Source organism: Pseudomonas sp. 3A(2025) (assembly GCF_054589175.1).
The window spans coordinates 73,287-130,676 of sequence record NZ_BAAILM010000032.1 but is presented as its reverse complement, the minus strand read 5'-3'; the positions used below and the strand labels follow the sequence as shown (position 1 = coordinate 130,676).

51 protein-coding genes (1 of these 51 cut by a window edge) are annotated in these 57,390 nt (G+C 61.0%); 25 read left to right on the top strand and 26 right to left on the bottom strand.

The genetic code is table 11. The annotated features are described in order from the left end of the window. The 4 genes from ACYP2A_RS12830 to poxB all read right to left on the bottom strand — a co-directional run. Positions 1–267, bottom strand: the 5' end (the start) of a protein-coding gene (locus ACYP2A_RS12830) for an amidohydrolase (RefSeq protein ID WP_459745410.1). 1,575 nt of this gene lie to the left of the window's left edge; only the first 267 of its 1,842 coding nucleotides appear in the window; the start codon lies at positions 265–267; its stop codon lies beyond the left edge, outside the window. 137 nt (positions 268–404) lie between these two features. Next, the gene (locus tag ACYP2A_RS12825) at positions 405–995 is read right to left on the bottom strand and encodes an antibiotic biosynthesis monooxygenase (protein ID WP_459745408.1); all 591 of its coding nucleotides are present in this window, start codon (positions 993–995) and stop codon (positions 405–407) included. Between the two features lie 109 nt (positions 996–1,104). Continuing rightward, a complete protein-coding gene (locus ACYP2A_RS12820; protein ID WP_459745406.1) occupies positions 1,105–2,022 on the bottom strand; it encodes a LysR substrate-binding domain-containing protein in 918 nt (305 codons plus the stop codon). Positions 2,023–2,141: 119 nt separating this feature from the next. Then, on the bottom strand, positions 2,142–3,860 hold the full coding sequence (gene poxB, locus ACYP2A_RS12815; protein WP_459745405.1) for a ubiquinone-dependent pyruvate dehydrogenase: 1,719 nt from the start codon (positions 3,858–3,860) through the stop codon (positions 2,142–2,144). 93 nt (positions 3,861–3,953) lie between these two features. On the opposite strand from poxB, the gene ACYP2A_RS12810 reads away from it, so the two are divergent. Then, positions 3,954–4,394, top strand: coding sequence for an RcnB family protein (locus ACYP2A_RS12810; protein WP_459745404.1), 441 nt, complete (start codon positions 3,954–3,956; stop codon positions 4,392–4,394). A gap of 45 nt (positions 4,395–4,439) precedes the next feature. Here ACYP2A_RS12810 and ACYP2A_RS12805 read toward each other — a convergent pair whose 3' ends face one another. From ACYP2A_RS12805 to moaB, 9 genes are all read right to left on the bottom strand, one after another. Then, positions 4,440–5,720: an OprD family porin gene (locus ACYP2A_RS12805; protein WP_459745402.1), complete on the bottom strand. Its 1,281-nt coding sequence runs from the start codon at positions 5,718–5,720 to the stop codon at positions 4,440–4,442. 48 nt (positions 5,721–5,768) lie between these two features. Beyond that, the gene (locus ACYP2A_RS12800; protein WP_459745400.1) at positions 5,769–6,977 is read right to left on the bottom strand and encodes a benzoate/H(+) symporter BenE family transporter; all 1,209 of its coding nucleotides are present in this window, start codon (positions 6,975–6,977) and stop codon (positions 5,769–5,771) included. Between the two features lie 69 nt (positions 6,978–7,046). Then, a complete protein-coding gene (locus ACYP2A_RS12795; RefSeq protein WP_459745399.1) occupies positions 7,047–8,387 on the bottom strand; it encodes an MFS transporter in 1,341 nt (446 codons plus the stop codon). A gap of 164 nt (positions 8,388–8,551) precedes the next feature. Beyond that, positions 8,552–9,577 (bottom strand): benzoate 1,2-dioxygenase electron transfer component BenC, encoded by a 1,026-nt coding sequence (gene benC / locus ACYP2A_RS12790; RefSeq protein WP_459745397.1) that lies wholly within the window; start codon positions 9,575–9,577, stop codon positions 8,552–8,554. Positions 9,578–9,587: 10 nt separating this feature from the next. Beyond that, the gene (benB, locus tag ACYP2A_RS12785; protein WP_459745395.1) at positions 9,588–10,076 is read right to left on the bottom strand and encodes a benzoate 1,2-dioxygenase small subunit; all 489 of its coding nucleotides are present in this window, start codon (positions 10,074–10,076) and stop codon (positions 9,588–9,590) included. Next, the gene (gene benA / locus ACYP2A_RS12780; RefSeq protein WP_459745394.1) at positions 10,073–11,431 is read right to left on the bottom strand and encodes a benzoate 1,2-dioxygenase large subunit; all 1,359 of its coding nucleotides are present in this window, start codon (positions 11,429–11,431) and stop codon (positions 10,073–10,075) included. Before benA ends, benB begins: the two co-directional genes overlap by 4 nt. An 84-nt stretch (positions 11,432–11,515) precedes the next feature. Beyond that, positions 11,516–12,451, bottom strand: a complete 936-nt coding sequence (locus ACYP2A_RS12775; RefSeq protein ID WP_459745392.1) for a glycosyltransferase family 2 protein — start codon at positions 12,449–12,451, stop codon at positions 11,516–11,518. A gap of 74 nt (positions 12,452–12,525) precedes the next feature. Continuing rightward, positions 12,526–13,722 (bottom strand): molybdopterin molybdotransferase MoeA, encoded by a 1,197-nt coding sequence (locus tag ACYP2A_RS12770; RefSeq protein ID WP_459745390.1) that lies wholly within the window; start codon positions 13,720–13,722, stop codon positions 12,526–12,528. Further along, positions 13,722–14,261: a molybdenum cofactor biosynthesis protein B gene (gene moaB, locus ACYP2A_RS12765; protein WP_459745389.1), complete on the bottom strand. Its 540-nt coding sequence runs from the start codon at positions 14,259–14,261 to the stop codon at positions 13,722–13,724. The genes ACYP2A_RS12770 and moaB overlap by 1 nt, the downstream gene beginning before the upstream one ends. Before the next feature lie 78 nt (positions 14,262–14,339). Between moaB and mobA the strand changes: the two genes are divergently transcribed. Together mobA and ACYP2A_RS12755 are read left to right on the top strand one after the other, a co-directional pair. After that, entirely contained in the window at positions 14,340–14,951 is a 612-nt protein-coding gene (gene mobA / locus ACYP2A_RS12760; protein WP_459745387.1) for a molybdenum cofactor guanylyltransferase MobA, read from the top strand. Positions 14,952–15,024: 73 nt separating this feature from the next. Then, the gene (locus tag ACYP2A_RS12755; protein ID WP_459745385.1) at positions 15,025–15,249 is read left to right on the top strand and encodes a YgdI/YgdR family lipoprotein; all 225 of its coding nucleotides are present in this window, start codon (positions 15,025–15,027) and stop codon (positions 15,247–15,249) included. A 51-nt stretch (positions 15,250–15,300) separates the two neighbouring features. Here ACYP2A_RS12755 and ACYP2A_RS12750 read toward each other — a convergent pair whose 3' ends face one another. Next, positions 15,301–16,191: a pseudouridine synthase gene (locus tag ACYP2A_RS12750; protein ID WP_459745383.1), complete on the bottom strand. Its 891-nt coding sequence runs from the start codon at positions 16,189–16,191 to the stop codon at positions 15,301–15,303. A 184-nt stretch (positions 16,192–16,375) separates the two neighbouring features. Between ACYP2A_RS12750 and ACYP2A_RS12745 the strand changes: the two genes are divergently transcribed. Then, positions 16,376–17,230: a shikimate dehydrogenase gene (locus ACYP2A_RS12745; protein WP_459745381.1), complete on the top strand. Its 855-nt coding sequence runs from the start codon at positions 16,376–16,378 to the stop codon at positions 17,228–17,230. Positions 17,231–17,286: 56 nt separating this feature from the next. On the opposite strand, the gene ACYP2A_RS12740 is transcribed toward ACYP2A_RS12745, so the two are convergent. Further along, positions 17,287–18,057: an IclR family transcriptional regulator domain-containing protein gene (locus tag ACYP2A_RS12740; protein WP_459745380.1), complete on the bottom strand. Its 771-nt coding sequence runs from the start codon at positions 18,055–18,057 to the stop codon at positions 17,287–17,289. Between the two features lie 136 nt (positions 18,058–18,193). Here ACYP2A_RS12740 and ACYP2A_RS12735 point away from each other — a divergent pair, with 136 nt between their 5' ends. The 4 genes from ACYP2A_RS12735 to ACYP2A_RS12720 all read left to right on the top strand — a co-directional run bounded on the left by ACYP2A_RS12735 (position 18,194) and on the right by ACYP2A_RS12720 (position 22,813). After that, the gene (locus ACYP2A_RS12735; protein WP_459745378.1) at positions 18,194–19,003 is read left to right on the top strand and encodes a shikimate dehydrogenase family protein; all 810 of its coding nucleotides are present in this window, start codon (positions 18,194–18,196) and stop codon (positions 19,001–19,003) included. 14 nt (positions 19,004–19,017) lie between these two features. Continuing rightward, entirely contained in the window at positions 19,018–20,721 is a 1,704-nt protein-coding gene (locus ACYP2A_RS12730; protein WP_459745376.1) for an FAD-dependent oxidoreductase, read from the top strand. Between the two features lie 6 nt (positions 20,722–20,727). Continuing rightward, positions 20,728–21,048 carry an NIPSNAP family protein gene (locus ACYP2A_RS12725; protein WP_459745375.1) on the top strand — a complete coding sequence of 107 codons (321 nt, stop codon included), beginning with the start codon at positions 20,728–20,730 and terminating at the stop codon, positions 21,046–21,048. Positions 21,049–21,109: 61 nt separating this feature from the next. After that, the gene (locus ACYP2A_RS12720; protein WP_459745373.1) at positions 21,110–22,813 is read left to right on the top strand and encodes an FAD-dependent oxidoreductase; all 1,704 of its coding nucleotides are present in this window, start codon (positions 21,110–21,112) and stop codon (positions 22,811–22,813) included. Between the two features lie 8 nt (positions 22,814–22,821). On the opposite strand, the gene ACYP2A_RS12715 is transcribed toward ACYP2A_RS12720, so the two are convergent. Then, a complete protein-coding gene (locus ACYP2A_RS12715; protein WP_459745372.1) occupies positions 22,822–23,493 on the bottom strand; it encodes a TetR/AcrR family transcriptional regulator in 672 nt (223 codons plus the stop codon). A 176-nt stretch (positions 23,494–23,669) separates the two neighbouring features. After that, a complete protein-coding gene (gene quiC, locus ACYP2A_RS12710) occupies positions 23,670–25,595 on the bottom strand; it encodes a 3-dehydroshikimate dehydratase QuiC (protein WP_459745371.1) in 1,926 nt (641 codons plus the stop codon). Positions 25,596–26,165: 570 nt separating this feature from the next. On the opposite strand from quiC, the gene ACYP2A_RS12705 reads away from it, so the two are divergent. Continuing rightward, positions 26,166–27,494: an MFS transporter gene (locus ACYP2A_RS12705; protein WP_459745369.1), complete on the top strand. Its 1,329-nt coding sequence runs from the start codon at positions 26,166–26,168 to the stop codon at positions 27,492–27,494. A gap of 396 nt (positions 27,495–27,890) precedes the next feature. On the opposite strand, the gene ACYP2A_RS12700 is transcribed toward ACYP2A_RS12705, so the two are convergent. After that, positions 27,891–28,775 carry a DMT family transporter gene (locus ACYP2A_RS12700; protein WP_459745368.1) on the bottom strand — a complete coding sequence of 295 codons (885 nt, stop codon included), beginning with the start codon at positions 28,773–28,775 and terminating at the stop codon, positions 27,891–27,893. A gap of 289 nt (positions 28,776–29,064) precedes the next feature. On the opposite strand from ACYP2A_RS12700, the gene ACYP2A_RS12695 reads away from it, so the two are divergent. Continuing rightward, complete coding sequence (locus ACYP2A_RS12695; RefSeq protein ID WP_459745366.1) at positions 29,065–30,324, top strand: OprD family porin; 1,260 nt, start codon at positions 29,065–29,067, stop codon at positions 30,322–30,324. Between the two features lie 17 nt (positions 30,325–30,341). On the opposite strand, the gene ACYP2A_RS12690 is transcribed toward ACYP2A_RS12695, so the two are convergent. Then, positions 30,342–31,301, bottom strand: coding sequence for an AraC family transcriptional regulator (locus tag ACYP2A_RS12690; RefSeq protein WP_459745364.1), 960 nt, complete (start codon positions 31,299–31,301; stop codon positions 30,342–30,344). A gap of 290 nt (positions 31,302–31,591) precedes the next feature. Between ACYP2A_RS12690 and ACYP2A_RS12685 the strand changes: the two genes are divergently transcribed. After that, complete coding sequence (locus ACYP2A_RS12685) at positions 31,592–31,987, top strand: hypothetical protein (protein WP_459745363.1); 396 nt, start codon at positions 31,592–31,594, stop codon at positions 31,985–31,987. 11 nt (positions 31,988–31,998) lie between these two features. On the opposite strand, the gene ACYP2A_RS12680 is transcribed toward ACYP2A_RS12685, so the two are convergent. Then, complete coding sequence (locus ACYP2A_RS12680; protein ID WP_459745361.1) at positions 31,999–32,322, bottom strand: hypothetical protein; 324 nt, start codon at positions 32,320–32,322, stop codon at positions 31,999–32,001. A gap of 129 nt (positions 32,323–32,451) precedes the next feature. On the opposite strand from ACYP2A_RS12680, the gene ACYP2A_RS12675 reads away from it, so the two are divergent. Further along, the gene (locus ACYP2A_RS12675; protein WP_459745360.1) at positions 32,452–32,757 is read left to right on the top strand and encodes a hypothetical protein; all 306 of its coding nucleotides are present in this window, start codon (positions 32,452–32,454) and stop codon (positions 32,755–32,757) included. Between the two features lie 24 nt (positions 32,758–32,781). Here ACYP2A_RS12675 and ACYP2A_RS12670 read toward each other — a convergent pair whose 3' ends face one another. Both ACYP2A_RS12670 and ACYP2A_RS12665 read right to left on the bottom strand, forming a co-directional pair. After that, a complete protein-coding gene (locus ACYP2A_RS12670) occupies positions 32,782–35,175 on the bottom strand; it encodes a TonB-dependent receptor plug domain-containing protein (protein ID WP_459745358.1) in 2,394 nt (797 codons plus the stop codon). A gap of 193 nt (positions 35,176–35,368) precedes the next feature. Beyond that, entirely contained in the window at positions 35,369–36,577 is a 1,209-nt protein-coding gene (locus tag ACYP2A_RS12665) for an ammonium transporter (RefSeq protein ID WP_459745357.1), read from the bottom strand. Between the two features lie 338 nt (positions 36,578–36,915). Between ACYP2A_RS12665 and ACYP2A_RS12660 the strand changes: the two genes are divergently transcribed. The 10 genes from ACYP2A_RS12660 (at position 36,916) to dacB (ending at position 48,038) form a co-directional block, all read left to right on the top strand. Continuing rightward, complete coding sequence (locus ACYP2A_RS12660) at positions 36,916–37,230, top strand: ElaB/YgaM/YqjD family protein (protein ID WP_459745356.1); 315 nt, start codon at positions 36,916–36,918, stop codon at positions 37,228–37,230. 4 nt (positions 37,231–37,234) lie between these two features. After that, a complete protein-coding gene (locus tag ACYP2A_RS12655; protein ID WP_459745355.1) occupies positions 37,235–37,627 on the top strand; it encodes a phage holin family protein in 393 nt (130 codons plus the stop codon). Next, positions 37,624–37,980 (top strand): hypothetical protein, encoded by a 357-nt coding sequence (locus tag ACYP2A_RS12650; protein ID WP_459745353.1) that lies wholly within the window; start codon positions 37,624–37,626, stop codon positions 37,978–37,980. Before ACYP2A_RS12655 ends, ACYP2A_RS12650 begins: the two co-directional genes overlap by 4 nt. A gap of 122 nt (positions 37,981–38,102) precedes the next feature. Continuing rightward, positions 38,103–39,266 (top strand): EAL domain-containing protein, encoded by a 1,164-nt coding sequence (locus tag ACYP2A_RS12645; protein ID WP_459745352.1) that lies wholly within the window; start codon positions 38,103–38,105, stop codon positions 39,264–39,266. A gap of 66 nt (positions 39,267–39,332) precedes the next feature. Then, positions 39,333–40,664 carry a deoxyguanosinetriphosphate triphosphohydrolase gene (locus tag ACYP2A_RS12640; protein WP_459745350.1) on the top strand — a complete coding sequence of 444 codons (1,332 nt, stop codon included), beginning with the start codon at positions 39,333–39,335 and terminating at the stop codon, positions 40,662–40,664. Between the two features lie 231 nt (positions 40,665–40,895). Then, entirely contained in the window at positions 40,896–41,294 is a 399-nt protein-coding gene (locus ACYP2A_RS12635) for a response regulator (RefSeq protein WP_459745348.1), read from the top strand. Between the two features lie 280 nt (positions 41,295–41,574). After that, positions 41,575–42,201: a response regulator gene (locus ACYP2A_RS12630; RefSeq protein ID WP_459745347.1), complete on the top strand. Its 627-nt coding sequence runs from the start codon at positions 41,575–41,577 to the stop codon at positions 42,199–42,201. A 9-nt stretch (positions 42,202–42,210) separates the two neighbouring features. After that, on the top strand, positions 42,211–45,834 hold the full coding sequence (locus tag ACYP2A_RS12625; RefSeq protein ID WP_459745345.1) for a transporter substrate-binding domain-containing protein: 3,624 nt from the start codon (positions 42,211–42,213) through the stop codon (positions 45,832–45,834). A 59-nt stretch (positions 45,835–45,893) separates the two neighbouring features. After that, positions 45,894–46,238, top strand: a complete 345-nt coding sequence (locus ACYP2A_RS12620; protein WP_459745344.1) for a YggL 50S ribosome-binding family protein — start codon at positions 45,894–45,896, stop codon at positions 46,236–46,238. A 324-nt stretch (positions 46,239–46,562) separates the two neighbouring features. Then, positions 46,563–48,038: a D-alanyl-D-alanine carboxypeptidase/D-alanyl-D-alanine endopeptidase gene (dacB, locus tag ACYP2A_RS12615; protein ID WP_459745342.1), complete on the top strand. Its 1,476-nt coding sequence runs from the start codon at positions 46,563–46,565 to the stop codon at positions 48,036–48,038. Positions 48,039–48,066: 28 nt separating this feature from the next. Here dacB and ACYP2A_RS12610 read toward each other — a convergent pair whose 3' ends face one another. Both ACYP2A_RS12610 and rlmKL read right to left on the bottom strand, forming a co-directional pair. After that, entirely contained in the window at positions 48,067–50,463 is a 2,397-nt protein-coding gene (locus ACYP2A_RS12610; protein WP_459745340.1) for a sensor domain-containing diguanylate cyclase, read from the bottom strand. Between the two features lie 238 nt (positions 50,464–50,701). After that, complete coding sequence (gene rlmKL / locus ACYP2A_RS12605) at positions 50,702–52,921, bottom strand: bifunctional 23S rRNA (guanine(2069)-N(7))-methyltransferase RlmK/23S rRNA (guanine(2445)-N(2))-methyltransferase RlmL (RefSeq protein ID WP_459745339.1); 2,220 nt, start codon at positions 52,919–52,921, stop codon at positions 50,702–50,704. Between the two features lie 557 nt (positions 52,922–53,478). On the opposite strand from rlmKL, the gene rmf reads away from it, so the two are divergent. Further along, on the top strand, positions 53,479–53,694 hold the full coding sequence (rmf, locus tag ACYP2A_RS12600) for a ribosome modulation factor (RefSeq protein ID WP_082481508.1): 216 nt from the start codon (positions 53,479–53,481) through the stop codon (positions 53,692–53,694). 137 nt (positions 53,695–53,831) lie between these two features. On the opposite strand, the gene ACYP2A_RS12595 is transcribed toward rmf, so the two are convergent. Next, a complete protein-coding gene (locus ACYP2A_RS12595; protein ID WP_459745337.1) occupies positions 53,832–54,857 on the bottom strand; it encodes a quinone-dependent dihydroorotate dehydrogenase in 1,026 nt (341 codons plus the stop codon). A gap of 224 nt (positions 54,858–55,081) precedes the next feature. Here ACYP2A_RS12595 and ACYP2A_RS12590 point away from each other — a divergent pair, with 224 nt between their 5' ends. Together ACYP2A_RS12590 and ACYP2A_RS12585 are read left to right on the top strand one after the other, a co-directional pair. Then, positions 55,082–56,293 (top strand): CmpA/NrtA family ABC transporter substrate-binding protein, encoded by a 1,212-nt coding sequence (locus tag ACYP2A_RS12590; RefSeq protein ID WP_459745335.1) that lies wholly within the window; start codon positions 55,082–55,084, stop codon positions 56,291–56,293. Positions 56,294–56,306: 13 nt separating this feature from the next. Then, positions 56,307–56,882, top strand: a complete 576-nt coding sequence (locus tag ACYP2A_RS12585; RefSeq protein ID WP_459745334.1) for an ANTAR domain-containing response regulator — start codon at positions 56,307–56,309, stop codon at positions 56,880–56,882. A 148-nt stretch (positions 56,883–57,030) separates the two neighbouring features. Here ACYP2A_RS12585 and ACYP2A_RS12580 read toward each other — a convergent pair. Continuing rightward, a partial coding sequence (locus ACYP2A_RS12580) for an isochorismatase family protein (protein ID WP_459745332.1) occupies positions 57,031–57,390 on the bottom strand: 360 nt, incomplete at its 5' end.

The following is a 57,390-nucleotide window of genomic DNA, read 5'->3' as shown; positions in this document are numbered from 1 at the left end:
CGACGGCACGCCTTCCCAGCGCAGTTCAAGGTTGTAGTTCAGACCGCCACGAATCAGGTGCAAGTGCGAGTCGTTGAGGCCTGGAATCACCGTGCGGCCTTTCAGGTCGATGACCTGGGTCGCACTGCCGCGCAGGGCCATGACTTCGGCTTCAGTCCCGACGGCGACGAAGCGACCGCCGCTGATGGCCACCGCACTGGCCTTGGGTTTTTCCCGGTCGACGGTGTGGAATTTACCGTTGAACAGAATCAGCTCGACGTTATTCATCGCAGTTCCTTTGTCAGAAGATTGAGCAGCGCCCGCAGAGCTTGCGAACGAAAATGCAGGCAGAAGCGCGGCGGCAGCACTCAACAGAGAGCCGTTGGCGACAAAACGCCGGCGCTGCAGGTCGGTCTTGTCATCACTCATGAATCAGTCCCCCGTTTATCGTTGGCCGGCGCGTTCAGCCAGCCCGCAAACAGCCGCGTGGCGGCAGGCATCATCAGGTACACCACCAACAGGACGATGGTCAGGGTGATCAGCACGTTGCTCACCACATAACCCGACAACCAGGGGTTCAGGTGCAGCAGCGGCCCCCACAACAACGGCACCAGCAGGCTCAGCGGCAGGATCACCAGGTACGACACCACAGCCTGTTTCCAGCGCGGTGGCTGGCGAGCTTCGTCCATTTCCGGGCTGAACCAGAACTCGTTCTGGCTGGCCACCTGCGTCTGGTCACCATCGGCCAGCATAGGCGCGGCCTCGCGCAGCAGTTCGCGCCGTTGATCGGAGTCCAGCCACTGCTGCATGGCTTCGGTGGAAGAAAAACGCAGCACCGAGGTGAAGGCATGCAAGCCGTCGGTGCGGCCGCGCATCACATCGACGCCCAGATGCCCCGGTGCCTGGGCGGCAATCGCCACCACGCGGCGCAACCATTGTTCGTATTGCACTTCAAGACCCGCCTTGGCCCGGTGGCGGATCACCAGGGTGACGACTTCGTGAGAAGGTTCAGACATGACCAGCAGCTCCGTGGCACCAGAAAGGGGTGCATTCAAATCTGGACTGATGGTGCCGCTGATTGCCGTTGGAGAATTGGATGCATGTGCTGTGTTGGGAAAACACCCATTACGGGATGGGCAAAGGCGCCGACATGTATTCGTGAATCATGCCGCGCAGCCAGCGCTCGGCCGGGTCGTTGTCGTGCACGCCGCTCCAGACCATCGACAGTTCGGCCGGCACGATCGGAAAGGGCGGGTCTTCGGCGCGCAGCCGGCTGCCGTCCACCAGCGCACAGGCGGCGTAATCGGGCACGGTGGCGATCATTTCGCTGCCGGCCAGCAGGGCGCGCAGGCCATTGAATTGCGGCACCGCCAGCACTACTTTGCGGGTGCGCCCGACGCGGGCGAGATCCAGATCGATATTGCCCGACAGGTCGCCGGAGAACGACACCATGGCATGCGGGCGGGCACAATATTCATCAAGGCTCAAAGGGCCGGGCCGCTCATCGCCGCGAATGACCTTGCACGGAATGTCGCGCAGCTTCTTGCGCTTGGCATTGGCCGGCAGTTCGACCGTCCAGCTGACCCCCACCGAGATTTCGCCAGACGCCAACAAGGCAGGCAGCAGCAGGTAATTGGCGCGGCGAATCACAATGATGATGCCTGGCGCTTCGGCTTGCAGACGCGCCATCAACGGCGGCAGCAAACCAAACTCGGCATCGTCCGACAAGCCGATGCGAAACACGTCGGTACTGCACGCCGGATCGAAATCCTTGGCCCGGCTCACCGCCCCGGAAATGGTGTCCAGTGCCGGGCGAATCTCTTTGAGAATATCCAGCGCCCGCGCCGTGGGCTCCATGACCCGGCCATTGCGCAGCAGCAATTGATCGTCGAACAGATCGCGCAAACGTCCAAGTGCCGCACTGACGGCGGGCTGGCCGATAAACAGCTTCTCGGCCACCCGGGTCAGATTGCGCTCGAACATCAGCGCTTCGAAAATCACCAACAGATTGAGGTCGACACGGCGCAGATCGTTACGGTTCATGGTCAGGGACTCTAGGGTTCGGGGCTCTGAAGGTCAAAGGCAGGACTTTGCCAGCAGTAGGCACGAAACCCGCAAGCAGCGCTTGTACCGATGTGCGCTGCCTCCCCAACCACACGCCATCAACGCAAATTGGTCTTCGCCAGTTCCAGCACCTCACTGCCGCGTCCGCTCATCACCGCCTTGAGCATGTACAGGCTGAAGCCTTTGGCCTGGGCCAGCTTGATCTTCGGCGGCATGGCCAGTTCCTGCTTGGCGACCACAACATCGAGCAGCACCGGCCCGGGATGATCGAACGCCTTGCGCAAGGCGCCCGGCAGGTCCTGGGCGTTTTCGACACGAATTCCCAGAATCCCCGCGCCCAGCGCCACACCGGCATAGTGCGTGGGGTTGAGGTCGGTACCGAACGGCACATACCCGCCCGCCTTCATTTCCATGTCGACAAAGCCTAGCGAGCTGTTGTTGAACACGATCATCTTGATCGGCATGTTCAACTGACGCACGGTCAGCAAGTCACCCAACAGCATCGACAAACCGCCATCGCCGCATAGTGCCACCACCTGGCGATCCGGGTGTTCGGCCTGAGCGCCCAGCGACTGCGGCATCGCATTGGCCATCGAGCCATGGTTGAACGAGCCCAGCAGGCTGCGCTTGCCGTTCATGCTCAGATAGCGCGCCGCCCACAGGGTTGGCGTACCGACGTCCACGGTAAACAGCGCATCGTCATCGGCCAGTTGATCGACCATGCGCGTGAGGTACTGCGGATGAATCGGCTCGCCGGCCGGGGTCGGCGTCGCCAGCTCATCCAGCTCGGCACGCGACTTGGCGTAGTGCTTGAGTGCCTTGTCGAGAAAGCGCCGGTCGTTGTGCGGCTTGAGCCTTGGCAGCAAGGCATCGAGGGTTTCGCCAACGCCGCCGACCAGGCCCAGTTGCACCGGCACCCGACGGCCGATCTGGGTCGGGTCGAGGTCGATCTGCACGATGCGCGCCTTGTCCGGGTAAAAATTGCGGTACGGGAAACTGCTGCCAAGGATCACCAGCGTGTCGCAGGCCATCATCGCGTGGTAGCCGGAGCTGAACCCGATCAGCCCGGTCATGCCGACATCGAACGGATTGTCGTACTCGATGTGCTGCTTGCCGCGCAACGCGTGCACTATCGGCGCCTTGAGCCGTTCGGCCAGGGCCACCACCTGTTCATGCGCACCGGCGCAACCGGCACCGCACAGCAAAGTCACCGCCTTGCTGGAGTCGAGCAGTTCGCTCAGGGCCTGCAGGTCGGATTCGACCGGCAGCACCGTCGACTGCGACGGTTCGACCTTGCTCAACGGCGCATCTGGCGCCGGCTGCAACGCCACATCGCCGGGTATCACAATGACGGCCACGCCCTTCTGGTTGATGGCCGCGCGCATCGCTCGCTCCAGCACCCGCGGGAACTGATCGGGATGGCTGACCAGTTCGACGAAATGACTGCACTCCTTGAACAACTCTTGCGGGTGGGTTTCCTGAAAGTAATCCAGGCCAATCTCGGTCGACGGGATATGCGCGGCGATTGCCAGCACCGGCACGCGGCTGCGATGGCAATCGTACAGGCCATTGATCAAGTGCAGGTTGCCCGGCCCACAACTGCCGGCGCACACCGCCAGCTTGCCGCTGGAGGCTGCCTGGGCACCGGCGGCAAAGGCGGCGACTTCTTCATGGCGGGTGTGCATCCAGCGAATCTTGCCCATGCGTTGCAGGCTGTCGCTCAGGCCGTTGAGGCTGTCACCGGACACCCCCCAGATGTGGGAAACACCAGACGCTGCGAGGCTTTGCGCGAGATGGTCGGCAATGGTCTTGGACATGCGGGTTCCTTCGAAGCTGTGAAATTCAGGGTCTACAGGCTATGCCTGTTGTGGTCGACCCCTGAACGCTGCGATCGGTTCAGAAAAGCTGTCTTGCGCCGTGCAGTGGACGCCGACAGCGTCTGTTTGAAGGCTCGGGTGAAGATCGGTGGAATGATTTGCGCCCGCGCCGGTCCGAATAATCAGGCATGGCAGACAACCGCCATCTTGCAGACTGACAGGGAATCAATCATGAAAAAGACATCGATGTTCGCCGCCCTCCTCCTGGCCACCAGCCTGTGTGGCGCGACCTTGAGCGTGCAGGCACAACAGACCGAAGCCGAACCCAAAGGTGGCTCGCTGCATCCGTCGGAAATCAAGGTAGGCGAAAAGGCCCCGGACCAGTCCGACCGTAAAAGCGAAGCCATCGACTGGAAAAAGGCTGGCCTGCATGAGCCTGAAAAGGAAAGCCAGTGGGTGAAACATGAGAATCAGTATCTGCGCGTGCAGATCACCAATGGCCGGATCATGGAAATCGTGCCGGTCAAACGCTAAGGCTTTATGGGTAGAAGGCATCGCTGCCTTCTACCCTGCACAGACTTACAACAACTTCCACGTATAGCTGAAAATCAGACGGTTCTCGTCAATATCGCTACGGTAATTCGAGCGTGCTGCCACGTTACGAATTCGTACGCCCAGCCCTTGCAGCGTGCCGCTCTGCACCACATAGCCAATGTCCAGATCACGCTCGCGGTCCTTGCCTTCGTAGCCGGCGCCGGTGGTGACGTTGTCGCCAGTGATGTAGCGCACGGTGGTCGTCAGGCCTGGAACGCCCAATGCAGTGAAGTCGTAGTCGTAGCGCGCCTGCCAGGAGCGTTCGTCGGTGTAGGCGAACTCGTAGGTCGGTACTTCGTTGCCCAGCGGGGTGACATTGGCAAAGACCCGTGGGAACGGGCTGTCGCCATACATGGCCTGGTAGCCAACGTAAAACGTGTGCCCGCCGTGCCTGGCCGACAGCAGCGAGAAGAATGCCTGGTTGTCGATCTTGCCCAGCAAGCGGTCGCCGTCTTCTTGCGCGTTGTAGTAACCCAGGTTGGCGCCCAGCACCCAGGTGCCGACCGGCTGGCTGTGTTTCAAGCCGATAAAGCCCTGCTCGTAAATGTCTTCAAGCTGGCCGTAGAACACGCTGACCGAGGTGCGCTTGTCGTTGAAGCTGTAATCGCCGCCCGCGTAGTTGAACCCGTCGCTAACCGCCTGGCGCTGCGGCACATGGCCGAGCATGGCGAGCATCTTGTCATCGCCGGCTTCGTTGCGCAGGTGAGTGCTGTTCAGGTGCCCGGCTTGCAGGGTCAGCCCGGTTATTTCGCTGGAGCTGATGCCCACGCCCTGATAGCTGGGCGGCAGCAGGCGAATATCGCTGAAGCTCAGCACCGGCAGGTTGGGTTGCAGTTCGCCGACTTTCACTTCGGTTTTGGAAAAGCGTGCCTTGAAGGTGCCGGCCAGGCGGCTGTACTCATCGGCGGCGCGGCCATCGCTATGGGTCGGCAACAAGCCACTGTTGACCCGGTCCGGGCTGCTGTCGAGCTTGATGCCAAGCACACCGCTGACGTCGAGGCCAAAGCCGACCACGCCCTGGGTGTAGCCGGATTTGACGTTGAGAATGAAGCCCTGCGCCCACTCTTCCTGTTTCGATTGGCGGTTGGCGCCGACGATGTCAGAGAAGTCGCGGCTGAAGTAATAGTTACGCGCTTGCAACGTGGCGCTGGCGCCCTCGATAAAGCCTTCCTTGGGCGGCTCCCCGGCGGCCAGGGCGGTCAACGGCAGGCTGAGGCCCACTGCACTGATGAACGAGTGACGTTTGGCGATCTGATGCTGGCTCATGGTTGTTCTCTTGTTGTTATGTATTTTTATGGATGATGCTGAATCGGTTTAACGCGAAGCCTTTTCTCCTATGGCCGATGCTGATTGCGGCGCACGCCGGGCCTTCATGGCGGCATGCACGATCAGCCCCGACAACAATCCCCAGAAGGCTGCCGACAGGCCGAGAAACGACACCCCCGAAGCCGTCACCAGAAAGGTGAACAGCCCTGCATCACGCTCCTCGATGTGCAACGTGCTGCGGCTTAACGCTTCGCTGATCGCGCCGAACAGCGCCAGGCCCGCCAGCGCTGCAATCAGTTCTTTAGGGAAGGCGGCGAACAGCGACACCAGGGTCGCGCCGGCAATGCCAAAAATCAGGTACAGCAGGCTGCCCGACAACGCCGCGATATAGCGCCGCTTAGGGTTTTCATGCGCTTCACGGCCGGTGCACAGGCTGGCAGTGACCGCCGCCAGGTTCAGGCCATGGCAACCGAACGGCGCCAGCAACGCGCCGCCCAGCGCACTGGCGCTGATCAGCGGGCTGGCCGGGGTCTGGTAGCCCGCCCCGCGCAACACCGCCATGCCCGGCATGAACTGCCCGGTCAGGGCCACCAGCACCAGCGGCAAGGCCAGGTTCAAGGTGGCTTCCAGGCTGAACTGCGGCGCGATCAGCGTTGGCGTGGCGAAACCGAACACCACCGCACTGGCATTGAAATCGCCGCCCAGCACCGTGATCACGGTGCCGACGATCAGCACCGCCATCACCGCATAGCGCGGCAACAGGCGACGCATCGACACATAGGTGGCAAACATAGCGAGCACCAGCAACGGCCGCGCTGGCAGCGACTCAAACAACGCCACGCCAAAACTGAACAGGATGCCCGCCTGCATGCCGGCCGCAATCGAGCCGGGCAAGCGCGCGATAATGCGATCGAACGCACCGCTGACACCGATCAGCAACAGGATCAGGCTGGCCACCAGATAGGCGCCCACCGCCTGATTGAGGCCGATCTGCGGCAGTTGCGACACCAGCAGCGCAGAGCCCGGAATCGACCAGGCGATCACCACCGGCACCTTGTAACGCAGGCTCAGCAACGCGCCCAACAGCGCGCTGCCGATGGAGATGGCCCAGATCCAGGACGACAGCTGCTCATGCGACAAGTGAGCGGCATCGGCGGCCTGGAAGATGATCACCAGCGGGCCGGCGTAAGAAATCACGGTAGCGATGCACCCGGCCACCACGGCGGACAGAGAGACATCCTTGAACAGGTCTTTCATGGGACCTCGCACGCTGCAACGGCGTCGTAGGAGTGGTCGGGCGGCGTTCCGCTTTAACCGCGAATGGCATCACGCAATTTTGTGCTGCCCGCCTTCCCGGCTAAAGCCGGTCCCACGGGCGCTGATTGCAAACACGGTCATGGCCACTGCGGCAATCGCGCCGGGGATGGCAAACGCCATGAAGTTCAGTTGCAGCGGCAGGTTGATGCCCATCAGCGCACCGCCCAGCAGCGGGCCGACGATGGCGCCGTTGCGACCGATACCCGACGCCCAGCCGAGCCCGGTGGAACGCATCGACAGGCCATACAGCTGCGCGGCACCGGCGTACAGCAGGATCTGCGTACCGATGGTGGTGGCGCCGGCCAGGAAAATCAGCAGGTACAGCACCGGCATCGGGCTCTTGAAGCCCAACAGGCTGATCGACACGGCACCGACGATGAAGAACACCACCGTGACCTTGGTCAGGTTCATGCGGTCGCCCAGCCAGCCGCCGAAGATCGCCCCGAACATGCCGCCAAAGTTCAACGCCAGCAAAAACGACAGGCTCGACCCCAGGCTGTAGCCGGCGTTAGCCATCAGTTTCGGCAGCCAGGAACTGAGCGCGTACACCATCAGCAGGCAGCAGAAGAACGCCACCCACAGTGCCAGAGTACGTACCAGGCGGCCTTCGCTGAACAGGTCGAGCACCGGCACACCTTTGCCCTTGGCTTCGCCGACGCTGAGCACGTCATCGGCGGTCAGGTTCTGCGTGGTGTCCATCTGGTTAAGCAGCTTGCGAGCCTCTTCGGAGCGTCCCTGGCGTACCAGAAAACCGATGGACTCGGGCAGGTAGTACAGAATCGCCGGCAGCAGCAACAAAGGAATGGCAGCGGCAAAGAACATCGATTCCCAGCCAAAGCGCGGCAGCATGAAGATACCGACGCCGGCCGAGAGCATGCCGCCCAGCGAGTAACCGCTGAACATCACCGCCACCAACGTGCTGCGCATGCGCTTGGGCGCATATTCGTTCATCAAGGCCACGGCATTGGGCATCAACCCGCCGCAGCCTAACCCTGCGATAAAGCGGCAGATGCCGAACTCGGTGGGGCTGGAGGCAAAGCCGTTGATGATGGTCGCGCCGCTGAACAGCGCAAAGCAGATGGCGATGCCTTTCTTGCGCCCGATGCGGTCGGCCAGGCTGCCGAATACCAGCGCACCGAACATCATGCCAAACAACGCATAACTGCCCAGGGCCCCGGCCTGCAGCGGTGTCAGCCCCCACTCTTTCATGATCACCGGCAAGACCACGCCGTAGATGAACAGGTCATAACCGTCGAAGATCAATAGCAGCGCACACCAGCTCATCACCATCCAGTGAAAACGGCCGAAGCGCGCATTATCGATAATTGCGTGTACGTCTATGTTTCGCATGGCATCAATCTCTTGTTTTTGTTGTAGGTGAAACTGCCGAATTGGTGTTTCCCCGATACCGCGTACGCAAGCTACCCCGCGTCGTAGGAGCTGCTTTAGCAGCGAAGGCATCGCTACAAATACAGGGCGCATCGTTCCCGGCTAAAGCCGGTCCTACGGGTGTCCTACGCCGCGCTGGCGGCGAATTTCTCGAAGTAGAAGTTGGCCGGTGTGATGCCCTGCTCACGGATGAACTGGCTGACCGCCTCGACCATCGGCGGCGGGCCGCACAGGTACACGTCGACATCACCGTCATTGAGGTGTCTGGGCTCGATGTGGTGGGTGACGAAACCTTTTTGCGGGTAGCGGCTGTCGGGGCTCGACACGCAGGCGCTGTAGGTGAAGCCGGGAATGCGTGCGGCAAAATCGGCCAGGGCATCCATCTCGACCAGGTCGAAATCGTGGGTCACGCCGTAGATCAGGTGCACCGGGTGCGCACTGCCCTGCCCCTGCTCAATAAAGACGGCCATTTTCTCCAGCATCGCCGTAAATGGCGCGAGCCCCGTGCCGCCGGCCAGCAGCAACAGCGGCCGCTTGATGTCGCGCAGATAAAAACTGCCCAAGGGACCGGCCAGGGTCATGCTGTCGCCGGCCTTGGCCATGCCGATCAGAAAGCTGCTCATCAGCCCACCCGGCACGTTGCGAATCAGAAAACTGACCTCGCCGTTCTTCTGCAACGAGCTGAACGAATAGGCGCGGGTCTGCTCGCTGCCCGGCACGTGCAGATTGACGTACTGGCCGGGTAAAAATGCCAGCTGGCTCAGCGACTCGCCCTTGATTTTCAGGGCGATGGTGCTGTCCGACAATTGTTCGACCGCGCTGATCGCCGCCTGGTAAGTGGCCTGGCGGGTCTTGCACACATCGGACGAGGCTGGCACCCGCACCACGCAATCGCTGGCCGCACGCATCTGGCAGGTCAGCACATAGCCTTGCCCGGCCTCTTCCTCGGTGAGGGCGTCTTCGATGTATTCATCGCCAAGATCGTACTGGCCGGCCTCGGCGAAACATTTGCAGGTGCCGCAGGCGCCGTCGCGGCAGTCGAGCGGAATGTTGATGCCCTGGCGGTAAGCGGCGTCGGCGACGGTTTCGCTGGCAGCGGCATCAATGAAACGGGTGACCCCGTCTTCGAAATTCAAGGCGATCTTGTGCATGGGGACACCTTCAGATGTGATAAACGTCGATGACCTGACGCACGTAATCGTTTTTCAGCACGACTTTCTTGGCCTTGATCAGCGGCTGCTCACCGCGAATATCGAGGGTGTAGAAGCTGGTGCCGAAGTAGCTGTCGACGGTCTTGTAGCGAAAGCTCAGGGTGTGCCAGTTGAAACGCACCTGGGCCAGGCCATCGCCCTGCTCGACGATCTCGATATTGCTGAGGTTGTGCGAGGTGCGGGTGTCGGGAATCGTCGCGCTGGAGCGCTCGGTCTTGATGCGGAACACGCGGTCTTCCAGGCCGCCACGGTTGCCGTACCAGATCAGCGAGATTTCGGTCTGCGGGTCTTCGGTCAGGGTGTCGTTATCGTCCCAGGCCGGCATCCAGAACGTGGCGTCGCTGGCGTACAGCTCCAGCCAGTTGTCCCAGTCGGCGTCATCCAGATAGCGCGCTTCGCGGTAGAGAAAGTCGCGCACGGTTTCATAGGCAATGGTCATTGCACAGCCTCCACCGGAATCAACTGTTGCTCGGCGGCAGCGGCCTTGAGCATGGTTTCCTGCCAATACTTGTGTTGCAGCACGAACAGGCCTTCGTCTTCTGTGCGCACACCGGACAGCAGCGGCTTGAGTTCGATTTCCTGCGCTGCGGCATCGGCGCCTTCGATCCAGTGCGCCGCGCCACGCGACATGTCGTTCCAGCCGGTGCCGCCGCCGTAGCCGGTCTGGCACGAGCGGAACTCTTCCAGGTCGTCCGGGGTGGCCATGCCGCTGACGTTGAAGAAGTCCTCGTACTGACGAATACGCTTGGCCCGCGCATCGGCACTTTCGCCTTTGGGCGCGATGCAGTAGATGGTGATTTCGGTCTTGTTCACCGAGATCGGCCGCGCAATGCGAATCTGCGAGCTGAACTGGTCCATCAGATACACGTTGGGGTACAGGCACAGGTTGCGCGAGTTCTGGATCATCCAGTCGGCACGCGCCTGGCCAAAGTCGCGGGCCAGTTCGTCACGGCGCTCGTAGGCCGGGCGGTCTTCAGGGTTGGCCCAGCGGGTCCACAGCAGCAGGTGGCCTTTGTCGAAGGAGTAGAAACCGCCGCCGGTCTTGCCCCAGCTGCCGGCGCTCATGGTCTTGATTTCTTCGCCGGCCTCGCGCAGTTTGCGCTGGTTCTGGGTGGCGGCGTAGTTCCAGTGCACAGCGCTGACGTGGTAGCCATCGGCGCCGTTTTCGGCGGTCAGCTTCCAGTTGCCTTCGTAGATGTACGAGCTGGAACCGCGCAGCACTTCAAGGCCTTCGGGCGACTGGTCGACGATCATGTCGATGATTTTCGCCGACTCGCCAAGGTGCTCGACCAGAGGCAAAACGTCAGCGTTCAGGCTGCCGAACAGGAAGCCGCGATAGGACTCGAACCGCGCGACTTTGGTCAGGTCGTGGGAGCCTTCGCAGTTGAAGCTCGACGGATAGCCGGCATCGGTCGGGTCTTTGACCTTGAGCAGCTTGCCGCTGTTGTTGAAGGTCCAGCCATGGAATGGGCAGGTATAGGACGACTTGTTGCCGGTCTTGTGCCGGCACAGCATCGCGCCACGGTGGCTGCAAGCATTGAGGAAAGCGTTGAGCTCGCCGTCTTTATTGCGTGCGATAAAGATCGGCTGACGACCGATTTGCGTGGTCAGAAAGTCGTTCTTGTTGGGGATCTGGCTTTCGTGCGCCAGATAGATCCAGTTGCCTTCGAAGATGTGTTTCATCTCCAGGTCGAACAGGCGCGGATCAGTGAACATCTCCCGCTTGCAGCGGTAGACGCCCTGCTCCTTGTCTTCCTGGAGCAGTGAATGCAGATAATCAGATCCAAGGGACATGACCTGGAGCCTCCATTGTTATTGTTCAGGCCAGGTCAGGTTATGGAGATGTACGGGCAGGCAATATCCGCTTTATGCAGATCGCTATCCGTTTCTTGCAAACGGGCTGTCCCAATAGCGCTTGTGCATCCCCAAGCGTTTTTTCCAGGCAGTGGGCAGGCGTTTTTCGTGGCGACTGAGTTTGTAGGCGGTCAGTTTCAGGCCATTGCGCAGGATCGACATGGGCCACCACCACCAACGCCTGGGTCCGATATAGGCCAGTTCCGATTTGACATAGCGCATGCCCTCCCCGGCGATACCGCCGAAGCTTTGATAAATCCAGCGTTCCCGGTCCTGAAAGACACCGATGTCGAAGTAGCGACGAAACTCTTCGAGCAGGCTGTAGTTATGCGAATGGCGGCACACCGCCGAGCCTTCATAGGCGACCTTCCAGCCATCGAGCAGCATTTTTGCCGCCACGTACATGTCTTCGGACAGAATCACATGGCGCGGAAAACCGCCTACCGCCAGCAGCGCTTCGCGCCGGTAGGCGGCAAAGGAGTTGGACATGAACGGGGTCTTGATTCCCAGCACATCGGCATCGGCCAGGCTTTTGATTTGCGAGGTCGGCGGGTAGTTGAACAACCGCGCATGCTGGGCCAGCAGGTTGGCGTCGCGGTGCGGCAACTGTCGCCCGCACACGGCGCCCACCCTGGGGTCGGCAAACGGCAGGAGGATATTGGCGATGGCGTCACTCTGCTCAAGGCAGGCGTCCTGGGTCATATAGACGTAGACGTCGTAGCCCGGATGGCGCTCGACCATCATTTGCCGGGTGCCACCATGATTGAAATCCTTGCTGTCGATGACCGTCACGTTGGCACAACGCGAACGGGCCAGTTCCAGCGTGCCATCGCTGGAGCTGGAATCGACGATCAAGGTATCGAATGACGCACTCTGCGACCGCAGAGAGTCCAGCAGACGCTCCAGGTCCTTGCGTCCGTTATAGGTCGGGATCACACAGGCCACACTCAAAGACGGCATAACAGTACTCCAGGGCAAACTCCATTGGCCCAACGTGTCAGCGTCTTTGAGGCTAGCTCATGTTTGGCGGTTCCTCAGCCCAGCACTTCGCTCAAGGGAATGAAGGTCACCGCATCGCCTTCGGCCAGTGTCGTGCCTTCGCGTACCTCGATCAGCCCGTCGGCCCAGGCGGCGCTGCGCAGGACACCTGAACTCTGGTTGCGATACGGCAACGCGCGGCCGTTTTCCAGCCGGCCGCGCAGGTATTCGCGACGTGTGCCGGCCTTGTCCCAGGCGAACGCGGCCGGCACCTGGAACTGCAACGGCGTGACCGCTTCGACGCCCTGGCGACGCAGCAGATAAGGCCGGGCCAGCAAGGCAAAAGTCACCAGGGTCGAGGCCGGGTTGCCCGGCAGCCCCAGCACCGGCACGCCACGATAGTGACCGAAGGTCAGCGGCTTGCCGGGCTTGATCGCCAGTTTCCACAGCGCCAGTTCGCCGTCTTCGCGCAGCGCATGACCGAGAAAATCCGCCTCACCCACCGACACGCCGCCGGTGGAGATAATCAGGTCGACATGGCCCAGGCCGGTCAAGGCTGCGCGGGTCTTGTCGAGGTCATCGGCAAGAATGCCGGCGTCGATCACCTCGCACGCCAGACGCTGCAACCAACTACACAGCACCACGCGATTGCTGTTGTAGATTTGTCCGGGCCCCAGCGGCTGGCCGGGTTCGACCAATTCATCGCCGGTCGACAACACTGCCACGCGCGGGCGGCGTATCACTTCAAGTTCAGCCACGCCCAGCGATGCCGCCAGGCCCAGCTCCACCGGACCCAGCCGTGTGCCGGCCGCCAGCACCCGTTCACCGCTACGGGTTTCCTGGCCCTGAGGGCGGATGTTCTGCTCAAGGCTCAGCGCCTGAGTGAAACGCACACGGCCGTCATCCAGCACGTCGGCGTTTTCCTGCATTTCGACGCAGTCGGCACCTTCCGGCACCGGCGCACCGGTGAAGATCCGCGCACAGGTGCCCGGCGTCAGCGGCTCAGGGGCGGTGCCGGCGAGAATCCTTTGAGAAACCGGCAACGGCTCACCGTTCCAGTCCGCCAGGCGCAAGGCATAACCGTCCATGGCGCTGTTGGGCCATGGCGGCAGGTCGAGGGTGGCGACAATGTCCTGCGCCAACACGCGCCCCAACGCCTGGGCCAAAGGCAGCGTTTCGCGTTCGGTAATCGGATGGGCCTCGGCGCTTTCGAGCAACCGGGCCAGGGCCTGTTCGACTGGCATCATCGGCATCAGCCTCGCGTGCCGCAAGGTTCGGCTTTTTTGAGATGGGCAACAAAGTTGCAAGGGCGAAAACGCGAATCGAGTTGCTGGGCCAGAATGCCGTCCCAGCCGGTGCGCACCGCATTGGTCGAACCCGGCAGGCAGCACACCAGCGTGCCGTTGGCTAAACCTGCCAGGGCGCGGGACTGGATGGTCGAGGTGCCGATGTCGGCCACGGAAATCTGCCGGAACAGCTCGCCAAAGCCGTCGACCTGTTTATCCAGCAGACAAGCCACCGCTTCTGGCGTGCTGTCGCGACCGGTAAAGCCGGTGCCGCCGGTGATCAGTACCACCTGCACGTCATCGTCGGCGATCCAGGTCGCTACCTGGGCGCGGATCTTGTACAGGTCGTCCTTGAGCAATACACGCTCGATCAGGCCATGACCGGCTGCGCTCAGGCGGTCGACGAAGGTCTGGCCCGAGGTGTCGGTGTCCAGCGTGCGGGTGTCACTGACCGTCAGCACCGCGATATTGAGGGGGACGAAAGGGGTATCAGCCTTGACGCTCATGGTCTCGATCCGGTTGTAGTGAAAACAGCCCGGTGTTATATCACAGCCCTGCTTTTGACTGCCTGCACGGGACCTGCGATGACTGAAAACACCTTGCCGCCCTGCTCGATCCTGCTACTGGCCGGTGGCCAGGGGCAACGCATGGGCGGACGCGACAAAGGCCTGCTGCACTGGCAGGGCCGGCCCCTGATCGAAACCCTGCAAGCGAAGACAAGACCGTTGACCGACGACCTGATCATTTCCTGCAATCGCAATCAGGAGCTTTACGCGCCCTATGCCGACCGCCTGGTCGAGGACGCCGAAGGCGGCTTTCCAGGCCCGTTGGCCGGCATCCTTGCGGCCCTCGGCGTAGCGCGGCATGACTACTTGCTGGTGTTGCCCTGCGACGCACCGATGATCGACGAAGCCCTGCTGACGGATCTGCGGATCACGGCAGCGCTGCATCCGGGCCGGCCGGTGATGGTCCGTGAAGGCGAGCACTGGCAGCCGTTACTGTGCATCATCCCCACGGCACACGCAGCCTTTGTGCAAGCGGCCTGGCAAGCCGGTGAACGCAGCCCGCGCCGCGCGCTGGCGCCCTTGCACCCGCAAGCGCTGCAATGCCCGGCCGGCGATGCCCGGCTGGCCAACCTCAATACCCCACAGTTGCTGGCGCAGGTCGAGTCTGACGCTATAGCTGATCGCCATTAGCCCTATAGGGAACTTGCGGCTAAGCTGCACGTCATAGTCGGCATCAAATCACCATCCATCCGGAGAAACAGCCATGAACATCAAGACCCTGCCCGCCGCTTTCGTCCTTGCCCTGGGCCTCGCTTCCCTGGCCGGCTGCTCCTCGCCTACCGTGATCACCCTGAACGACGGTCGCGAAATCCAGGCAGTCGACACCCCGGATTACGACAGCACTTCGGGCTTCTACGAATTCGAACAACTGGACGGCAAGAAGACCCGCATCAACAAGGATCAGGTTCGTACCGTCAAAGACCTGTAAGGTCGACGCAGCATGGGTGAATGACCTCACCGGTCATTCACCTGTCAGGTTTCAAAATTCCAGCCGCAAGCGGCTTTCAAACTCGCGCACTTCTCCACTCAGCGGATCAATGAACCGCAAGCCCCGGGCCAGCAGTTTCAGCGGCCGCGGGTAATCATCCTGCGTATCCTTGAGCACCTCGGGGTAAAACGGGTCGTTGCAGATCGGCGCACCGAGGGCATTCATGTGTACGCGCAACTGGTGCTTCTTGCCGGTGACCGGGTACAGCGCATAACGCCATATCGCCTCCTGACGCTCCAGCACCTCGATACGGGTCAAGGTATTGGGCGGCCCCTCGCCTTCCTGCATACGAAAGAACGGTTCGCCATCGACCAGACGGCTGGCGTGCTCGCGCGGAAATTCCAGATGCGGCAGCGCCGGCGCGATGGCCTCGTAATACTTGTCGATCGAACGGGTGCGAAACAACGACTGGTAGGCCGAGCGGCTGGCCGGGTTGGCCGAGAACAGCAGCAAGCCTGCGGTGTGCCGGTCGATACGGTGCAGCGGCACCAGATCGGGATTGCCCAGGCGCTGAATCAACCGCCGCAACAGGGTCTGCTCGACATATTCGCCTGTCGGCGTGACCGGCAAGAAGTGCGGCTTGTCGGCCACCACCAGGTGCTCGTCGACATGCAGCACCGATTCAGTGAATGGAATCGGCGTCTCGTTGGGCACTTCACGAAAGTAATGCACCTTCAGGCCTTCGCGGTAGGCCAGATCGAGCGCAATCGGCTGACCATTGCCATCCAGCACCCGGCCACGGGCAACACGCTCCAGCCACTGGGCACGATCGATGGCCGGAAAGCGGGCGCACAGGCAATCGAGCACCGTGCTCCAGGGGCCGGCTGGCAGATACAGGGTACTGGCCTGGTGCTGGGCAGCGCTGAAAGAAGTTTCGGTCATGCAAAGGCTCGGCGGATCGAAAAGGCCGATTATCCGCCAAGCATCCGGCAGAACCTAGTTCGATCTGTCGTGCGATCACCGAACACAATCCTGAACAGGCTCTGCGACGCTGCATACAGCCTTATTAACCATCTGGTACATTTATTTACAGCGGATTGCGCCACAACAACAAGAGACTGTCCCCATGACCCAGATTCAACACCCTTCCGTGCTCGCCGGCCTCATCGGCTCCGGCATCCAGGCTTCGCGCACCCCAGCATTGCATGAGCACGAAGGCGACGCCCAAGGCCTGCGCTACCTGTATCGGCTGATCGATATCGATGCGCTGGGCCTCGACAGCAGCGCCTTGCCGCGCTTGCTTGAAGGCGCGCAGACCAGCGGTTTCACCGGGCTTAACATTACTTTTCCGTGCAAACAGGCGGTCATCCCGCTGCTCGATGAACTGTCGCCAGAAGCCAAGGGTATCGGCGCGGTCAATACCGTGGTGTTCAAGGACGGCAAGCGCATCGGCCATAACACTGATTGCCTGGGCTTTGCCGAAGGCTTCAAGCGCGGCCTGGAAGGCGTCCCGCGCCGTTACGTGGTGCAAATGGGCGCCGGTGGCGCCGGCGCCGCCGTGGCCCATGCGCTGCTGAGCGCCGGTGTCGAGCAACTGGTGATTTTCGAGGTCGAGCCACAACGCGCCCAGGGTCTGGTCGACAACCTCAATGCGCACTTCGGCGCCGGACGAGCCCTGGTCGGCCTTGACCTGACAAGCTCGGTGGCCGAAGCCGACGGCCTGGTCAACACCACACCGGTGGGCATGGCCAAGCTGCCCGGCATGCCATTGCCCGCCGAGCACCTGCACAGCGGCCTGTGGGTAGCGGACATCATCTACTTTCCGCTGGAAACCGAACTGCTGCGCCAGGCCCGCAGCCTGGGCTGCCGCACACTGGATGGCACGACCATGGCAGTGTTTCAGGCGGTCAAGGCCTTCGAGCTGTTCAGCGGCCAGGCGGCGGATGCCGAGCGGATGATGGCGCACTTTCACAGTCTGTAGGCCTGAGCTTCATACCTGCCTGACGATCCGGCACCTGGCCGGGTCGTCTCCCGCCTTTAATCCAGCGCGGGCTTGAGCAACACTTGCGCCTCAAATAAAGCCCCCAGATACCGCGCCTGCATGTCCGCCACACTGACCCGTGAAATGTGCGTAGTGATCGCCAGTGTCGCTACCAGCCGGCCACTGCGCCCGTGCAGCGGCACAGCGAGTACGCGCATGTTGAGCTCATACTCCTGATCGACCAGGCAAAAGCCCTGACGGGCTGCCATGCGGATTTCTTCGCGCAGCACCTGCAAATCGGTCTTGGTATACGGCGTGAGCGCCTGTGGCGGGTTGCGCGTCCAGTAATCGTCCAGCGCGGCGTCATCGAGCTCTGCCAGCCACAGGCGTCCGGTGGCGGTGCAATACATCGGCGCCCTGGAACCCGGGCGAATCGACATCGAACTGATGTGGCTGTAGCGACTGCGCACCAGATAGATGATTTCGTCGCCATCACGGTGGCCCACGCAAACATGCTCTTGCGTGGTGCGCGACACTTGCTCTACCACCGGTCGCAACATACGCGGCAATTGTGCCGAGTCGGCATAAGCCTGCCCCAGACGCAGCACCTTGGGTTGCAGCCAGTAATCGCGGCCATCGGTGGCCATGTAGCCATCGTGAACCAGGGTAAGGAAGAAACGCCGTACCGAACTGGTGCTCATCTGTGCCCTGCGTGCGGCCTGCGGCACACTCAGGCGCGGTGTCTCACTATTGAACAACTGGATCAGTACCAGCCCTTTCTGAAGTCCGGCGATCAGGTCGCGCGGATGAATATCGGTATCGGTCATGGTCAGATTCTTTGATGAATAACGCGATAATCGCACTAACAGTGCGATATACGGAATAACTACACGATACTCGCATTGCCCGCCCTTGTGCTGCAGCCAACAATAAGCCGCACAAGATCAATGACGGGAGCTGGACATGATTCGTGGCACGACAAAACTGGTAGGCATCCTCGGCTCACCCGTTGCGCAAGTGAAATCCCCGGAGAACTTCAACGACTGGTTTCAGAGCAACACGCTGGATCTGGCCATGCTGGCGATTGATATGCGCGCAAGCGAACTGGCCAGCCTGGCAAGCGCCATGCGGGGCTGGAACAACCTGTGCGGCTGCGTTATCACTGTGCCTTACAAGCTGGCCATGGCCGAACTGGTCGACCATCTGAGCCCGCGCGCCAAAGCCCTGCGTTCAGTCAATGTACTGCGCCGCGAAGCGGATGGTCGCCTGAGCGGCGACAACGTCGATGGCGAGGGCTTTCTCAATGCAGCCACCGCCCACGGTTTTGACCCGCAGGGCAAGCAGGCGCTGGTGATTGGGGCCGGTGGCGTCGGTGCGGCGATTGCCTGGTCACTGTGCGAGGCCGGGGTGTGCAGCCTGGGCATTGCCGACCTGGACGATGCGCGCGTGCAAACCTTGAGCGCGATTTTGCAAAGCAACTTTCCCAAGGTTCGGATTCACAGCGAATACAGCACGCTGGCTGGTTTCGATCTGGTTGCCAACGCGACGCCGGTGGGCATGGGCGGTACTGGCGCCACACCGCTGCCGGCCTGCCTGCTGCACAGCCTTGACGCTCGCACCCTGGTCGCCGATGTGGTGACCAGCCCTGCCATCACGCCCTTTCTGGAACTGGCGCGCAGCCAGGGCTGCCGCATCCAGACCGGTGCGCAGATGGCCCGCGCACAAATGGGCAACCTGGGCGCCTTCATGGGCGTCACGCCGCTGAATATTTGAGAGCGGGGGCCATCATGGACACGATGCAATACGACCTGATCGTACTGGGCAGCGGTGCCGCCGGTTTTGCTGCGGCCACCACCGCGACACTGCGCGGGCTCAAGGTGCTGCTGATTGAAAAAGACTCACGCTTTGGTGGCACCTCGGCAATTTCCGGTGGCGCTATATGGATTTACGGCAGCGATCAGGCCAGGGCCGCCGGTATTGAAGATTCGGCCGAGGCCATGCGCACCTATCTGCGCACAATCATTGGGCCGGACCTGCAGCCGACGCTGGTCGATGCCTATATCGAGCACGGCCACGAGGCCCTGCGCTGGCTCGAAAAACACAGCGAGCTGGCTTACAGCCTGCGGCCTGTTTCACCGGACTATTACCCCGATGCGCCCGGCGCTACCGAAGCCGGCCGGGCGCTGGAAATTGGCGAATATGACGGGCGCCGTCTGGGCGCGCATTTCCGGAACCTGAAGATGCCGCCGCCGGGCATGCTGCTGTTCGGCGGCATGATGGTCAATCGCCTGGATATTCAGCATTTTCTCAGTTTCAAACGCTCGCCCGCCTCGCTCTGGCACTGCCTGAAACTGATGGGCCGCTACGCCGTGGATCGCCTCAAGCACCCGCGTGGCACCCGGCTGACAACCGGCAATGCCTTGATCGCACGGCTGGCCACCAGCGCCTTCGAACATGGCTGCCAGCTATGGCTCGATTGCACCAGTGAGTCATTGATTGTCGAAGACGGTTGCGTGCGCGGCCTGATGGTCAGCCACAAAGGCCAGACCCTGCGCATCCGCTCACGGGCCGGCGTGGTCCTGGCCACCGGTGGCTTTGCGGCAGGTGTTGACGCTGCAAAATACCGCCCGCACGGCGACAGCGAACATTTAAGCATGTCGCCACCTGCCAATAACGGCGACAGCCTGCGCCTGAGCCACGTGCTCGACGCCGCCACCGGAGAGCATCTGGCCGCCAATTTCTTCTGGGCGCCCGTATCCGAGTGCCAGCATGCCGACGGCAGCCGCGAGCGCTTTCCGCACCTGGTCACCGACCGTGCAAAACCCGGCGTGATTGCCGTCAATCGCGCCGGCCAGCGCTTCGTCAACGAATCCAACTCTTATCACCACTTCGTGCAGACCATGTTCGCCACCGGCAACACGCGCTGCTGGCTGATCTGCGATGCCACGGCCATGGGCAAATACGGCATGGGCCTGGCGCGCCCCAGCCCGGTGAACAACAGTCATCTGGTCGAGTGCGGCTACTTGTTCAAGGCCGACAGCGCCGAGCAACTGGCCAGTGCGATCGGCGTCGACCCGCAGGGCCTGAGCCACACGCTGGCGCACTACAACGCCGACGCCCGGCAAGGCCAGGACAGTGCCTTCGGCAAAGGCAGCAATGCCTACAACCGCTATATGGGGGATCCCGGACAGCGCCTTGGTGCGTGCAACGCGCCGTTGCTCAAAGCGCCCTGGTACGCCATCGAGCTGCACACCGGCGACCTTGGCTCGGCCATGGGCCTGGTCACCGACCACCACGCCAACGTTCTGGATCGCAGCGGCGCGCCGATTCCGGGCCTTTATGCGGCAGGCAACGACATGAACTCGGTCATGCGCGGCACCTATCCAGGCCCCGGCATCACCCTCGGCCCCGCCCTGACCTTTGGCTATCTGGCCGCCAGCCACGCGGCGCAAACGCTTGGCACCCCCACACCTGTAACCCTCAAGGAGTAACCGGACATGTTTTATGAACTGCGCACCTACACCCTCAAACCCACCTTGCTTGCCGACTGGCTGGCCCTGTACCAGAGCGACGCGCTGGCCGTGCAGACCGAGCATCTGGGCAACCTGATCGGCTTTTTCACCACCGAGTTCGGCACGGCCAATCAGGTCGTGCATGTATGGGCCTACGACAGCCTCGACGACCGCAGCGCACGCCGCGCACGAATGGCCGCCGACCCGCGCTGGGCGCAATTTGGCCGCAAGAACAAAGAACTGGACGCGATCATCAGCCTGGAATCGCGCCTGATGCGCCCGACCGGTTTCTCGCCGCTGCAATAAACCGCCAATCTACTGCCGCCTGACCCTGGCGGCACACTCGATGACCACCATGGAGTCATTCATGTCTGCCCCTGCCTCTCTGGATTTCGACGTGCTGGTAATCGGCTCCGGCGCTGCGGGCCTTGCCACTGCCGTGACCGCTGCCCACCGGGGTTTGCGGGTGCTGGTGGTGGAAAAATACGCGTTGCTGGGCGGCACCAGTGCCTGGTCGGGTGGCTGGTTATGGGTTCCAGGCAATCCCCTGGCTGTTGCCGAAGGCAATAGCGAAACACCGGGCGCTGCCGAGCTGTACCTGAAACAGCAGTTACAGTGCCAGACACTGGACCGCCGACAGTTGGCCTACCTGCAAGCCGGTCCCGAAATGGTCGATTTTTTTCACACCCACACCGCCGTACAGTTTTATTCCGGCAGCCGCATGCCCGACATGCACGCGGGCCCCGGCTCACGTGATGGCGGGCGTTCGCTGTGCGCACAGCCCTTCGACGGGCGCTTGCTCGGTTCCTGGATCAAGCACCTGCGCACACCACTGGATATCGTCAGCCTGGCCGGCATGGGCATTGCCGGTGGCAGCGACATGACGAATTTTTTCAACGCCAGCCGCTCACCGAAAGCCGCGTTCTACGTCGCGGGCCGGCTGCTGCGCCATGCCCGCGACCTGCTGCGCTATCGACGTGGCATGCATCTGGTCAATGGCAATGCGTTGGTCGCCCGCCTGCTACGCAGCGCCCTGGACCGCCAGGTCGAGTTTCGCGTCAACACGCAGGCACAGGCGTTGTTGCACGATCAGGGCCGCGTCTGCGGTGCGCGCCTGCTGGGTCCGGATGGCATCGTCGAAGTGCGCGCCAGGCGCGGTGTGGTTCTGGCGTGCGGTGGCTTTGCCCATGACACCCAGCGCATTGCCGAACTGATTACCCATGCGCCTGATGGCCGACAGCATTACAGTGCGGCACCGCAACAAAACAGCGGTGATGGGTTGCGCCTTGCCGAAACAGTGGGCGCACAGGTCAGCGACGATATGATCCAGGCCGCCGCCTGGGCTCCGGTATCGCTGGTGCCGCGACGCGATGGCAGCGTCGGGCACTTTCCTCACCTGATCGACCGCGCCAAGCCCGGTTTTATCGCGGTGCGCAGCGACGGCCGACGCTTTACCAACGAGGCCGACTGCTACCACGACTTCATGAACAACCTGTTCGCCAGCACAACACCCGGCGCAGCGCACGAGGCCTGGCTGCTGTGCGACCACCGTGCGCAACGGCGCTACGGCATTGGCTGGGCCAAGCCGTTCCCTTTCACGACGGGTTGGTACGAGCGCCGTGGTTATCTGTTCAAGGGCCGAACCCTCAAGGAACTGGCGGCGCGTTGCGCAATCGACGGCGATCAGTTGCAGGCTACGCTAGAGCGCTTCAATGCGTATGCGGCCAAGGGCGTCGACCCGGATTTCGGGCGGGGCGAGTCGAGCTATAACCGGGCTCAAGGGGACAGTTCGAATATCCCGAACAGCTCGCTGCGCCCTCTGGATCAAGGGCCGTTCTATGCGGTGAAACTGCTGCCCGGCAGCCTTGGCACATTTGCAGGCTTGCGTTGCGACGAGCAGGCCCGGGCGCTGGATACCGCACAGCAACCCATTGACGGCCTGTACGCAGTGGGCAACGACATGGCCAGCATCATGAACGGTCACTACCCGAGCGGCGGCATCACCTTGGGGCCGGGCATGACATTCGGCTATCTGGCCGGCCTGGCCCTGGCCGCGCCGGAGGCTGTTTGACTCGCATGCTAACGCTGCAAATAGCGCAACACCGCGTCGCAGATCATGGTCTTGTGGCGCTGCTTGCGTTGCTCATCGGCCAGATCGATCTTGAAGATCGCGCCCAGCGTGTGCCGGTTCGACACCCGGTGAAAGCAGAACGAGCTCATCAGCATGTGCAGATCGACCGCATCCACGCCCTGGCGAAACACGCCGGCAGCCTCACCGCGACGCAAAATGGCATCCAGCGTCTTGATGGTGTTCTGGCTTTTGGCATGAATGGTTTCGGACTGCTTGACGTTCTCGCCGTACAGCAGGTTTTCGTTGCACACGATGCGCACGAAATCGACATTGCGGTCGTGGTGGTCGAAGGTGAATTCCACCAGCCGCAAGATCGCTGCATGTGGCTCAAGATCGGTCAGCTTCAGCAGGCTTTCGGTGTTGCGGATATCGCCGTAGAGCTTTTCCAGCACATCGACGTACAACTGCTCCTTGCTGCCGAAGTAGTAATAGATCATGCGCTTGGAGGTTTGGGTACGTTCGGCAATCGCGTCGACCCGCGCACCGGACAACCCCCTGTCGACAAATTCGGTGACCGCTGCCTGAAGAATGTCTTCACGGGTCTTTTCAGGGTTGTTCTTGCGGCTCTTGCGCGCAGCCTCCAGAGGCAGGGGCGCAGTGGAGTCGGTAATTGTATTCATTATTGGCTCACGACCACGGTAGAGCGGTCGATTATGAGGCCCAGCCCCTGCACGATGGAAGTCGCAGAGCACACAAGGCCATGAATGGGGCTCATGCCAATGTAAAAAAATGTGGCGATGCAGCTTGCGCCGGCATCGCCACACATTCTCAACGGCACGCGATCAAAGCCCTGCCCTCAGAGGCGCGCGCGCGGCGCCGCGCCACTGCGCGCCTTGGCCATCGCCGCCAGACGCACAGGCACGTTGGCCGCGCCATAACCGGCATAGCCGTTCTTGCGTTGCAGTATCTCGAAGAAGAACCGCCCGTCGAAAGCATCGGTGTAGACGTGAAACAGCTCGCCGCCATTGCTATCACGGTCGTAAAGCACGTTGTAATAGGCCAGTTCGCTAAGAAACTCTTCGTCGAAGTCCAGGCGCGCGGCCAGATCGTCGTAGTAGTTCAGCGGGATTTCCAGCAGCGGCACACCGGCCTCTTTAGCGCGGCGCACTTCAGCGAAGATGTCTTCACAGGCAAAGGCGATGTGATGCACACCCGAGCCCCGATAGGTCGATACCGCGTGAGAGATCGCCGTGTTGCGGTTCTCGGAAATGTTCAGCGGCAGACGCACCGTGCTGCAACGGCTGCGCAAGGCGCGGCTCTTGACCAGCCCGTACGGGTCGGGCAAGACCACCTCGTCATCGGCCTCGAAGTCCAGCAAACCTTTGTAGAACAGCACCCAGCTGTCGAGGCTTTCGGCTGGCAAGGCCATGGCCATGTGGTCGATGCGTTGCAGGCCGCCGGTAGCCGGCGCCTGTGGGTTGACGACAAAATCGCTGTCGTAGATCGACTGGCCAGGTTCTGCGCCTTCGATCAGGTAGATCAGGCTGCCATCTGGAGCACGGACGGCCGGGATTTCCCGCTCGTTCGGGCCGACCAGCCCACGGTACGGCTGCCCCTTGAAGGCCCGCGCACGCTCCAGCGCCTGGGACGCATTGTCGACACGCAGGGCCACGGCGCACAACGACGGGCCATGCACTTCGAAAAAACTGTGAGCGAACGAGTAAGGCTCGGCGTTGAGCACGATGCGGATATCGCCCTGACCGAGCAGGCTGACCGCTTTGGAGCGGTGTGCGCCCAAACGGGCAAAACCCAGACGCTCCAGCCAGCCACCCAGGCGAGCGCTTTGTGCTTCGTCGACGGCAAACTCAAGAAACTCCACGCCATCGAGCTGGCTGGCCGGCGGCGGATTGAACAACAATTCCTCGGCCACAGGTGCCGGGGCTGGTGCAGCAAGCTGTTCGCTGGCCAGCAAGGCGCGGGTTTTCTCCTCCAGATACAGCAACGAACGCAGGCCGTCGGCGGCATTGGCTCGCGTCGGCGCGGCGCGGAAACCATCGTTGAACACTTCCAGCGACAGAGGCCCGGTGTAGCCACTGCGCAGGATCGGCGCCAGAAAGCCCGGCAGGTCGAATTCGCCCTGGCCCGGGAAGCAACGGAAGTGCCGGCTCCACTCCAGCACATCCATGGCCAGAATCGGCGCATCGGCCATCTGTACGAAAAAGATCTTGTCGCCCGGGATTTGCGCGATGGCGCTCGGGTCGCCCTTGAGCGACAGGGTATGAAAGCTGTCGAGCAGCACGCCCAGCGCCGGGTGATCGACCTGACGCACCAGCTCCCAGACCTGTTGCCAGGTATTGACATGACGGCCCCAGGCCAGCGCTTCGTAACCGACGCGCAGTTGCCGCGCCCCGGCGCGCTCGGCCAGCAGACTCAGGTCATCGAGGAGGATATTCTTGTCGCCCACCGAGTCGGCGGCGGCGTTACTGCACACCAGCACCAGGTCGGTGCCCAGCTCTTGCATCAAATCGAATTTGCGCTCGGCGCGATCAAGGTTGCGGGCCAGGCGGTCACGGCGGCAACCTTCAAAATCGCGAAAGGGCTGAAACAGGGTGATGGCGATACCCAGATCGGCGCACATCTGCCGGACGTTGCGCGGGCTGCCGTCGTAATACAAAAGGTCATTTTCGAAAATCTCGACACCGTCAAAACCGGCCGCGGCGATGGCTTCGAGCTTTTCTGGCAAAGTACCGCTCAAGCAAACGGTGGCAATGGAACGCTGCATGTTGTTGGACTCCTGGACGAGCGCGACCCTCTGGGGGCCACCACTGAATTGCACCGCAGGCAAGGCGGTCAATGGCCTTGATTATGGATGCGACGTGAGTATTTCGCTGTCAAAATATACGAGCAACTTAATATGTACGAACTGGTTAGTTTTTCGTTCGATTATCGAACAAAACCGATTTTGCTCGATTGACGATATATTCGCCAACGCCCACCATCTGTTTCGCAGTGCGAAAACGAGCCTGATCCTTTTATCGCCCCTCACTGCCCAGTTTATGCAGCACCGATGAACCTAAATAACAATTTCAAAAACAGGATTACTACTCATGCGCGCCCTTCCCGACTTCTCCGCACACCCGCTCTGCACTACTGAGACTTCGAGTAGACGAACCCGTTCGGCCATTCCGATGACCGTCTCCCGGTTCGCCTGATATCAAATTGCGCGCTCGCGTGTGCCCGATCTGTCAGAATCAGCGATTTTCAGCGCTCTGACGGCTCCCGGCTACTGCGGGTAGTTTCTCAGTCCGGCTAGCGCCCCTGGCGCAGTCCTGGAACGGATGATCGAACCATCATGCTCAACACCCAATCCAATCCCCTGGCCAGCGCCGCGCGCGCCGGTATCGGTGAAAAGGTCCGCGGCGCCCTCGCCGTCGGCAAGACCCGCTGGGGCATGCTCGCCCTGGTGTTCTTCGCCACCACCCTGAACTACATCGACCGCGCCGCCCTCGGCGTCATGCAGCCTATCCTTGCCAAAGAGATGAGCTGGACAACGATGGACTACGCCAACATCAACTTCTGGTTCCAGGTCGGCTACGCCATCGGCTTCCTGCTGCAGGGCCGGTTTATCGACAAAGTCGGTGTCAAGCGCGCCTTCTTCCTTGCCGTACTGCTGTGGAGCCTGGCCACCGGTGCTCACGGCCTGGCCACCTCGGCAGTCGGCTTCATGGTCTGCCGGTTCATTCTCGGCCTGACAGAAGCGGCCAACTACCCGGCCTGCGTAAAAACCACGCGCCTGTGGTTCCCGGCCGGCGAGCGCGCCGTGGCCACCGGTATCTTCAACGCCGGCACCAACGTCGGTGCGATGATCACCCCGGCCCTGCTGCCGATCATCCTCAGTGTCTGGGGCTGGCAGGCTGCGTTCATGGCCATGGGCTTCCTGGGCCTGTTCTGGGTCGTGACCTGGCGCCTGAAGTACTACAACCCAGAGGATCACCCGACCGTCAAAAAATCCGAACTGGACTACATCAACAAGGATGTAGAGCCGGAGCCGGTGAAAGTGCCTTTCTCGCACATTCTGAAAATGCGCGGCACCTGGGCCTTCGCCCTGGCTTACTCGATCACAGCGCCAGTGTTCTGGTTCTACCTGTACTGGCTGCCGCCGTTCCTGAACCAGCAATACAACCTGGGCATCAGCGTCACCCAAATGGGTATCCCGCTGATCCTGATCTGGCTGACCGCCGACTTCGGCAGCATCGGTGGCGGGATCCTGTCGTCCTGGCTGATCGGTCGCGGCGTCAAGGCAACCAAGGCACGCCTGGTGTCGATGCTGATCTTCGCCCTGACCATCTGCAGCGTGGTGTTCGCCGCCAACGCCAGCGGCCTGTGGGTTGCGGTACTGGCCATCTCCGTCGCCGTCGGCGCCCACCAGGCCTGGACTGCCAACATCTGGAGCCTGGTCATGGACTACACACCCAAGCACCTGATGAGCACCGTGTTCGGCTTTGGCGGCATGTGCGCAGCCATCGGCGGGATGTTCATGACCCAGATCGTCGGTGCGGTCCTGACCGCCACCAACAACAACTACAGCATCCTGTTCACTATGATCCCGGCGATGTACTTCATTGCCCTGACCTGGATGTACTTCATGGCCCCGCGCGAAGTGCCGGACATGAATAAGTAAGCGGCAAGCTGTTAGCTGCAAGCGGTAAGCGATATGTGAAAAGGCCTGATGATTCGTATCATCGGGCTTTTTTTTGTGCGGTGTATTTCGGGGGCTGTTGTGATGGGCTTTGAGAGTGGTTCCGACCCTCTTCGGGCCGGGGTCGCCGCTTATGGGCCATCCATGGCCCTTTTCCCCCTACGCAACGCCTCCACTCGGCCTGCACAAGTCGCAATTGGCGTCGTCTGTACTGTCGCGCATGAAAAGCAAAACAAAAGCTTTTGATCTTGATCTTTTATGCAAATGTAAAAGGCGCCGCAGAACGCGACCTGGGCGCAAGGCCGAGTGGAGGTAACCCGGCCCGAAGAGGGCCGGAACCTCTCTAACAGATCACCACAGCAAGCCCATCAACAAACATCACTTCTTCCTGCGCTGCTGCCAGGCCGCCGCCAATCCGCTCAGGCAGATAATCGCAATACCGATCTGCGCATCCAGCGGCGGCATGTGATCGAACACCAGCCAGCCCAACAACCCGGCAAAAACAATCTGGCAATAACTGAACGGCGCCAGCATTGCCGGGGCTGCGTAACGGAACGCCTGGGTCAGCAACAAATGCGCGCCCATGCCGCACGCGCCCAGCGCCAGCAGGAACGGCAAGTGCTTGAACTCCGGGGTCTGCCAGAAGAACGGCACCAGCGCGCTCATCACCAGGGTATTGAACAACCCGGCAAAGAAGTTACTGGTGGTCGGGCTGTCGTACGGGCTCACCAGGCGGGTCAGCAATTGATAGAAGGCAAAGCACAGCGCCGACGTCAGTGGCAGCAGAATCGCCGGGGTGAACAGTTCGCCGCCCGGGTGGATGATCACCATCACCCCGATAAAGCCCACGATCACTGCACACCACTGGCCGCGCGTCACCTGCTCGCGCAACAACGGCACCGACAGCGCCGTGACCAGCAAGGGCGCGAGAAAGTTGACGGCTGTCGCCTCAGCCTGAGGAATGAACAGCAGGCTGCTGGTGAAAAACAGGCTGGTGCCCAGCAAGGCCAACGCGCGCAAGACCTGAAACAAAGGCCGCTTGGTGCGCAATACCCGCAAGCCCGACGACGGCATGAAGATGAACGCCATCAACAGGGTATGCACGACGTAGCGAGCCCAGACCACCAGCATCACCGGGTAAAAGCCCGACAGGTACTTGGACAGGGTGTCGTGACTGGCAAACAGAAAGGTGGCGAACAGAATGAAACTGATCCCTTTGAGGGGATGGTTGACGCCGGACACGGGCGTACTGGTCGTGCTCATTGGGCTTCCTTAGGCTTTATACGTAAAGCAGGCATGAATCGACGGCAGGCAAAGTGATGGGCAGACAAACATTGTTATAGCTGACCACTGGCACGACGCCCTGTTCTGCGAGCGTCTCAGTCAGTCGTTGTTGCGTCTTGTCTATAATGTTCTAACCAGTTAATTAACGTGCGATAATCGCCCTGTAACGTTTCCAAACAATTGCAGGCCACGTTCATGCCCAGCACTATTTCAGGCAGCAACACCGCATTCGTTTCAATCGACCTATAACTACAAAAAAGGCATCGCCATGCGCTTTTCCTCTTCTCGCACTACCAAGGGCAGCTTCTGCGTTCTGTTCACCGCCACCGCACTGATCCCCACGATCAGCAATGCTGCAGGCTTCGTCGATGACGCCAAGGTGAATTTGAACCTACGCAACTTCTTCATCAACCGCAACTTCGTTGACCCGGCCAATGCCCAGAGCGGCGCGCAGGAGTGGACGCAAAACTTTATCCTCGATGCCCGCTCCGGCTTTACCCAGGGCACCGTCGGTTTTGGCGTCGATGCACTGGGCATGTACTCGCTCAAGCTCGATGGCGGCAAGGGTTCGGGCGGTACTCAGTTGTTGCCGATCCACAGTGACGGTCGCCCTGCCGATGACTTCGGACGTCTGGCCGTAGCCGGCAAGGCACGTTTTTCGAAAACCGAACTGAAAGTCGGCGAGTGGATGCCGGTGCTGCCGATCCTGCGCTCCGACGACGGTCGTTCGTTGCCGCAGACCTTCCAGGGTGCGCAGATCACCTCGAAGGAAATCGACGGCGTGACCCTGTACGGCGGCCAGTTCCGCGCCAACAGTCCACGTAACGACGCGAGCATGGAAGACATGTTCATGAACGGCCGGGCCGGTATCACCTCCGACCGCTTCAACTTTGCCGCCGGCGAATACACCTTCAATGAAAAACGCACCACGGTCGGTGCCTGGTACGCACAGCTCGAAGACATCTACCAGCAGCAGTACTACAACCTACAGCACAGCCAGCCGGTAGGCAGTTGGGTGCTGGGCGCGAATCTCGGCTACTTCATCGGCAAGGAAGACGGCCAGGCCCTGGCGGGCGATCTGGACAACAAGACCGCATCGCTCATGCTCTCGGCCCGTTACGGCGGCAGCACGTTCTATGTGGGTCTGCAAAAAGTCAGTGGCGACAACCTGTGGATGCGCGTCAACGGCACCAGCGGCGGCACCCTGGCCAACGACAGCTACAACTCAAGCTTCGATAACGCCAAAGAGCGCTCCTGGCAGCTGCGTCACGACTATGACTTCAGCGCACTGGGCGTACCGGGCCTGACCCTGATGAACCGCTACATCAGCGGCGACAACGTGCACACCGGCGCGATCACCGACGGCGAAGAATGGGCACGTGAATCGGAACTGGCCTATGTATTCCAGCAAGGTGCGTTCAAGAGCCTGAGCATCAAATGGCGCAACTCGACCATGCGCCGCGATTACAGCGTCAACCAGTTCGACGAGAACCGGGTGATCGTGAGCTATCCGATCTCGATCCTGTAAGCGACCGGGCGGCGATTCTATGCGGATCGCCGCTTCAGCGTATCGGAGGGCAACTCGCCAAAGCTGTTGCGATAGCTCTCCGAGAAACGCCCCAGATGCAAAAAGCCATAGTCCATGGCCAGTTCGGTAATGTTGCGCACCCGGCAATCGGGGTCTTTCAGGCAGGCATGGATGCGCTGCAACTTGCGCTGGCGCACATAGAGCTTCGGCGTCACGCCCGCATGCCGCTCGAACAAGCCATACAAACTCCGCAGACTGACACCGGCCTGAGCGGCCAGCGCGTCGATATCGATGTCCTGCTTGAGATTGCGCTCGATGTAATCGCTGATGCGCTCGAACACCGCCGACGAACCCAGCAGGTTTTCACGGCTGACGTTGGTCTTCATCAGGGTCAGCATCTTGCTGGCAACGATTTGCGCGTAATGCTCCTGAACGCGCAACAGCCGCTCTTCCGCCTCGGCTTCCTGGCAGACCATCGCCAGCAAGTTGACGAAGCCGTCCAGACGCCCCAGTTGATAACGATTTTCGGTGAAACGCACGCCATCGCGCGGGTGCTGCCAGCGGTGCTCGTCGCACACCGACTCGATCAGGTTGACGGGCATTTTAAGGATGAATTTTTCGCAGTCGTCCGAATAGGTGAGGTCCACCGGGTCATCGGGGTTGATCAGCAGCAATTCGCCCGGCGCAAAATAATGCTCCTGGCCGTGACCGCGCCACAGGCAATGGCCACGCAGCAGGATCTGCAGGTGGAAGATGGTTTCCAGCGCCGGCGAGGTAACCCGTACACCACCGCCATAGCTGATGCGGCACAAGTCCAGGTTGGCAAACTGGCAATGGTTGAGACTGGCTTCGGGGCGACCAACCGCAGGCATGCGGATATTGTGCGTGCCAACGTGCTGATTGACGTAACTCGACACTGCGTAAGGGTCGGCACGGTCGAACACCCGACTGCGCTCACTGAGCAGGCGACTATCCATAAGGCAAGGCACTCTTGTAATTATTCTTGTGGGGCTGCTCTTGGCATCGGGGCGCTACTGTCGAGGCGCAAGGCAGAGGCTAATCAGGTCGCGGCGCTCTGTCGGGCCGCTGCTAGCGCCAGAGTAAGGGCGTCTGGCAACAAGCGTCAATCGAGCTGCCTTGCTATATGGGCGGTAATCGAACGACATAGTGGCGCGGACCTTGACAGCAGGTGTCTGGCTCGCGCGTTGGCCGCTGTACGGCGCATCATGCTGGTCATATCTGGATACGAATCGCTATGCTTGGACACATGAGCCCGAACCCGATTCGCCACCCCTGCCCGCCCGGCGCCTGCAATTGCGGGCGCGAACGGCTGGATGCAACCGATGCCGATCAGCGCATCCTGCTGCTGACCCGCGAGCAGGAACAAAAGCTGATCGAACGCCTGGAGAACGTCGAAAGCCTCGACCAGTTGCAGCACTTGCAACAGCGGATTTTCGAGCAACTGGGCGTACGGGTGCACATTGCGCCAGGCCTCAACGAGGTTAAGACCATGCGCGGCATCGGCATCCACATGGATGAATTGCCTGGCCTGTGCCGCAAGACCCGCCAGTCGATTCCCGCCGCGATTCGCCGCGGCCTTGAAAAGCGCCCGCACATCGCCTGGGACTTGCTCAATACCTTCGACCTGCTGCGTGACGCCTGACGCCTGACGCCTCAGCGGTTCGACAGCAGACGTTTGATAATCAGACCGACACCCACCGCAATGGCCGCCGATTTGACCGGGTTGGCCTTGATGAACACGGTGGCCTGCTCGACTTTCGAAGGACCGTCCAACGGACGCGGCTGTTTGGGTGAAAGCAGACTTTCGGCACGGTCCAGCAGTTGCCCGAGCAAATGACGCGATTGCGGCCCACGATCGGCCCGAATCGTGCGGCCACGCTTGAGCAGCGCATCGGCCTCATCAAGAAAGGTGCTCAATTCCGAGCGGGTCTTGACCTTGAGGTCGTCGGCCAGTTTGTCAGTGATATCGCGTGCCATGAGCTGTACCTGATGAGTGGAGATACAGCGTTGACTGTGGCTCAGCCAGCTTCGTTCCGTTTATACAGCGCTGGAACTTGCCACCTGAGCGACGTCCAACAGGTTCAACCCCTGCAATAGAGCGTACCGATGCAAAAAAACACTGCCCTTTCTCTGGCCCTGGCCACTGCCCTGCTGGCCGTCTCCACCCTGTCATCTGCTGCCAGCCTGGAGCAGATGCAACAGCAGAGCCAGCAACGCCAGGAACAACAGCAGCGCGAACGCGAGCAGCAGAATGCCGAGCAGCAACGCAAGATGATGGACGACATGAACAAGGCCCAGGAGGAAAACCGCGAACGGATGAAGCGCCTGGAAGACATGAACCGCCGGCAAACCGAAGAGCGCGAGAAATTCTTCCGCGAAACCGAGGAGAAGGCCCGTGAGCAGCAGCGATAGGCGCGCGTTCGCGCGCCCCTCGTCTTACCAGTTGTAGGTCACCTTGCCGTAGTAGTACGCACCGCTATAGCCATAAGGCGAATAGGTGCTGTAGGCCAGGTTGCCGCCGCTGTTGGTGAAGTCGTTCTGTTTTTCCGGGTACTTGTCGGTAACGTTGTCACCACCGACGGTGAAGGTCCAGTTGCGCAGGTTGTAGTCCAGTGCCAGGTCCAGCAACCAGGCAGCCTTGTAGGTCTGGTCGTTGACCGGATCGGCCTGGTAGCTGGTGAACTCGCCGTAGCGCACCAGACTGGAATGCAGCGCCCAGTTGCCAAAGGTGAAGTCGTTGCCCAGGCTCAGCTTGTGCTTGGGCGTGGTATCGCCCAGCAGACCGATGCGTTCGCGACGATCGACACGCAACAGGTTGACGCCCAGTTGATCGAGCACTGCCGGGTTGGCTTTGACGTCGGTGACCTTGGTGTGGCTGTAGTTGTAGCCCAGGGTGCTGTTCCAACGCACGCCGTTGTCGAACTGATAGCGATAGTTGGCCACCAGGTCGACGCCGTCGGTGCTGGTGTCGGTGGCGTTGGTGAAATAGCGCACGGTGGTGTAGTTGATGTCGCCTACACCGTTGGCGCGCAGGTAGTTGGTGGCCGCGTTGTTGAGCACCAGATTGGATGACAGCGAGATCCGGTCGCGGATGTCGATGCGGTAGACATCGGCGGTCACGGTCAGGTTATCCAGCGGCTCAAGCACCAGGCCCAGGCTGTAATTGCGCGACTTTTCCGCTTCCAGGTCTTCGGCGCCGAGCAATTGCGCGACGCGACTGCTGGCCGGGAAAGTGCCCGCTTCCTGAAGGGTGCTGCCGATCAGTTGCGAGGAGGTGAAGGCAAAGTTCTGCTGGGCCAGCGATGGTGCGCGGAAGCCTGTCGAGACACTGCCGCGCAAGGCAACCTGCGGGGTGAAGTCGTAGCGCGCCGAGAGCGAGCCGCTGACGTTGGAGCCAAAGTCGCTGTAGTCCTCGTGACGCACCGCCGCCGAGGCGCTGAGTTTGTCGGTGAAGTTGGTTTCCAGGTCCAGGTACTGGGCGAAGTTATGCCGCGACGAACTGCCGGCATCGGAATCGCGGAAACCCGCCAGCCCCGAGCTACCGCTCTGGAAATACGATTCGGCCTGCCCGGCCTCGATCTGATAACCCTGACGCAGGTATTCGGTACCGAAGGCCACCGACACTGGATTGGGCAGCCAGGCAGCGCTGAACTCACGCGACAGGTCCAGGCTCACCTGCTTCTGATCATTGGTTAGCGTGCCGTTGTAGAACGAGCGTGGCGTGTTCAGGCCCAAGGAGGTGTTGATGGTCTTGGTGCGAATCTCGTAGCTGTTCTTGCCGTAGTTGGCCGACAGGTCGTAGTGCCAGTCGAACGCCAGCTCACCGCGCAGGCCGGCCACCAGGGTGGTGTCTTCCAGGGTGCCGCGAATCAGCGGCAGATAGCCGTTGGGGAAGATTGCCGGGTTGTTGTTCGAGGCATTGCTGGCCCGATAGAACGCTGCCGTCTCGCCACGGCGCTTGCTGTAGCCGCCAAAGGTGTAGAACTCGGCGGCGTCATTGAAGCTGTATTCGCTGTTGAACTGCAGCTTGCCCTCTTCGGTGGCCGGTTCGCCCTGACGAAAGACATGCTGACCGTAGGTGGTCGAACCGATGCTGGCGGCGCGAAAGTCGTTGCCGGCGCGGTCGGTGTAATCGTTGTTGGCCCCCTCGGCAGCCAGGTTGATAAAGCCGTCGCTGCCCAGGGCTATGCCGGTATTGCCCGACACCTTGCGCTGAATGCCATCACCCTTGGTGTACTGGCCAAAACCGGTGGACACCGAGCCGCCATGGTCGGCGCTCTTGAGAATGACGTTGATCACCCCGGCAATCGCATCCGAGCCATAACGCGCCGAGGCACCGTCACGCAGCACTTCGATACGCTCGATGGCCGACAACGGGATAGCGTTCAGGTCCGCCGGTGCCGAGCCGCGCCCCACCGCGCCGCCCAGGTTGACGAACGCCGAGGTGTGCCGGCGCTTGCCGTTGACCAGCACCAGCACCTGGTCGGGCGACAGCCCGCGCAACTGCGCAGGACGCGTCAACTCGGCGCCGTCCACCAGGCTGGGGCGCGGAAAGTTGATCGACGGAATCAGCTTGGCCAACACTGCACCCAGCTCCCCCGAGCCGCTGTTGCGCAAGGTATCGCCGGTGATCACGTCGATGGGTGACAGCGAAGCGCTGGCGGTACGCTCCTGAGTCCGGGTACCGGTAACGATGACCGTACTCAGTGTTGAACTGGATGATGTAGCACCTTGATCGCCCGACTCTTCTGCCCCCGCAGGAGTGCCGAACGCCAACAGGTTGGCCGAAACGATTGCCGTGACCAGCAGGTGTTGTTTAAAGCTCCTCATACCGCTCCCCTTGAATCCCTGTAACCAGGCTTGTGGCCCGGCCTCGACGAGCGATCCGTATGGAGAACGGTGGCGATCATCCAATCATTATTAAGTGAGTAACCCCCGGTAGCCCGATGCTATATATCCTAACTCGAATTAATTTTGGTACTTAAATAACAATATGGAATAAGCGAATACTTATAAGTTTGTATCAGTCCTGACTGACCGCACCAATCTTGTGAATCGACAGGTCGGCGCCGTAATACTCTTGCTCCTGATTCAGGCGCAGCCCAACCACAAGCTTGAGTGCGCCATACACCGCGAAACCGCCAACCAGCGCCACCACGACACCCAGCAGGCTGCCGATCAACTGGCTGATCAGGCTGACGCCACCCAGCCCGCCAAGCCCCTCCTGGCCGAAGATGCCACAGGCGATGCCGCCCCATACGCCGCACAGGCCATGCAACGGCCAGACGCCCAGTACGTCGTCGATCTTCCAGCGCACCTGGGCCGCTGTGAAACTCCAGACGAACAAGCCACCGGCAATCGCGCCAGTGACCAGCGCCCCCACCGGATGCATCAAGTCGGAACCTGCGCAGATTGCCACCAGGCCAGCCAGCGGGCCATTGTGCAAAAAGCCCGGGTCATTGCGACCGACCAACAGCGCGGCAACCGTGCCGCCGACCATCGCCATCAGCGAGTTGACCGCCACCAGACCACTGACGGCCGGCAGGGTCTGGGCGCTCATCACGTTGAAACCGAACCAGCCGACGATCAGGATCCATGACCCCAGCGCCAGAAACGGGATGCTCGACGGTGGATACGCCACCAGACGACCGTCGCGGTAACGACCGTTGCGCGCGCCTAAAAGCAGCACCGCCGCCAGTGCCAGCCAGCCGCCCATGGCATGCACCACCACGGAGCCGGCGAAGTCATGAAAGCTCGCACCAAAGCGTTCCAGCAGCCAGGCTTGCAGGCCGTAGTTGCCGTTCCAGATCATGCCTTCGAACAGCGGATAGACAAACGCCACGATCAACGCTGTGGCGCACAGCTGTGGCACGAAACGCGCACGCTCGGCGATACCACCGGAAATGATCGCCGGGATGGCTGCGGCAAAAGTCAGCAGGAAGAAGAACTTGACCAGGCCATAGCCATGATCGGCATTGAGCACCGCCGCCGGCTGCATGAAGGTCACGCCATAGGAAATCCAGTAGCCGATAAAGAAGTAGGCCAGCGTCGATACCGCGAAATCGCTGAGGATCTTCGACAGGGCATTGACCTGGTTCTTCTGCCGTACCGTACCGACTTCCAGAAACGCGAAGCCGGCATGCATGGCCAGGACCATGACCGCGCCCAGCAGCAGGAACAGGGTGTTGGATCCATGGACCAGGGTGTCCACGGCGCTTTGCAAATTTTCCATCGAAAAGGCAGACCTGCAGGTTCTTGAAAGCACCAAAGCGATACATTCTTCAACCGGCGCGCACCGAACTGGCGCAAGACGCAGGTAACCCGATCCATCGGCAGTGCCCCGAGTGAGGGCATGAAGAGAAAAATGCTTCGGATATTTCTCGGTTTTTAGAGTTTTGGCGTAGGGTATGCGCCCAACGCCGCGCCTGTTTGGCGCAGCTACGCCACGGCACGCACCAAGGCGAAGCAAAAGCTGTACCAGCGCGTTACCGAACGCAGGAAGGCAATCGAAATGAACCTTCCATCAAACGCCCTACTCTCAATCCCTACATGCCATTCACGGAGAACACCATGGCCCGCCGTACTGCTCAAACCGCTCAGGAAATTCTCTTGGCCGACTTCCAGACCCTGGTTGCCGACACTGAAAAGCTGCTGGATCACACCGCCTCCCTTGCCGGCGAACAGGCTGACATTCTGCGCGACCAGATTCAGGACAGCCTGCTGCGCGCTCGCGAAACCCTGAAACAAACCGAAGACTCTCTGCGCCAGCGTGGCGAGGCTGCCGTCATTGCCACTGAAGATTACGTGCAGAACAATCCCTGGCAATCGGTGGGTCTGGCCGCCGGTGCCGGGTTCCTGATCGGCCTGCTGGCTTCCCGGCGTTAAGGCCATGGATCCGCACGCGGAAGCGGCCGCAGCGAAGGCGGCACAGGGTCCCTCACCGCGGCGTCTGGGCGCCGCCTTTCTTGGCCTGATGCACAGCCATATCGAACTGTTCGGCATCGAATTGCAGGAACAGAAGGCGCGCACCTTGCACCTGTTGCTGTTCGCAGGTCTAGCCTTGGTGTTTGCCCTGCTGTTACTGACCGCGTTGTCGGCACTGGTGCTGATTTTACTCTGGGACAACTACCGCCTGATCGGCATCATTGGTTTGTGTGTGTTCTATTTTCTGGCCCTGGTGTTCTTTGCCCTGCGCATGCGGGCGGCGATCTTCGATGAGTCCTCGCCGTTCAGCGCCACGCTGGAAGAACTGGCCAACGACCGGGAGCGTCTACTGCCATGAGTGAACCAAAGTCGCATCAAGGCAACACCCGGCGCGAATTGCGCAAGGCACTGGTTCGCCTGCGCATGGAGATGCACCGCCAGGAAATCCGCCATGAGTCCACGCAACTGATGCAGCCCTTCAAGCGCGTGCGCGGCATGGCGCACGACATTCCGGGCACGCTGGGCATCCGTCACGCGCCGCTCTGGGGTGTAGGTGCGGTGGCGCTGCTGGGTTTTCTCGGTGGCAAGGGCCGTGGCCGCGAGCGCGCAGTGCCGGCACGCGGTGGCGGCCTGGGTCGGCTGATCAAATTGAGCGTCACGCTGATGCCGCTGATCAAGCTGGCCATCCAGAGCCGTATGCGCAAACCGTAAGCGGTGCGCATGCCAAGTGATGGCGCTCTGGCTACAATCTTGCAACACACTTGCTATCTGCGCCCGGGCCACGCCCCGGGCGCAGTTTTGTGTGCACGGGTTAATTGTTCAAGGAGCACCATGTGATCGAGGGGCAACCCATTGCCTGCTTCCAGCCATTTATCGATACCGCCACAGGGCGGATCGCCGGTGTCGAAGCTTTGGGCAGACTGCGCGACGAACAGGGCAACCTGCACTCGGTCGGCCCGCTGTTCAATGATCCGGCCTTGTCGGGCGACACCTTGCGACAACTGGACCGGGTCATTCGCGACAATGCCCTGAGCCGCCTGCATGAAGCGCCGCAAGACTGGTTTCTGAGCCTGAACATGTCGCCACGCTGGATCAGCAGCGTGGCCCCCGGCGAGCCATTGCCCAGCCTGCAACAACTTGAACGGCATGGCGTCGCCCCCCAGCGGGTAGTGTTTGAAATCACCGAACTGGGCGGCGACAGCCAGCGCTTGAACGAGGTGGTCAACCGCTACCGCCAGGCCGGTGCGCGGATTGCCATCGATGACTTCGGTGCCGGCTATTCGCAACTGGACCGGGTGCTGGCCTTGCAGCCGGACATTCTCAAGCTCGACATGCGCCTGTTCCAGGCCGCAGCGCGCGGTGGCCCGAGCAGCGAAGTGGTCCGCGCACTGGCACTGATGGCAGAAAAGACCGGCTGCTGGATCATTGCCGAAGGCGTCGAAACCGAAGCCGAGCTGAATTTTGCCCTCGAGTGCGGCGCGCGTTATGTCCAGGGCTACCTGTTTGCCCGCGCCGAAGAGCACTTCTTTGCTGCCGACACTTTCGTCGAAACCTTTGCCGCCCTGCGTGACCGCTATGTGCTGCACAAGGTGGCCGAGCGCGCCCGGTTGATGACCCGGCGCAAGAAACTGGCGCGCCTGATGGGCCTGCTGCAACGCTGGGCACTGGATGAATTGCCGGTCAGTGAGCTGCCCCATCCGCAGGATTACCCCTGGCTATTGCGCTTTTATCAGTGCGATCGTCACGGCACACAACTGACCCCCAACCTGGAATGGCGCAACGGCGTCTGGCAGGCCGATGCGCGCTACCTGGGGCACAACTGGTCATGGCGGCCGTATTTTTATCACCTGCTGGCCGAGGGCTGGGAAGAGCGGCGCCTGATTTTGTCCAATACCTATCGCGATGCCACCAGCAACCAATACTGCCTGACGGCCGGGCAGTTCTATGCGGGCGGCACCCGCCTGCTATTGATCGACATTGATGCAGCCGGTTTGTGACAGCCCTTGCAGCAACGGTCACGAACCCGGAAGCTAGGCTTTCGATGAACACACGGAGCGCACGCCTTGGATTGGCAAACCCTGCTTAACCGCGAACGACTCGGCAAAACGCTGCAAAGCCCTGAAGAGTTTGGACGCAGTCCGTTTCACAAAGACCATGACCGGGTCATTTTTTCCGGCGCCTTCCGTCGTCTGGGGCGCAAGACCCAGGTGCATCCGATGTCGAGCAACGACCACATCCACACGCGCCTGACCCATTCGCTGGAAGTCAGTTGCGTAGGCCGCTCGCTGGGCATGCAGGTCGGCCAGACCCTGCGCGCGCAACTGCCCGACTGGTGCGACCCAAGCGACCTGGGGATGATCGTGCAATCGGCATGTCTTGCGCATGACATCGGCAACCCGCCGTTCGGCCACTCGGGCGAAGATGCAATCCGCAACTGGTTCAAGCAGGCCGCAGGACGTGGCTGGCTGGATGGCATGAGTGAGGTCGAGCGCAATGACTTCCTCAATTTCGAAGGCAATGCCCAGGGCCTGCGCGTGCTCACCCAGCTGGAGTACCACCAGTTCGATGGCGGCATGCGCCTGACCTACGCAACCCTCGGCACCTACCTCAAATACCCCTGGACGGCGCGACACGCCGATTCGCTGGGCTACAAGAAGCACAAGTTCGGCTGCTACCAGAGCGAGCTGCCGGTGCTGGAGCAGATCGCCCACAAGCTGGGCATTCCACAAGTCGAAGACCAGCGCTGGGCACGGCATCCGCTGGTGTACCTGATGGAGGCTGCCGACGACATCTGCTATGCGCTGATCGACCTGGAAGACGGTCTGGAAATGGACCTGCTGCAGTACGCCGAAGTCGAAGCCCTGCTGCTTGATCTGGTAGGCGACGATCTGCCTGAGACCTACCGCCAGCTCGGTGCCGACGATTCGCGCCGACGCAAGCTGGCGATTCTGCGTGGCAAGGCCATCGAGCACCTGACCAATGCCGCCGCACGCGCCTTCGTCGACCAGCAACAGGCCTTGCTCGATGGCAGCCTGGAAGGCGATCTGGTCGAGCACATGCATGGCCCGGCCAAACGCTGCGTGCTCAGTGCCAAGGACATGGCACGCAAGAAGATCTTTCAGGACAAGCGCAAGACCCTGCACGAAATCGGCGCCTACACCACGCTCGAAGTGCTGCTCAATGCCTTCTGCGGGGCCGCCGTCGAACAGTTCGGTGGGCGTACGCCGTCGTTCAAGCACCGACGCATTCTTGATCTGCTCGGCAGCAGTGCGCCAAAACCCGAGGCCCCGCTGCACAGCGCGTTTTTGCGCATGATCGATTTTATCGCCGGCATGACCGACAGCTACGCCAGCGAAATGGCCCAGGAAATGACCGGCGGCTCGGGCCACCGCTGAACGATACAGGGCACGGTTGCGCAGCAGAACGGCACTTTTTCGGGGCTGCTGCGCATCAGCACGCACGAAAACTTCGGAAACGCCCTACACGCTTGTCAGAAACATCCTATCGCCGCCCGAACAAGCGCTCCTGAATAATCCCCCACTCGATGCCTCGTAATACCTTGCCAAATCAGGGCATCCGCGTCAGCGCCTGCCAGGCGTTCCTCCCGAAACCTGCCGGAAGACCTCATGTTCAAACACAACCTGCGGATCCTGCTGGTGGAAGACCATCCTTTTCAACTGATCGCCACCCAGATCCTGCTCAACAACCAGGGCTATTTTCTGCTGACCCCGGCACTCACCGCCGCCGAGGCCTTCGCCGCGCTCGAACGCAGCCCCGAGCCCTACGACCTGCTGCTGTGTGACCAGTGCCTGCCGGACATTGCCGGCCTGGAAATCATCGACCATGCCTGGCGCAAGGGCCTGGTGCGCAAAGCGATCCTGCTCAGCGGCATGGAGCCCGATCAACTGCACACGCTTGAGCAAACGGCGCTGCAACGTGGACTGCCGCTACTGGGCTGTCTGAACAAGCCACTGCACGGCCCTGACCTGTCGCGCTTGCTGAATATTCTGGACACTGAAAACTGAGTGACATGCCGCCACCCTCAAGATGTAGGGCATAGAGCATCAGGCTGTAGGAACCTTCCCTAAATAAATAAACGGATCCTATATCAATACATCCATTGCATACTGGCCAATCGCACATTTAATTAAACATTGGCAGCTGAACCGGGCACTAACGTACGCCATTACGTTAATTATTGTAGGAACTTTCCTATATGCATCAACCGGCCCTGTTCATTCATGTAACTCGCCGTGTAACTGAGCTAATGTGCGCGCTTTCTTCGCTGTCTGTATGGATTGAATTATGAACTCAGTATTTATCATCGACGACCATCCAGTTATTCGCCTGGCCGTGCGCATGTTGCTAGAAAACGAGAACTACGAGGTGGTCGGTGAAACCGACAATGGTGTGGACGCGATGCAAATGGTTCGCGAGTGCATGCCCGACCTCATCATCCTTGACATCAGCATTCCCAAGCTCGATGGCCTGGAAGTGCTGGCCCGCTTCAACTCCATGGGCCTGCCTTCGAAAATTCTCGTGCTGACCTCGCAGACACCCAGTCTGTTCGCGATCCGCTGCATGCAGTCCGGTGCGTCCGGGTATGTGTGCAAGCAGGAAGACCTCAGCGAACTGCTCAGTTCGGTCAAGGCTGTATTATCCGGCTACAATTACTTTCCCAGCCAGGCACTCAATACACCGCCCGGCCTGAATGGCAAGCCCAGCGAAATCGAACTTTTCAAACTGGTCAATGATCGCGAATTGATGGTACTGCAATTATTCGCGCAGGGACGCTCCAACAAGGAAATTGCCAAGGGCATGTTCCTCAGCAACAAGACCGTCAGCACTTATAAGACCCGGCTCATGCAAAAACTCAGGACCAAGACGCTGGTAGAACTTATCGAGATGGCTAAACGCAATGCACTGGTGTGAGTAAAGTGGATGTCCAGGTGTCTTGAACACAGTTGCAAACTGGCCGCCTGCCTGTTGCTGGCCTTCGGGTTACAGGCCAGCGTCATGGCCGACGCCCCTTACCGCTTGCTGGGTCGTACGACCCCCGCGCACATTGAGGTGAAGCTCGACCGTGCGCAATGGCAATGGGTGCGCGACCAGCGCGTGCTGGTGCTTGGCACCTCGGTCCCGGACTATCCACCCTTCGACATGACGCTGTCGGGCCAGGATTATGAAGGGCTGACTGCCGACTATGCCGGCATCATCGCCCAGGCATTGAACCTGCCCGTCAAGGTCATGCGCTTCGAAAGCCGCAACGCCGCCATCGAGGCCCTCAGGCAAGGCAGGATCGACCTGCTGGGCAGTGCCAACGGCTTTGAGGCGACGCAGCACAATGTCAGCCTTTCCACGCCCTACGCCACCGACCAATCGGTGCTGATGACCCGCAATGGAGAAACCCGGTCGTTGACCGAGGGCCTCAAAGGCATGCGCCTGAGCATGGTCTATCACTATCTGCCCCCGACAGAGGTCCAGGCTCTGTACCCCGGCGCAACCCTGCAGACCCACCCCTCGTTCCAGAGCGCCATCAACGCTGTGGCCTTCGATCAGGCCGATGTGTTTATCGGCGACGCGATCTCTACCCGCTACATCATCCAGAAGGGCTACCTGAGCAATGTACAGGTCGCAAGCTTTGGCAAAACCGAGGCAAACGGCTTCGGTTTTGCCGTACGCGGCGATAACACCTGGCTGCTGGAAATCATCAACCTGACGCTGCAGGCCATTGCACCGGCCGAGCGCCTGGAAATCTCCAGGCGCTGGGGGGCTGACAGCGCGGGGATGCCCGACGGCCAGGCGCTGCAACTCAGCGCAAGCGAACAACGCTGGATGGCAGACCACCCGCAGATACGGGTGGTGGTCAATGAAAACCATGCGCCCCTGACCTTCTTCGATGCCGACGGCCGTTTACGCGGCATCACGGCCGACCTGCTTGAGCTGATCCGCCTGCGCACCGGGCTGCGCTTCGAGGTACGCCGCGCATCGAGCACCCGCGACATGCTGCACCAGATCAACCAGGACGAGGCAGACGTGATTGGCGCGCTGACGGTCAGCGACGAGTACAGTACGAAACTGGGCCTGAGCCGCCCCTGGCTCGACAACACGTTCGTCCTCGTCGCCCGGCGCAACAGCCCCCTTGCGGCCTGGCCACTGCAAATGAACGGCAAGCGCCTGGCCGTAGCCATGGACAGCCCGCTGCTGCCCTGGCTGCGTAGCCAGCACCCGGAAATCGTCACCGTGCCCATCGACAACCCGCTGCAAGCCCTGGAGTTGCTCAACGATGAACGCGTCGATGGCGCGGCCGTCTCGTTGCTCAGTGCCAATTATTTTCTGGCCTCCGGGCGCTTCGCCCAGCACCTGCGCATTACCGCCACGCTGGGTGAACAACCGGCACTGATCGCCATGGCCACCGCCCCCCAGGCTGTCGAACTGCGCTCGATTCTCGACAAGGCCCTGATCGGCATCGCCCCGCAGGACATGATCGCCATCAACGAGCGCTGGCGTACTTACAACCCCAGCGGAGTCGACTGGCACCACTACCAGCGCCTGATCTATCGCAGCCTGACAGGCGCAGGCCTGCTGTTGTTCGGTCTGCTGGCCTGGAATGCCTGGATGCGCCGGCAGATCCGCCAGCGCAAGATGGCCGAACGCGCCCTGAACGATCAATTGCAGTTCATGAACACCCTGCTCGACGGCACCCCGCACCCGATTTATGTCCGTAACCGTGAAGGCTTGTTGCGCCTGTGCAACGACAGCTACCTGCAAACCTTCTCGGCCAGACGTGAAGAGGTCATCGGTCAGTGTGTGACCGATGGTGTCCTGAGCGATCCTGCGCAAGCGGCCGAATATGCGCGTGACTATCAGCAGGTGATGGCCACCGACACAGCGCTGATCCTCGACCGTGCGCTGCACATTGGCGAGCGACGCCTGACCATATACCACTGGATCCTGCCGTTTCGCGATTCGCTGGGCGATGTACAAGGCGTCATCGGCGGCTGGATCGACATCAGCGAGCGCCGGCAACTGATCGATGAACTGCAAGCGGCCAAGGAGCAGGCCGACAATGCCAGCCGGGCCAAAAGCACCTTTCTGGCAACCATGAGCCACGAGATACGCACCCCCATGAACGCGGTAATCGGCATGCTGGAACTGGCCCTGAAACGTGCCGACCAAGGCCATCTGGACCGCACGGCAATCGAGGTCGCGTACAGCTCGGCCAGTGACCTGCTGGAACTGATCGGCGATATTCTCGACATCGCGCGCATCGAGTCCGGCCATCTGGCCCTGACCCCGGAACGCGCCAATCTACGGCAATTGACCGAGTCAGTGGTCAGGGTGTTCGATGGCCTGGCGCGACAGAAAGGCCTCGGCCTTTATTTGTGCATCGACGCGCAACTCGACACCGATGCACTCATTGACCCCCTGCGCTTCAAGCAGGTGATTTCCAACCTGATCAGCAATGCCATCAAGTTCACTGCGCAAGGCGAAGTCCGCGTCACCTTGCAGGCAAGCCCAGGCGCTCACCCCCGGCAATTGCAGCTGGACCTGAGCGTACGCGACACGGGCATCGGCATCGGCGCCGCCGACCTTCAGCGTCTGTTCGAACCCTTCGCCCAGGCCGACAACACCGGGCAGATGGCGCGCAGCGGCGCGGGGCTGGGCCTGGTGATCTGTCGTCACCTGTGCCAGATGATGGGCGGTCGCCTGGACCTGCAAAGCGAAGCAGGCCAAGGTACATGCGCCACACTGCGCATGGACCTGACACTGCTCGATACCGCAGACAACCCGGTGCAAAAAACCGAGACGATTGTGCCCCCCGGCACTGCACTGTACATCCTGGTGGTCGACGATCATCCGGCCAATCGCTTGCTGCTCAGTCAGCAACTGGGTTTTCTCGGCCATCGAAGCGAAGTCGCCGAACAAGGCGAGCAGGGTTTGCAAGCCTGGCTGGCACACGCGTTCGATCTGGTGATGGTCGACTGCAACATGCCGGTGATGAACGGCTACGAGTTGACCCGCGCCATCCGCGAACACGAAGCCCGCGAGCAACGAACGCCTTGCGTCATCTGGGGCTTTACCGCCAATGCCTTGCCCGAGGAAGTACAACGCTGTCGTGATGCCGGTATGGACGATTGCCTGTTCAAGCCCGTTGGGCTGACGGTGCTGGGCAAGCACCTGGCCTCTCTGAAGGCTGCCCTGTCGTGCGACAGCGCCGCCCTGCCGTTCAGCCCCGACAGTATCCGCCAGCTGACCGGTGCCCGCGCCGACCTGACCCATCGACTGCTCACCCAGCTACTGTCCAGCAACCGCCAGGACCGCGAGGCCCTGGCCCAACTGGTACCCGGCAAGGATCATCAGGCCATGATCGAAATGGCCCACCGTATCAAGGGCGCTGCGCGCATCATCAGCGCAACCGAGGCTGTCGAGGCTTGCGAAGCTCTGGAACAGGCATGCCGCACAGAGGCGCAACACCACCTGGTCGCGGCGTGCAAGCAAACGCTGGACAGCGCAATGCAGGCCCTGGACAAGGCTCTGGACGCACACTTGCTTAACCTATAGGGCACGCGCATCACATAACTGATAGACTGCGCGCCGTATTTACCCAAGAGGATTTTTTCATGGCTACTAACCGTTCCCGTCGTCTGCGCAAGAAGCTGTGTGTAGACGAGTTCCAGGAGTTGGGTTTTGAGCTCAATCTGGAATTCAAGGAAGACCTGACCGATGACGACATCGATGCCTTCCTCGACGCGTTCCTCGATGAAGCCATGGATGCCAACGGCCTCGACTACGTCGGCGGCGATGACTACGGCCTGGTTTGCCTGGCAGAGCGTGGTTCGGCTACCGAAGAGCAGCGCGCCATCGTCGAAGCGTGGCTCAAGGCCCGCAGCGAAGTGATCAAGGTTGAAGTCAGCCCGCTGATCGATGCCTGGTACCCGGAAAAGCCGATCAATCCGGCTGTCTGAGACCTGGCATCATTGCCTGTCGGTCTTTGATCTCCAGCGAAAAAGCCATCCCGCAAGGATGGCTTTTTTGTGCCTGTCATTCAGGCCGGCGAAGTATGAAAAAAACCGACTTTACGCAGATCGGTAGAATTGTCCTACATGATTAGTCTGGATAAAAATCCCGCTACAGTGCACTTGCGATGCCGCACTGCCCGTCCGCTTGGGGCATAATGCCGCTCTGTTACGGCGCGTTCAGCTCATTATCTTTGCGCCATCTATCGTTCACCGAGGGAATCCATCTTGCCCTCATCTGGTTTTTCATCTTTGTTGTAAGGTTTTAAATTGATGATCAGACTCTTGCGTCCTCTGTTACTGGCCACTCTGCTCGCACCTGTTACGTTCCAGGCCCAGGCTGCCACGATCAACACCACACTTCCTCCCAAGGTTCAGGCGGCCCTCAAGGCCAGCAAGCTGAACGATGATGCCCTGTCGCTGGTCATGCTGCCGCTCAATGGCCAGGGCACACCTACCGTGTTCAACGCCGATGTGTCGGTCAACCCTGCCTCGACCATGAAACTGGTCACCACGTACGCGGCGCTGGAAATCCTGGGCCCCACCCACCAGTGGAAAACCGAATTCTTCACCGATGGCACCCTGAACAACGGCGTGTTGCGCGGCAACCTTTATCTCAAGGGCGGCGGCGACCCCAAGCTGAACATGGAGAAACTCTGGCTGTTGATGCGCGACCTGCGCGCCAATGGCGTACAACAGGTGACCGGCGATCTGATTCTGGACCGCAGCCACTTCGTGCAACCGGTGCTGCCGGCCTTCAACGACGACGGCAATGATGAAAACAAACCGTTTCTGGTACGCCCCGACTCGCTGCTGGTCAACCTCAAGGCCCTGCGCTTTGTGACCCGCAATGACGAGGGGCGCATCGTCGTGGCGGTCGAGCCGCCCATTGCCACCATCCGTATCGACAATCAGGTCAAGGCCAGCGCTGCCAAGCAGTGCGGCGACGATGTGCGTTATAACCCGGTACCACAAACCGACGGCAGCATGACCGTTGTTGTCAGTGGTCAACTGGCCAAGGGCTGTAATTCGCAAACCTACCTGTCGCTGCTCGATCACCCCGCTTACGCGGCCGGCGCCGTACGCGCCATCTGGCAAGAGCTGGGCGGCAGCATTCAGGGCGGCGACAAGGTCGCCAACGTGCCGGCCGGCGCCAAACTGCTGGCCCGCACGTTTTCACCGGATCTTGTCGAAGTCATCCGCGACATCAACAAATACAGCAACAACACCATGGCCCAGCAACTGTTCCTGAGCCTGGGGCAGGAGTTTCGCACCACAGCCGACGGCGATGACGCCAAGGCAGCGCAGCGGGTCATCCGCCAGTGGCTGGCGAAAAAAGGCATCACCGCGCCACATCTGGTCATGGAAAACGGTTCTGGCCTGTCGCGCGCCGAGCGGGTCAGCGCCCGGGAAATGGCCATCCTGCTGCAAGCAGCCTGGCGCAGCCCGTATTCGGCCGAATTCACCAGTTCCATGCCGCTGGCCGGCATGGACGGCACCATGCGCAAACGCCTGAAACGCACACCACTGCTGGGTGAAGCGCATATCAAGACCGGCACACTGAACACGGTGCGGGCAATTGCCGGCTACAGCCGCGACAGCAACGGCAATACCTGGGCAGTGGTGGCCATCCTCAATGACCCACGTCCGTTCGGCGCCTCATCGGTGCTCGACGAGGTACTGGTCGAGCTGTACCGTCAGCCCAAGCTGAACAACGACGCGCTGTCGATCGCACAACCGGCGCTGTAAACACGTTGAAGGGTCAGGCCTGTCAGGATCAAACCTGCTCCGGCTCGACCCTGTCCCGCCCGGCCTGCTTGGCCGCATAAACGCCCGAGTCGGCCCGCAACAGCAAGGCATCGGCGCCCTCATCGGGGCGCCAGCTGGCAATGCCGAAGCTGGCTGTGACCCGCCCAACCCCTTCGACCGACTGACTGCGCATGATCTGCCACAGGTTGACCGCCAGTTGCCAGGCCTGCTCACCCTGAATGCCAGGGCACAGGATAATGAACTCTTCACCGCCCAGGCGGCAAAACACATCTTCACCACGCAGACGCTGGGCAATCGTGCGCGACACCGCCTGTAACACCGCATCGCCTACCGCATGGCCGTGCTGGTCATTGATGCGCTTGAAATTATCGATGTCGAGCATGATCACCGACAGGCCGCCGCCGTAGCGCTCGATACGCCGGAGTTCGGCCTGCAGGCGCTCCTGAAAATAGCGACGGTTGTAGGCGCCGGTGAGCACATCGGTGACCGACAAGGCCCGCAATTCATCCTCGACACGCTTCATGTCGGTCACATCGCTGAGGAAGCCATGCCAGAGAATGCCGCCATCGGGCAATCGCTCCGGGGTGGCTTCGCCACGCACCCAGCGAATGCCACGCTCGGGAAGCTCGATGCGGTATTCCTCGCGCCACGGCTTGAAGTGTTCACTGCTGTCGCGCATCACCCGCATCACCCGGATGCGGTCCTCGGCGTAGGTGCGATCGAACACCGCATCGGCATTGGCAACGATTTGCTCTTCTGTCAGCTCATACAGCTCGCACATACCGACACTGATGTAATTGAAGCGCGCCTGGCCATCGGCAAGGCGCTGAAACTGGTAGATACCGCCCGGTACCTGGGAGCCAAGCCGCTCCAGCAGGCGGTCGCGCGCCGCCAAAGCCTCATGCACCCGCTTGCGCTCGGTGATGTCGATGCACACCGCCAGATAGCCGATCCATTGATCCTGATCGTCGCGCACGGCGGTCACCAGCATATTGACCGCCAGGGTGCTGCCGTCACGGCGGCGGAACATCCATTCCCGTGCCGGATGGCTGTCCAGTTCGGTAGCCTCGATCAGCATCGCCTGTTCCAGCGGCACAGGCCGCTGGTAGTGCTCGCTCAGTTGCCGGGCATGCGCCTCAAGCTCGACAGGATCGTGCAAATCCTTGAGCACGAACTTGCCCAGCACTTCAGCTTCGGTGTACTCAAGCATCTTGCGGGCGCCGACGTTGAAGGTGCTGATCACCCCGTTCAGGTCGGTGGCAATGATTGCGACTTCGGTGGCAGCATCCAGCACGTTGCGCAGTTGCCCATGGGTAATACGCAGTTGCTGCTCGCGCAGGCGCAACTGGCTGGTACGCTGGTCGACCAACAGCAAGGCACGCTGGCGCTGGCCGATCAGGCTATAGAGCAAGGCGCTGAGCATCAGGCTCAACAGACCACCCAGCACCACCACGCTACCGGCCATGGACTGGTTGCTTTGCAGGAACGATTCGGTGGGGCGTACCTCAAGCAAATAGTCGCGATCGGCCAGGTTCAACAAGGTACTGACCCGCAAGTCACCGGCAGCCGCTTGCACCGTCGACTGGTAAAGCAACTGCGGTTCGGCGGGCGACCCGAGATCGAGCATGGTCACCGCCAGATTGTCCTGGGTCGGCAGCCCTTCGCTCATCAGCTCACCCAGGCTGATCACCGCCATGGCATAGCCGCGCAGTTCCGAGCCGCCATCACCCTCGTTGTTACCGGGACTGAACACCGGGGCCACCAACAGCACCCCGTGGGCGTATTCCTGTTCCAGACCGACCAGTTCAATACGCGGCGTAGCGGCAATCGAACCCAGCATCCGCGCCCGCTCCAGGGTCTGGTGGCGCAGGTGTTCGGAGTTGATGTCAAACCCCAACGGCAACGGCAGGCTGCTCAACGATTGGGTGAACAGCACCGGATAATATTCGTCACGGGGGCTGGCAAGCACCAGTTGCCCACTGGCATCGCGCTCGCGAATGGCGTAATCGGGCAGACCTTCAGCCCGCACAGCCGCCTCAAACGCCGAGCGCTGGGCATCGGTAACCCGCGGGCTCCAGGAATAGGCACGCGTCCCCTCCAGCAATGGCGCAGCAAAGCCGTTGTAGTCGGTTCGGGTGACCTCGTTGGAATACACAAAATAGCGGCGCAGGCTGTCCAGCCGGCTGAGTTGACTGTCAAGGCGTTCCTGAATACGGATAAAGCGCTCGCTGGCCAGCAGATCGAAACGCTGTCGCAACTGGCGCTGGTACAGCTCGTAATAGTTCAGCGCCAGCATGGCTGTCAGCGCCAGCCCCGCCATCAGGGCGAGCAGGGCAACCAGCCACGCAGAGGCTTGCTCGTTGATAAAACCGAGGATCCGGGGTCTGGATTGTTTCGCAGCCATACTCAAAACTCATGACGCCAGCAAGGATTGAGCGTCATGCTGGCCGTGCATCCGTTATAGCTATTTGCCATTAATTTGCCTAGCCCGTGAAAGCCATAACCTGGACAAATCGAGCAATCTCTAATGATTTCACCGAGATAGCCAGAGCATCCTGCTCTTTGTTGCAGCAATATGACGCATTCATCACCCGGTCGCCCCGCCCACGATCAAGCAATCATGAGCGGGTGCCGGCCAGGTATCAGGCCGTACGCACGGTGATTTTCCAGGCGCGGTGAATCCGGTCGTTACGCGAGAAATCCGGGTCCAGGGTCTGGGCGCTGATTTCCTCGACGTTATAGCGCTGGCCCACATGCTCGTCGAGGACGAACTTGCGGAAGTTATTGGAGAAATACAGCACGCCGCCGGGTGCCAGACGCGCCATCGCCAGATCGATCAGCTCGACCTGATCACGCTGCACATCGAACACGCCCTCCATGCGTTTGGAGTTGGAGAAGGTCGGCGGATCGATGAAGATCAGCTCATATTCCTCACGGCACTCGCGCAGCCAGACCATGACATCGCCCTGCTCCAGGCGGTTTTTCTCGGAAAAACCATTCAGCGACAGGTTACGCCGCGCCCAGTCCAGATAAGTACGCGACAAGTCGACGCTGGTGGTACTGCGCGCCCCGCCCTTGGCCGCATGCACGGTGGCTGTTGCGGTGTAGCAGAACAGGTTCAAGAAGCGCTTGGCCGCCGCTTCTTTCTGGATGCGCATGCGCATCGGCCGATGGTCGAGGAACAGACCGGTGTCCAGGTAATCGGTGAGGTTGACCAGCAAACGCACGCCGCCCTCGCTGACTTCCATGAACTGCCCCTGAGCGGCCTGACGCTCGTACTGGCGGGTGCCGCTCTGACGCTCGCGGCGCTTGACCACGACATGGCTCTTGTCGATGCCCAAGGCCTGCGGAATGGCCGCCAGCGCATCGAACAAACGCGCCGAGGCCTTGGCCGGGTCGATCGATTTGGGGGCTGCGTATTCCTGAACATGGACCCAGTCGCCGTACAGATCGACGGCCACCGAATACTCGGGCATGTCGGCGTCGTAGACGCGATAGCACTCGACCCCTTCGCGACGCACCCATTTGCCCAGTTGCTTGAGGTTTTTCTGCAGGCGGTTGGCAAACATCTGCCCGCCTTCGCTCAGGCGCGCCTGTTCGACCGGGGCCGGCTTGCTCTCGTCACGTACGGGCGGCTGCTCTTCAAGCGCCGCCTGGCGCTGCTCGGGCGTACGGCGCTCGCCGGTGACGAATTGATCGGGTTGTACCTTGAGCAACAACAGCTTGCACGGCAAGGCGCCGTTCCAGAACGCATATTGCTTGTGGCTGCGAATGCCCATGCGCTTGCCCAGGTCCGGCGCACCGGTGAATACCGCCGCCTCCCAGCCCAGACAGGCCTGGCGCAGACGCTCGCCAAGGTTCTGATAGAGGTACAACAGGCTGGCCTCGTCGCCCAGACGCTCGCCGTACGGTGGGTTGCAGATCACCAGGCCTTTCTGGTTCTGGTCGGTGCGTGGCTCGAAGGTACCGACTTCGCCCTGGTAGACCTTGATCCAGTCACTCAGGCCTGCACGTTCGATGTTGTTGCGCCCCGGCTGGATCAGCCGGGGGTCGGCTTCGTAGCCGCGAATCCAGGATGGCGTTTTTGCAAGTCCGGCTTCGGCGCGGGCCAGCGCTTCGTCGTGCAGCTTGCGCCACAGCGCTGGCACATGGCCTAGCCAGGCACTGAAGCCCCAGCGTTCACGCTTGAGGTTGGGCGCGATGTCGGCCGCGATCATGCCGGCCTCGACCAGAAAGGTGCCCACACCGCACATCGGGTCGGCCAGCGCGCCGCCCTCGGCGGCAATGCGCGGCCAGCCGGCACGGATCAGAATCGCCGCCGCCAGGTTTTCCTTGAGCGGTGCCGCACCTTGCTGCAAGCGGTAGCCACGCTGGTGCAGGCTGTGCCCGGACAGGTCCAGGGACAGAATCGCCTGGCCACGGTCCAGGCGCAGGTGCACGCGCAGGTCCGGATTGATCTTGTCCACCGAAGGGCGCAGGCCGTCGTTGGTACGCAGTTTGTCGACGATAGCGTCCTTGACCTTCAGGGCACCAAAGTGGGTGTTGTCGATGCCCGAGCCGTGACCGCTGAATTCCACGGCGATGCTGCCATCGGACTCCAGGTGATCGTGCCACTCGACGTCCAGCACACCGTGGTACAGGTCCTCGGCATTGCTCATCGGGAAACGCTTGAGCACCAGCAACACGCGGTTGGCCAGACGCGACCACAGGCACAGCCGGTAGGCAGTCTCCATGTCGGCCAGGCCACGAATGGCGGAGGTGTGTTCCCGGGCCTCTTCAAGGCCCAGCCCGGTGGCTTCCTCGATCAGCAGGCCTTCGAGGCCTTTGGGGCAGGTGAGGTAAAGTTCGTAGCGATCCGACATGTGTATTCCAGGGCCTGAGCCATCAGCGGCGAGCAACGCATTGCCCGACCAGATTCAAGACAGGCGCTTTCTGACAGCGCCTGCGTGGCACGTAATGTGTGCCGGTCCACCGCGGTAACAGGTACATCGCCGCGACAGTGTATTAATTTTTGCACAACAGCGGTTTCAAAATGCTCAGCGAGCGCGAAGTTTCAAGACACATGAAGTCACATCTCGACCCTTCGTCGAATAATAAATAAAAGCATTCAGCCATTATCGATCAAAATAAAAATTGTTCTCGTGTGCTGCAACTCCTTGCAGTGCTTGGATTATTGACTGAATCATCCATGAAACACATTTGCGCTTAGCACTCATCAGACCTAAATGTGACGCCCTTATGACAAAACGATCATTCACAGCGTGTCGTGCATTGGTTAGAAATCGTCTCAGGTCATCACTGCAACGGTGATGGCATCTCGCCTGTGACGCCGGCAGCAGGCAGACATGGCAGAAGATTTCTGTCAGACCTCAACACGAGGTCCATGGACATTACAGTCAACAAACGAGGGCAACACCCTATGAGAAGACTTAAGCGTGATCCGTTGGAAAGAGCATTTTTGCGCGGATATCAGTACGGCGTTAGTGGAAAATCCCGTGAGCTTTGCCCATTTACTCTACCGTCGGTGCGTCAGGCGTGGATCAATGGTTGGCGTGAAGGACGCGGCGACCAATGGGACGGTATGACCGGCACTGCGGGAATCCACAGGCTCAACGAACTTCACGCAGTCGGATAGAGGTAACTTGCGAAGCAGTCCATCAAATCTTGTCTGACCTTGTACATTGCATTCGTGTGATCACCGCCCTGACCGGGCGGCGGGCCACAGGCCCAGGGGCTCCTTTTTAAAGGAGCCCCTTTTTCATGTCTGCACGATCAGCGCCGAGGCAGGGCCGCAATGGCATCGACCGACTGGCGAATCAGGTCCGGGCCTTTGTAGATAAAGCCCGAATAGATCTGCACCAGGCTGGCGCCCGCTTCGATTTTTTCGGCAGCATGCCGGCCTTCGGTAATGCCGCCGGCAGCAATGATCGGCAAACGCCCGCCCAGTTCACCGGCCAACACCTTGACAGTGTGAGTACTCTTTTCGCGCACCGGCGCACCCGACAGGCCACCGGCCTCGTTGGCATGCAGCAGCCCTTCGACGCCTTCGCGGCTCAGGGTGGTGTTGGTGGCGATCACTGCATCCATACCCGACTCAAGCAGGGCACTGGCCACCAGCACGATTTCTTCATCGATCATGTCCGGGGCAATCTTGATCGCCAGCGGTACGCGCTTGCCATATTGCTGCGTCAGCGCCTCCTGACGCACGCGCAGGGCATCGAGCAACTGCTTGAGCGAATCACCGAACTGCAGGCTGCGCAGACCCGGGGTATTGGGCGAACTGACGTTGACCGTCACGTAGCTGGCATGGTCGTAGACCTTGTCGAGGCAGATCAGGTAATCGTCGACTGCGCGCTCTACGGGGGTGTCGAAATTCTTGCCGATATTGATGCCCAGCACGCCACGGTATTTGGCTGCTTTTACGCGGCTGACCAAATGATCGACCCCCAGGTTGTTAAAGCCCATGCGATTGATGATGCCCTGGGCCTCAGGCAGACGGAACAGCCGTGGCTTGGGATTGCCGGGCTGAGCACGCGGGGTCACGGTGCCGATTTCGACAAAACCGAAACCCAGTTGGGCAAAACCGTCGATGGCCGTGCCATTCTTGTCCAGGCCCGCCGCCAGCCCGACCGGGTTGGCAAAGCGGATGCCCATCACCGTTACCGGCAATTGCGCGGGCGCTTTGCTCAACAGGCCATTGAGGCCCAGACGGCCACCGGCGCCGATCAGGTCCAGAGACAAATCGTGGGAAGTTTCCGGGGAGAGTTTGAACAGTAACTGGCGGGCCAGGTTATACATGGGCGGGCGAGGCTCGTGAGCGGCTGAAGTCAGGCGGCGATTATAGACGGCGGATGGCCTGCCAGGCGAGAAATCCTGTACCAAGGGGCACTGGCACATGCCTTGCTTGAACCGGGATAACGCTCTCGGCAACGTCGCCGACGGGTATCGACAATGGCGTCGTTGTGGCTCGCAGCTTGTGCGGTGGGCTCAACGACGCTTTTTTTATGGATGTAGTTCGGCCTATGAACCAACGATCAAGCAATGCCCTGGACTGGGTGGCGGGCAGCGATGCCCCCGAAATGAACAGCATTGACATAGGCTTCATGGCCCTGACCGATTGCGCCTCTCTGGTGGTGGCCGCCACTCAGGGTTTTGCCCAGCCTTACGGGCTGACCCTTAACCTCAAGCGCCAGGCCTCCTGGGCCAACCTGCGCGACCGGCTGGTCAGTGGCCAGTTGCACGCCGCCCATAGCCTTTACGGCCTGATCTATGCCATGCAACTGGGCATCAGTGGCGCGGCGGCCGCCGACATGGCGATCCTGATGGGCCTGAACCAGAACGGCCAGTGCATCAACCTGTCGCGTGGTTTGCAAGACGCCGGCGTGACCAGCCCTGAAGCACTGGAGCGTACCGTGCACCACCGAGGTGCAAAGCTGACGTTTGCCCAGACCTTCCCCACCGGCAACCATGCCATGTGGCTCAATTACTGGCTGGCCAGCCAGGGCATTCACCCGCTCGACGATGTCGACAGCGTCGTGGTGCCGCCACCCCTGATGGTTGCGCACCTGCAAGCCGGACGCATCGACGGCTTTTGCGTTGGCGAGCCCTGGGGCGCCAGCGCGGTGCAACAGAAACTGGGCTTTACCCTGGCCACCAGCCAGTCGATCTGGCCCGACCATCCCGGCAAGGTGCTGGGCTGTACCGCCGAGTTTGTCGAGCAGAACCCCAATACGGCCCGCGCCCTGACCATGGCGGTACTCGAAGCCAGCCGCTTTATCGAACAAAGCCAGGAAAACCGCCGCAGCACGGCACAATTGCTCAGTGGCGCCGATTACCTCGATGCGCCGCCGGGCTGCATCGAACCGCGCCTGTTGGGCCAGTACCAGGACGGGCTGGGCAACAGCTGGCAAGACCCGCATGCCCTGCGCCTGTTCGGTGACGGCCAGGTGACCTTCCCCTGGCTGTCGGATGGCATGTGGTTCATGACCCAGTTCCGCCGCTGGGGCCTGCTACGCGAAGACCCCGATTATCTGGCCGTTGCCAGCCGCGTTCACCGCTTGAGCCTGTACCGCCAGGCCGCCGAGGCACTGGGCATCGCCGTGCCGGACAGCCCCCTGCGCAGCAGCCAGTTGATCGACGGGCGAATCTGGGACGGCAGTGACCCTGCAGGTTACGCACGCAGTTTTTCTCTGCACTCGCGAACCGATGGCGCCCCCGCCATCGCTGCACCTTGAGAGGCAAGCGATGATGCTGCGTATTCTGCTGATCAATGACACACCCAAGAAAGTCGGGCGCCTGAAAGCTGCCCTGAGCGAGGCCGGGTTCGAGGTCATCGACGAGTCGGGCCTGAGCATCGACCTGCCGGCGCGGGTCGAAGCCCTGCGCCCGGACGTGATCCTGATCGACACCGAGTCCCCTGGCCGCGATGTGATGGAGCAAGTGGTGCTGGTCACCCGCGATCTGCCTCGCCCCATCGTGATGTTCACCGACGAACACGACCCCGGCGTGATGCGCCAGGCGATCAAGTCCGGGGTCAGTGCCTACATCGTCGAAGGTATTCATGCCAAGCGTCTGCAACCGATTCTCGATGTCGCCATGGCCCGCTTCGAGAGCGATCAGGCACTGCGTGCGCAACTGGTGGCCCGCGATCAGCAACTGGCCGAGCGCAAACGCATCGAACTGGCCAAGGGGCTACTGATGAAGATGAAGCACTGCAACGAAGAAGAGGCCTACACCCTCATGCGCCGCCAGGCCATGAGTCGCCAGCAGAAGCTGATTCAGGTGGCGGAGCAGATCATTTCGATGAGCGAGATGCTGGGGTAGGACATACCGGGCGGTGCTGCGCAGGACTAATGTCGATCAGTCAGGCTTCGGCACGCATTTGGGAGAGGCAGCTCTGCTGGCGATTGCTGCGGCACAGACGCAGCAGATGTGCTGATTTTACTGGCCTCATCGCCAGCAGAGCTGCCTCCTACAAGCGCGTTGAGGTATAGATATTCTCGCGCACTGGCGACTTGCCGCTTTGTAATGCCTCAACCCACTCATCGGTGCTCAACACCGCCGCAAACGCCGCTTGTAGCACCGCCGAAATCACCCGGTGAACTTCCTCGGCGCTGACACTGCCGGCGCGGTTGCGATACGACACGGCGCCTGTGGCATCGCTGAGAAACTCCACCGCCAGGCCGCGATGTACCGCCTGCTGAATGGTTGCGTTGTCGCAGTTCTGGGTCATGTAGCCCGCCACACTCAGGGTGTCGATCTGCTGCTCGATCAGCCAGTCGCCAAGGTTCGTGCCCTGAAAGGCGCTGGCATGGCTCTTTTCGACCAGCAA

Bases quoted from the DNA above. Each gene is read 5' to 3' on its own strand.
- benA (WP_459745394.1), bottom strand. From the start codon at position 11,431: ATGTCCCTTGGATCTGATTATCTGCATTCACTGCTCCAGGAAGACAAG.
- ACYP2A_RS12805 (WP_459745402.1), bottom strand. From the start codon at position 5,720: ATGAGCCAGCATCAGATCGCCAAACGTCACTCGTTCATCAGTGCAGTG.
- ACYP2A_RS12630 (WP_459745347.1), top strand. From the start codon at position 41,575: ATGAACTCAGTATTTATCATCGACGACCATCCAGTTATTCGCCTGGCC.
- ACYP2A_RS12720 (WP_459745373.1), top strand. From the start codon at position 21,110: ATGTCTGCCCCTGCCTCTCTGGATTTCGACGTGCTGGTAATCGGCTCC.
- ACYP2A_RS12680 (WP_459745361.1), bottom strand. From the start codon at position 32,322: ATGGCACGCGATATCACTGACAAACTGGCCGACGACCTCAAGGTCAAG.
- ACYP2A_RS12620 (WP_459745344.1), top strand. From the start codon at position 45,894: ATGGCTACTAACCGTTCCCGTCGTCTGCGCAAGAAGCTGTGTGTAGAC.
- ACYP2A_RS12770 (WP_459745390.1), bottom strand. From the start codon at position 13,722: ATGCCGATGATGCCAGTCGAACAGGCCCTGGCCCGGTTGCTCGAAAGC.
- ACYP2A_RS12610 (WP_459745340.1), bottom strand. From the start codon at position 50,463: ATGGCTGCGAAACAATCCAGACCCCGGATCCTCGGTTTTATCAACGAG.
- ACYP2A_RS12685 (WP_459745363.1), top strand. From the start codon at position 31,592: ATGAGCCCGAACCCGATTCGCCACCCCTGCCCGCCCGGCGCCTGCAAT.
- ACYP2A_RS12590 (WP_459745335.1), top strand. From the start codon at position 55,082: ATGAACCAACGATCAAGCAATGCCCTGGACTGGGTGGCGGGCAGCGAT.
- ACYP2A_RS12755 (WP_459745385.1), top strand. From the start codon at position 15,025: ATGAACATCAAGACCCTGCCCGCCGCTTTCGTCCTTGCCCTGGGCCTC.
- ACYP2A_RS12705 (WP_459745369.1), top strand. From the start codon at position 26,166: ATGCTCAACACCCAATCCAATCCCCTGGCCAGCGCCGCGCGCGCCGGT.
- ACYP2A_RS12585 (WP_459745334.1), top strand. From the start codon at position 56,307: ATGCTGCGTATTCTGCTGATCAATGACACACCCAAGAAAGTCGGGCGC.
- ACYP2A_RS12655 (WP_459745355.1), top strand. From the start codon at position 37,235: ATGGATCCGCACGCGGAAGCGGCCGCAGCGAAGGCGGCACAGGGTCCC.
- ACYP2A_RS12715 (WP_459745372.1), bottom strand. From the start codon at position 23,493: ATGAATACAATTACCGACTCCACTGCGCCCCTGCCTCTGGAGGCTGCG.
- quiC (WP_459745371.1), bottom strand. From the start codon at position 25,595: ATGCAGCGTTCCATTGCCACCGTTTGCTTGAGCGGTACTTTGCCAGAA.
- ACYP2A_RS12725 (WP_459745375.1), top strand. From the start codon at position 20,728: ATGTTTTATGAACTGCGCACCTACACCCTCAAACCCACCTTGCTTGCC.
- ACYP2A_RS12700 (WP_459745368.1), bottom strand. From the start codon at position 28,775: ATGAGCACGACCAGTACGCCCGTGTCCGGCGTCAACCATCCCCTCAAA.
- rmf (WP_082481508.1), top strand. From the start codon at position 53,479: ATGAGAAGACTTAAGCGTGATCCGTTGGAAAGAGCATTTTTGCGCGGA.
- ACYP2A_RS12795 (WP_459745399.1), bottom strand. From the start codon at position 8,387: ATGCGAAACATAGACGTACACGCAATTATCGATAATGCGCGCTTCGGC.
- ACYP2A_RS12670 (WP_459745358.1), bottom strand. From the start codon at position 35,175: ATGAGGAGCTTTAAACAACACCTGCTGGTCACGGCAATCGTTTCGGCC.
- benC (WP_459745397.1), bottom strand. From the start codon at position 9,577: ATGCACAAGATCGCCTTGAATTTCGAAGACGGGGTCACCCGTTTCATT.
- ACYP2A_RS12820 (WP_459745406.1), bottom strand. From the start codon at position 2,022: ATGAACCGTAACGATCTGCGCCGTGTCGACCTCAATCTGTTGGTGATT.
- ACYP2A_RS12800 (WP_459745400.1), bottom strand. From the start codon at position 6,977: ATGAAAGACCTGTTCAAGGATGTCTCTCTGTCCGCCGTGGTGGCCGGG.
- ACYP2A_RS12745 (WP_459745381.1), top strand. From the start codon at position 16,376: ATGACCCAGATTCAACACCCTTCCGTGCTCGCCGGCCTCATCGGCTCC.
- ACYP2A_RS12625 (WP_459745345.1), top strand. From the start codon at position 42,211: ATGTCCAGGTGTCTTGAACACAGTTGCAAACTGGCCGCCTGCCTGTTG.
- dacB (WP_459745342.1), top strand. From the start codon at position 46,563: ATGATCAGACTCTTGCGTCCTCTGTTACTGGCCACTCTGCTCGCACCT.
- ACYP2A_RS12730 (WP_459745376.1), top strand. From the start codon at position 19,018: ATGGACACGATGCAATACGACCTGATCGTACTGGGCAGCGGTGCCGCC.
- ACYP2A_RS12635 (WP_459745348.1), top strand. From the start codon at position 40,896: ATGTTCAAACACAACCTGCGGATCCTGCTGGTGGAAGACCATCCTTTT.
- ACYP2A_RS12660 (WP_459745356.1), top strand. From the start codon at position 36,916: ATGGCCCGCCGTACTGCTCAAACCGCTCAGGAAATTCTCTTGGCCGAC.
- ACYP2A_RS12650 (WP_459745353.1), top strand. From the start codon at position 37,624: ATGAGTGAACCAAAGTCGCATCAAGGCAACACCCGGCGCGAATTGCGC.
- mobA (WP_459745387.1), top strand. From the start codon at position 14,340: ATGACTGAAAACACCTTGCCGCCCTGCTCGATCCTGCTACTGGCCGGT.
- ACYP2A_RS12665 (WP_459745357.1), bottom strand. From the start codon at position 36,577: ATGGAAAATTTGCAAAGCGCCGTGGACACCCTGGTCCATGGATCCAAC.
- ACYP2A_RS12825 (WP_459745408.1), bottom strand. From the start codon at position 995: ATGTCTGAACCTTCTCACGAAGTCGTCACCCTGGTGATCCGCCACCGG.
- benB (WP_459745395.1), bottom strand. From the start codon at position 10,076: ATGACCATTGCCTATGAAACCGTGCGCGACTTTCTCTACCGCGAAGCG.
- poxB (WP_459745405.1), bottom strand. From the start codon at position 3,860: ATGTCCAAGACCATTGCCGACCATCTCGCGCAAAGCCTCGCAGCGTCT.
- moaB (WP_459745389.1), bottom strand. From the start codon at position 14,261: ATGAGCGTCAAGGCTGATACCCCTTTCGTCCCCCTCAATATCGCGGTG.
- ACYP2A_RS12695 (WP_459745366.1), top strand. From the start codon at position 29,065: ATGCGCTTTTCCTCTTCTCGCACTACCAAGGGCAGCTTCTGCGTTCTG.
- ACYP2A_RS12750 (WP_459745383.1), bottom strand. From the start codon at position 16,191: ATGACCGAAACTTCTTTCAGCGCTGCCCAGCACCAGGCCAGTACCCTG.
- rlmKL (WP_459745339.1), bottom strand. From the start codon at position 52,921: ATGTCGGATCGCTACGAACTTTACCTCACCTGCCCCAAAGGCCTCGAA.
- ACYP2A_RS12775 (WP_459745392.1), bottom strand. From the start codon at position 12,451: ATGCCGTCTTTGAGTGTGGCCTGTGTGATCCCGACCTATAACGGACGC.
- ACYP2A_RS12595 (WP_459745337.1), bottom strand. From the start codon at position 54,857: ATGTATAACCTGGCCCGCCAGTTACTGTTCAAACTCTCCCCGGAAACT.
- ACYP2A_RS12675 (WP_459745360.1), top strand. From the start codon at position 32,452: ATGCAAAAAAACACTGCCCTTTCTCTGGCCCTGGCCACTGCCCTGCTG.
- ACYP2A_RS12735 (WP_459745378.1), top strand. From the start codon at position 18,194: ATGATTCGTGGCACGACAAAACTGGTAGGCATCCTCGGCTCACCCGTT.
- ACYP2A_RS12740 (WP_459745380.1), bottom strand. From the start codon at position 18,057: ATGACCGATACCGATATTCATCCGCGCGACCTGATCGCCGGACTTCAG.
- ACYP2A_RS12690 (WP_459745364.1), bottom strand. From the start codon at position 31,301: ATGGATAGTCGCCTGCTCAGTGAGCGCAGTCGGGTGTTCGACCGTGCC.